A 54193-nucleotide genomic window follows, 5' to 3' on the forward strand; every position below is an offset into this window, starting at 1 on the left:
GCAACCCGGCGGCGAACAACGCGCACAGAAACGCAACGAAAACTAGGTCACGCACCCGGACGCCGACCCCGCCGCACCCGCGCCCTGACCGGCTCGCCCTCGCGATCCAGATCGTCGCGCCGCAGCAGCCGCCACACCACCAGCAGCATCAGGAAATGCGTGAGGCCCAGCGAGAAATTGTCGATCATCAGCAGACCTTTCGCGTTCGCCGCCAACATAAGGCGGCGAGGTTGCTGCGACGTTAAGCGCGATGGAACGCAGGAGCCAGCGCGCTACCCCGCGTCGTCGGCGACCGTGCCCGGCGCGGCGCTGACCCGGGCGTGGGTAAAGATCATCTCGCGACCCTGGCGCAGGTCGCCGGTCTCGGACTGCTGCATCAGCCGCTTCGCGTCGGTCTTGCGATACAGATCCTCGGTCCGGTCGATCTCGCCATCGTCGACGCCGACGCAGGTCATCGCAGCGCGGGCCATCGTCACCGCCGAATCGAGGACCTCACGGAACACGCCCTCGACCGGGGCGCCCGCCAGCTTGACCACCGCCCGCCGGTCGAAGGCCCGCACGAAGATGCCGGGCGTCGGAAACGCCTGATGGATCGCCGCGACCGAGTCGCCGTCGAGCGGATCGCCATCGACGCAGAACAGCAGGAGTTCGGCATCCTGCGCCCCCGCCAGCCGCAACAGGTCGATGCGGGTGCCGTCGCCATAATAGACCTTCATCCCGAAGCTGCCGGCGATCTCGATCATCTCGACGTCGTGGTCGATCACGGTGACGCTGATCCCCTGCGCCAGCAGCATCTGCGCCACGGTCTGCCCGAACCGGCCATAGCCGACGACGACCGCGCTGGCCCCGTCATGGCGGGGACCTTCGGGGGTGTCGCCATGCTTCTTGTCGGGATCGGCGCGGAAGCGGCGTGTCGCCATCATCAGGAACGGCGTCGTCGCCATCGACAGGGTGACGATCGCGCCGAACACGCTGGCCGCCTCTGGCGCGATCAGCAGCGCGTTCTGCGCCTGCGCGAATAGCACGAAGCCGAATTCGCCGCCCTGGCTCAGCAACAGCCCCAGCGCCAGCGCCCCGCGCCACGGCATCCCGAACAGCCGCCCAAGACCGAAGATCACTACCCCCTTGGTCGCGATCAGCGCGATCGCCATGCCGACCACGAACACCGGCCGTTCGACGATCGCGCCGAGGTCGAGCATCATGCCGACCGCGAGGAAGAACAGCCCGAGCAGGATCGACCGGAACGGCTCGACATCGGCCTCCAGTTCGTGGCGATACGGGCTGTCGGCCAGCATCACCCCGGCGATGAACGCGCCGAGCGCGGTCGACAGCCCCAGCGCCTGCATCACCGCCGCGCTGGCGATCACGGTGAACAGCCCGGCGAACACGAACATCTCGCGCTCGCCCATATTGCCGATCAGGCGGAACATCGGCCTAAGCAGGAACCGCCCGGCAAGGATCAGCCCGACGACCGCGCCGACCGTCCACAGCCCCAATTGCCATCCCGGCGGTCCACCGGCATCGGCCGGATTGCGCGACAGCGCGGCGACGATGGTGATGAGCGGGACGATCGACAGGTCCTGGAACAGCAGGATTGCGAAGGCGCGCTCACCGAACGGCGTCTTCATGCGCCCTGCGGATTGCAGCATCGGCAGCACCTGCGCCGTCGACGACAACGCCAGCGGCAGGCCGAGCGCCAGCGCGGCGGCCCAACTAAAATGCGTCGCCAGCCACACCACGCCGGTAATCGCGACACCGCACAGCACAACCTGCATCAGCCCGAGGCCGAAGATATCGCGCTTCATCTGCCACAGCCGCGACGGGCTGAGTTCGAGACCGACGAGGAACAGCAGCAGCGTGATGCCAAGTTCGGCGATCGCCAGTTTGGATTCGGCATTGCCGACCAGTCCCAGCACCTGCGGCCCGACCACCGATCCGGCGACCAGATAGCCGAGCGTCGCGCCCAGCCCCAATTTGCGGAAGATCAGAACGAAGATCAGCGCCGCGCCCAGCAACGGCGCGAAATCATGCAACAGCGACGCGGTGCCATGCTCCATCAGGCGGCAGCCCGCTGCCCGGCGATCGCCGCCGCCTCGGCCGCCGCTTCGAACGCCAGCCGGATCGAGGCATGGCGTGCGCTATGCGGGCGCGCCGGTTCGAACAGCGTCAGTCCGGGCCAATCGGGCGCATCGCCTTCCCCCGCCAGCCAAGCGGTCAGCGCGTCGCGCGCGGCGGCGAGTTCCGCTGCGCTCCGCCCGACGATCCGGCGCGCCAGCAGCGCCGACGATGCCTGTCCCAACGCACAGGCGCGCACCAGCATGCCGACCGCTGCGACCCGGCCGTCTTCATCCAGCGCGATATCGACCGTCACCCGGCTTCCGCAGATCGGCGATCGCTTCTCGACGCTGGCATGGGGGTCGGGCAGGCGGACGGTCTGCGCGGTCTCGGCGGCGAGGCGGAGGATTTCGGTATTGTAGAGATTGGCGGTCACGCGACCGGATGTAGGGCGCGATCGTGACGCTGGCGAGTCGGTCGCGCGATTATTCGCCGAACACCGGCTCGCCGCGCCGCCGGCGATCGATGAAATCGACTACGCTGGCGCTGGTCGCATTGAGCAGCGGATAGGTCCGCGCGTCCTTGATCCACACCGGCCGCCGCGTCGGCCCGCCGCCGATGAAATCGGCCGCCAGCAGTAACAGGAGAAAGGCGAGGCTGGTCAGGATCAGTCCCTTGAGCGCGCCGAAGCCGAAGCCCAGCGCCCGGTCGACCGGTCCCAGTACCGACGCCCGCGTCCGCGCGCCGATCGCGTTGGCGACCAGCCGCCCGGCGAAATAGCCGACCCCGGCGATCAGCGCGAAGGCAAGCGTCGCGGCGCCCCCGGCGGTGCCGGTCGGCCCGACCAGCGCGGCGGCGACCGGCGTGTGGAACAGCTTGAGCGCCAGCACGACCAGCACCCACGCGCCAAGCGACAGCACCTCGGTCACGAATCCGCGCAGGAAGCCGAGCACCGCCGCACCGCCGACGGTGAGCAGAACGGCAATGTCGAGCGAGGTCAGACCCATGGCGCGGCTATGCCGGGCGCAGCCGAAATTGTCGAGCACCCCCAATCCTCCCCGGCACGGGGAGGGGGACCATGCGGAGCATGGTGGAGGGGGGCTGTCCGCATACGGTACCGGTGCCTTGCGAGGCAAACCCCCTCCACCAGCTTCGCTGGTCCCCCTCCCCGCGAGCGGGGAGGATCAGATCAGCGCCCCAACATGTAATCCACGAAGCGCGGCAGATCCTTGAACCCCGACAGCTTGACCGCGCCGCCTTCGGCACTTTGCGCCGACGGCACCAGCGCCCGCCCGAACCCCAGCTTGCCCGCCTCCTTCAGCCGCAACGCGCCATGCGCCACCGGCCGCACCTCGCCCGACAGCGCGATCTCACCGAACACGATCGCATCCGACGGCACCGGCCGTTCCGACAAAGCCGATACCAAAGCCGCCGCTACCGCTAGGTCCGCTGCCGGATCAATCACCCGGTAGCCGCCAGCGATGTTCAAATAGACTTCGGCGGTCGCGAACGCCAAACCGCACCGCGCCTCCAGCACCGCAAGGATCATCGCCAGCCGCCCGGAGTCCCATCCGACCACTGCCCGCCGGGGCGTCGCACCCGATGCCAGCCGCACCGTTAGTGCCTGTACCTCGACCAGCACCGGCCGCGTGCCCTCCAGCGCCGGGAACACGACGGTGCCGGTAACATTCTCGTCACGACTTGTCAGGAATAAGGATGAAGGATTTGAAATTTCCGACAATCCTTCGCTTTCCATCGCAAAGACGCCGATCTCGTCGGTGCCGCCGAAACGGTTCTTCACCGCGCGCAGGATGCGATATTGATGACTGCGCTCGCCCTCGAACGCCAGCACCGTATCGACCATATGCTCCAGCACGCGCGGGCCGGCGATCGACCCGTCCTTGGTGACATGCCCGACTAGCACCACCGCCGTGCCGCGTTCCTTGGCGAAGCGGATCAATTCGCCCGACGAGGCGCGCACCTGGCTGACCGTGCCGGGCGCCCCCTCGATCAGGTCGCTATGCATCGTCTGGATCGAATCGATGATGAGCAGGTCCGGTGCCGCCGATCCGCCGAACGTCGTCAGGATATCGCGCACCGACGTCGCCGCCGCCAGTTGCACCGGCGCGGTACCGAGGCCCAGCCGCCGCGCGCGCAACCGGACCTGATCGGCCGCTTCTTCGCCAGATACATAGGCGACGCTTTTGCCCGCTAGTGCCAGCTTCGCTGCCGCCTGCAACAACAGGGTGGACTTGCCGATACCGGGGTCGCCGCCGATCAGCGTCGCCGACCCCTCGACGAACCCGCCACCCAGCGCGCGGTCTAGTTCGGCGATGCCCGTCGTCAGCCGCTCGGGCAGGGCGATATCGGTATCCAGCCCCGACAACAGGATCGGCCGCCCGCCGCTTTGCAGATTATGCCGCGCGGAAAAGGGGGTGACGACCGCCCCGGCATCCTCGACCAGCGTGTTCCAGTCGCCGCAATCGGCACATTGCCCCGCCCATTTCGACGAGACCGATCCGCATTGCTGACAGACATAGCGCTTTTGGGGTTTTGCCATGACCCGCGCCCTAGCAGAGCCGGAACGAAAGGGGAATATCCGCGAGTATCTGCAACCGGATCCCCAGAGGTGCCCCTTCCGCCTTCGGCTTCGCGCGTGGACTTCGGCGCTTAGGGATTGCCGGTGCGGGAACGACGAACGGCGGGGTTCGGGGCGGAGGTCGCTCCGCCCCGCCCTGCTTACGCCTCGGCCAGTTCGCTCTCGATCGCCTCGATCATCGCCTTCGAAAAGGCGGGGATGTCGTCGGGCTTGCGGCTGGTGATGAGGTTGCCGTCGATCACGACCTGTTCGTCGACCACTTCGGCGCCGGCGTTTTCGAGGTCGGTGCGCACCGATGGCCAGCTGGTCACGCGTCGGCCGTCGACGACGTCGGCCTCGACCAGCAGCCAGGGGGCGTGACAGATGGCAGCGACGATCTTGTCATCGTCCATGAATTCGCTGACGATCTCGACCGCACGTTCCTCCATGCGCATCTTGTCGGGATTGCCGACGCCGCCGGGCAGCAGCAGCGCGTCGAATTGTTCGGTATCGACATCGTCGAGCGTCAGGTCGGGCGTAATCGTCCGCGCCTTTTCACTGTCGTTGACGACGCCCTGGATCGGATCGGTCTTGATCGAGGCAAGCGTCACCTGCGCCCCGGCATCGAGCAGCGCCTGACGCGGGTCGAACAGTTCGGATTCCTCGAACCCGTCGGCGGCAAGGATCAGCACGCGGGCATTGGCGAGGTCGGCCATCGGTAATCTCCTGTTACGGTCCGCTCCTAACCGGCCGGCTCCGGCCGGGTTCCGGAACGAAGCGACGAGCCGAACATTGATCGGGTCATCTGCAGGGACAGCCCGATGGACACAGCCGAAGACGACCTCCCCTGCCCCGCCGGCTGCAACTTTTCCGATTGCGAGGCGGCAGGGATCACCCGCAAGAAGCTGACGCGCGGCTGGGGCTATTACGACGCGGACGGCGAACGGATCACCGATCGCGACGAGATCGACCGGCTGAACGCCATCGGCCTCCCCCCCGCCTATCGCGACGCATGGTATTGCCCAGACCCGTCCGGTCATATCCAGGCGATCGGGTGGGACGACAAGGGCCGCAAGCAATATCGATACCACGCCGATTTTCGCGAGGCGCAGGAAACGGCGAAATATGATCGCTGCGCCGCGTTCGGCCATGCGCTGCCCAAGCTGCGCGCACAGGTCGAGCGCGATCTGGCCAAGCGCGCACTGTCGCGCGAACGGGCGGTGGCGGCGGTGGTGCGGCTGCTCGATCTGGGTCGGGTGCGCGTGGGCAATGAAGGCTATGCGCGGGTCAACAAGAGTTTCGGCGCGACGACGTTGCGCAAGCGCCACGCCAAGCTGACCGGTACCCGATTGAAATTGCAGTATAAGGCGAAGTCGGGAAAGCTGCGGGTGCTGACCATCACCGATCGGTCGCTGGCAAGCTTCGTCCGGAAATGTCAGGACCTGCCTGGACAGCATCTGTTCCGCTGGGTCGACAGCGACGGCGAAACGCACCCGGTCACCTCCAGCGACGTCAACGCCTATATCCGCGAGGCGATGGGCGGGGACTTTACCGCCAAGCATTTCCGGACATGGGGGGCAAGCGTGCTGGCCTTCACCTCGCTGGCCGAGGCGGAGCAGAACATCAGCCTGAAGACGATGCTCGGCCCGGTGGTCGATGCGCTGGGCAATACGCCGGCGATCGCGCGCAAATCCTATGTCCATCCCTTGCTGGTCGATCTGGTCAAGGACGGGCAGACCGCGTTTCGCGAGACGCTGCGCCTGCCCCGCTCCGCCAAGCATCTCAGCCGTCACGAACGCGGGCTGATCGCGCTGCTCGAAGCGCAGGCCAAGGTCGCCGAAGCCGCCTGAAAGGATCGCATGACCGTCAATAGCAGTTCGCCCGCCGCGACGGTCGAAAAGAGTTTCAACGCCGATCAGGCACAGGCACAGGCGCGGCTGCTGTTCCAAGACAGCGCGCGGTGGATCGCCGACAACTGGTTGCAGGTATTGGTGGCACTCGGCGTCGGCGCGGCGATCGTCGTCGTGCTGCTGGTCGTGCGGCGCTGGGGCGTGCGGCTGTGTCGCAACGACCGCGCCGGATGGGGAACGGTCGCCGGACGGGCGGTGGCGCGGACCAGCATCTTCTTCATGGTGATGCTCGCCGCGAAGCTGGTCGATGGCTATGCCAGCGCGCCGCCGATGGTGACGGCGACGATCGAGTTCCTGTTCACCGTGGCGGCCGTGTTCCAGGCGGCGATCTGGGCGCGCGAAGTGATCCTCGGCGTGGTCGAGCGGCGGACGGCGAGCGACCATTATCATGGCGAGGCGCTGGCATCGGCGATGGGGCTGATCCGGCTGCTGGTCACTTTCGCATTGTTCTCGATCGCGCTGATCGTGGTGCTCGACAATCTGGGCGTGAACGTCACCGGGCTGGTCGCGGGGCTCGGGGTCGGCGGCATCGCCGTCGGTCTGGCGGCGCAGGGAATCTTCGCCGATCTGTTCGCGGCGCTCTCGATCATCTTCGACAAGCCGTTCCGGCGCGGCGACAATGTCAGCTACGACCAGACCAACGGATCGATCGCCGAAATCGGACTGAAATCGACGCGCATCCGGTCGATCACCGGCGAAGAGCGGATCATCTCGAACAAGAATCTGCTCGACAAGGAGATCACCAACAACAGCCGCCGCGAGCATCGCCGCGCGTCGTTCGTGATCGGCGTCACCTATCAGACCGATCCCGATACCTGTGCGCGGATCCCGGCGATGCTGCGCGAGATCGTCGAGGCCGAACAGCGCGTGTTCGTGCGCTGCGGCTTTGTCGGCTTCGGGGCGTCGAGCCTCGATTTCGAAGTGATCTTCGATTCGCCGGGCGTCGATTATGCGGCCTTTTACGACGGGCGGACCGCGGTCGGCATCGCCATCCTGCGGCGCTTCAACGCCGAGGGGATCGAGATCGCCTATCCGACGCAGGTCAATCTGACGGCGCGTGCCGACGGGTCGATCGTCGACCCTGCCGCTGCGGCAAGCTGAATTTTTCGAACATAGGGTTTGGATCGCCGGGACGTCGGCAATGCCACTTTCCCGGTTTCGGTGTGTTCCCGCTTGCGATTGCGCGGGTCGTGCCGCTATGCTTCCTCCGAATGAGGGAGAGGTCGGTGACGGCGATCACGGCGGAGGCGATGGCGGAACGGATCGGCAGCGAATGGCTGTCGGACTGGATGCTGCTCGACCAGTCGCGGATCACCGCCTTCGCAGACGCGACCGACGATCACCAGTTCATCCATGTCGATCCGCAGGCCGCCGCCGCGACGCCGTTCGGCGGCACGATCGCGCATGGCTTCCTGCTGTTGTCGCTGCTGCCGAAACTGGCGGCAAGCAGCGGAATGCCGGCGGTGTCGGGCGCGCGCATGGAAATCAATTACGGCGGCAACCGCGTGCGTTTCGTCCGGCCGGTGCGGTCGGGGTCACGCATTCGCGGGCGCTTCACGCTGATGGCGCTCGACCAGAAGCGGCCTGGCCAGTGGCAGCAGACCATCACCTATGCCGTCGAGGTCGACGGTAGCGACCAACCCGCGCTGATCGCCGAATGGATCAGCCAGATCTTCACCTGAACCCGAGGACCATCATGCGCTCAGCCGTCATCGTTTCGACCGCCCGTACCCCGATCGGCCGCGCCTATCGCGGGGCGTTCAACAACCTGCCCGCACCGACGCTGGCCGCGCATTCGATCCGCGCGGCGGTCGAACGCGCCGGGATCGAGGGGGGCGAGGTCGACGACGTGCTGTTCGGCGCAGCGCTGCAACAGGGACATCAGGCGGGTAATATCGCGCGGCAGGCGGCGTTGCGGGCCGGTCTGCCGGTGACGGTGTCGGGCATGTCGATCGACCGGCAATGCGCCAGCGGGCTGATGGCGATCGCCACCGCCGCCAAGCAGATCGTCCACGACCGCATGGACATTTGCGTCGCGGGCGGCGTCGAATCGATCAGCCTCGTCCAGACGCCGCAGATGCGGATCGCCGCCGATCCCGAATTGCTGGCGATGCAGGGCGATATCTACATGCCGATGCTGCAGACGGCCGAGATCGTCGCCAAACGCTACGGCATTTCGCGCGATCGGCAGGACGAGTATGCGCTCCAGTCACAGCAGCGCACCGCCGCCGCCCAGGCCGGCGGGCTGTTCGATGCCGAACTGGTGCCGGTGACCGCGACGATGAACGTCGTCGACAAGGCGACCAAGGAAGTGTCGACGCACGAAGTCACGCTGACCAAGGACGAAGGCAACCGCGCCGACACGACGCTGGAGAGATTGCAGTCGCTGAAGCCGGTGATGGGCGAACAGGCGGTCATCACCGCGGGCAATGCCAGCCAGTTGTCGGACGGGTCGTCATCCTGCGTGCTGATGGAAGAGTCGGTCGCGTCGGCGCGCGGGTTGCAGCCGCTGGGCCGCTATGTCGGCATGGCGGTCGCCGGCACCAAGCCCGATGAAATGGGCATCGGGCCGATCTATGCGGTGCCGAAGCTGCTCGAGCGTTTCGACCTGACAATGGACGATATCGGGCTGTGGGAGCTGAACGAAGCGTTCGCGGTGCAGGTGCTGCATTGCCAGGACGTGCTGGGCATTCCGAACGACCGGCTGAACGTCAATGGCGGCGCGATCTCGATCGGGCATCCCTATGGCATGTCGGGCGCGCGGATGACCGGGCATGCGCTGATCGAGGGCAAGCGGCGCGGGGTGAAATATGTCGTGGTGACGATGTGCGTCGGCGGCGGCATGGGCGCTGCCGGGTTGTTCGAGGTGCTCTGAAGGTTTGGGGTGTCGCTCGCGTTGGTGGACACCCCCTCTCCCAACCCTCTCCCGTGAAGGGGAGAGGGCTTTTTCAGCCGATGCGTTGCATCCAGCCATGCGGATCGTTGCTGCGACCGCGCTGGATGTCGGTCAGTTGCTTGAGCAGCGCCTGGGTGCGCTCGCCCGGCCGGCCGCCGCCGATCTGAAAGCTGAAATCGGCCGAAGACACCTTGCCGATCGGGGTGACGACGGCGGCGGTACCGCAGGCGAACGCCTCGACCAGACGGCCGCTGGCGGCGTCGGCCTGCCACTGGTCGATCGAATAGCGTTCCTCGCGGACCTCGATCCCCTGATCGCGCGCCAGCGTCAGGATCGAATCACGGGTGATGCCGGGCAGGATCGTGCCGGTCAGCGGCGGGGTCAGCATCGTGCCGTCGTCGAACACGAAGAAGATGTTCATCCCGCCCAGTTCCTCGACCCAGCGGCGTTCGGCCGCATCGAGGAACACGACCTGATCGCAACCCTGCCGGATCGCTTCCGACTGGGCGAGCAGGCTGGCGGCGTAATTGCCGCCGCACTTGGCGTCGCCGGTGCCGCCGGGCGCGGCGCGGGTAAATTCCTTCGACACCCAGAGCGACACGCTCTTGGCGCCGCCGGGCCAGTAATTGCCGACCGCCGAGGCGATGACGCAGTAGAGATATTCCGCCGAAGGCTTCACGCCGAGGAACGTCTCGCTCGCGATCATGAACGGGCGCAGATACAAGGCGCTACCCTCGCCCGCCGGGATCCAGTCACGCTCGGCCAGCGTCAGTTCGCGGCACGAGGCGACGAACAGATCGTCGGGCAGTTCGGCCATGGCAAGCCGGTGCGCCGAGCGGCGGAACCGGGCAGCATTCTGTTCAGCACGGAACAGCGCGACACCGCCATCGGGCAGGGTATAGGCCTTGAGCCCCTCGAAGATTTCCTGCGCATAATGAAGGACGGCGGCGGCGGGGTCCATGACGATCGGCGCGCGTGCGGTGATCTTCGCGTCGTGCCAGCCCTTGTCCTCCGACCAGCGCATCGTCGCCATATGGTCGGTGAAGACGCGCCCAAAACGCGGATTTACGATCCGCGCCACCCGCTCGCTCGCCGCGACCGGGGTCGCATGGGGTTCGAAGGCGAAGGTCGGCTGCGTCATGGCGTCCTCATGGATGAATGCTTGCGGTGGACTAGGCCGGATGGCAGAAATGGTCAACATGACTGCCCCAATATCGCCCGCCCAGCCCATGGCTGCATCCGCGCTGTTCCTGCGCGAGGCCGAGGTAAGGCGCGGGATCGAACTGCTTTATTTCGGCTACAGCCATTTGACGCGCTCGATCGACGAAGCGTTGGCCGCGCAGAATCTGGGGCGTGCGCATCACCGCGCGCTGTATTTCATCGCAAGGCGGCCGGACCTGTCGGTCAGCGAGTTGCTGCGGTTGCTGGCGATCACCAAACAGTCGCTTGGGCGGGTGCTGAACGACCTGTCGGCGCGTGGGCTGGTCGAGAGCCGGGCGGGCGACCGCGATGCGCGGCAGCGACTGCTGAAACTGACGACCGAGGGACAGGCGCTGGAGGCGCGGCTGTACGAGATGCTGAACGCCAAATTGTCGCGCGCCTATTCGGGTGCGGGGCAGGATGCGGTCAGCGGCTTCTGGGCAGTGCTCGAGGGGCTGATCCCGGCGGGGGACAAGGCGGCGGTGGCGGCGCTGGGGCGGTAGGTCAGCGCGCTTCGTCGGCCATTCGCTGGTCGAGCCGCTGCGTCGCGGCGGCGGCATAGGCACGGCAGCCGTTCCGATCGACCAGAGGCTTGGTGCGTGCCAGCCGTTCGGCCATGTCGCTCGCGCCCGGATGCGGGGTGAGGACGATGTCGCACGGGAGTGCCGCGACCCTGGCGATCGTCTGGCGCAGCCGCGCGACATAGGCCGGATGGTCGCGGAAGCGATAGGCGTCCGACGATACCGCCGACAGGCTGTCGGCGAAGACGATGGTGCGGCACGTCCCGCCTTCACACGACCGCCACGACCAGCTCATACCGTCGGGCGAATGGCCCGGGGTCAGATGGGCGGTGAGGCGGAGCGGACCGAGCGTCACCGGCTGCCCGTCGGTCAGGATGCCGGCTGCGGGAACGCGTTCCACGGGGGAGAGGATGTCGCGCTGCGGATCGTCGGCGGCGAACCGGCCGCGTTCGACCACCTCGCGCGCGGCGGCACTGGCGAGCAGTGTCGCGCCGGTCGCACGGCGGAGCGCGGCGAGGCCGCCGGCATGGTCGATATGGCTGTGACTCATCAGCAACAGCTTCACGTCCTGCGGCCGGAAACCGAGCTTCCGGATGTTGGCGACGATCGACGGCACCGCCTCGGCGGTCGCAGCGTCGATGACGATATGCCCCTTCGGTCCGGCGATCAGCAGGACGGTGATACCGCAGGTGCCGATATCATAGACGTTGCCGTAGATGCGGACCGGCGGGGCGGGATCGCTCCAACCGTCCTTGCCGGCGCATTGCCGCGCGCGAGCGGCTACGTCGGCGGGCGGCGCAAGCGGCGCGGCGACCGCCAGCAAAGCGGCGACGATCATGCCCGACCCCGTGCCGCCGCCGCCATCTCGGCATTGCGCCGTTCGGAAGCAGCCAGCGTCGCGGCGAGCAGGCGTTTGAGCGCATCATCGTCGTCGAGGACGTTCAAGCCCTGTCGTGTCGAACCGCCGGGGCTGGCGACACGATCGGCCAGCGTCGCGGGCGGGACATCGGCATCGGCCGCCATCGTCGCCGATCCCTGCACCGTGGCAATGGCGAGACGCTGCGCCTGCGCTTCCGGCAGGCCAAGTGCCGTGCCGGCCGCCGCCAGCGCGTCGATGAAGCGGAACACGAAGCCCGGACCGCAGCCCGACAATGCCGTGACCGCATCGAACAATGCGGCATCGTCGATCCATTCGACCAGCCCCAGCGGCCGCATCAACGTCTCTGCCGTCGTGCGTGCGTCCGCATCCGATCCGTGCGAATGCAGCGCGACGACCCCCTGCCCGATCGCGACCGGCAAATTGGGCATGGCACGAACGATCGTCCCCGCATCGAACCGGTGAGCAAGCGCGGCTTCCTCGACGCCGGCAAGGATCGATATCAGCAGCGGCACGCCGGCAATGTGCGGCGCGAGCGCGGAGGCGACCGTGTCGAGTTGTTGCGGCTTCATCGCCAGCACGACGATCGCCGGCCGCTCGACCGGCGGCGTGGTCGCATGGGCGACGCCGCCGGGCAGGTCTCGCGGCGTCCGGGTAATGACCGTGACCGCCGCCGGATCGACACCGTCGGCGATCCATCGATCGAGCATCGCCCCGCCCATATTGCCGCAGCCGATCAGCCACAGCGGTCCGGGCAGGACGATCATGCCTCGCCCTGCGTCTCGATCATCGACGCGGCGATCGCTTCCTTCGGCGTCTTGCCGCCCCACAGCACAAACTGGAACACCGGATAGAAGCGTTCGCATTCGTCGATCGCCGCATCGATCATCAATTCGGCCTGATCGATGGTCAGCGCCGGTTCGTCGCCCAGCATCGCCGCGTGGCGATAGAGCAGGATGCCGCTCGACGACCAGAGTTCGAAATGGCCGATCCACAGCTGTTCGTTGATCAGCCCGATAGTTTCGTAGATCGCGCCGCGCCGTTCGTCGGCGACGCGGATATCGGGGAGCGCTAGGAATTGCAGGACGCCATCTTCTCCGCGCCAGATCGCGCGGAGCTCGAATTCGGTCCAGCTCCCCTTCACATTCGCGACGATCTCGTCGCCGTCACGCTCATGTTTCCAGCCGTGCGCCGCGAAATAGCGCTCCAGCGTATCGATCGGCACGGCGTCGTCGCCGTCCTCTTCCACTTCGTCCAACATCATCCCCACGCCATAGACCCGCGCACTGCCCCCGTCACGCGCCAAGGCGCGCGACCCGCGGCGCGAATCAGAGCGCGCCCTCACCCGCGCCGGGTGCATCGGGCGAGACCGGCTGTGCAACGCGCTGGCTGGCCTCAAGCGCGTCGAGCCGGGCGCGCAGCGCGTCGGCTTCGTCGCGGGCGGCGACGGCCATGGCCTTCACCACCTCGAATTCGTCGCGGCTGACAAAATCCATGCCGCCGAGGAACGTCTTGGCCCGCTCACGCGCAGCAGCCTCGCCTTCGCGGGCCATGCCGGCGATGGTGCCGGCGGCGCCGTTCACGAACTTGGCGAAATCGTCGAACAGGCGATTGTCGGACTGCATGGGAAATCCTTCCTTTGGCTGGGCGTCAATCCGCCCGCCGTCAAAGTGCGATTTGGGTGGAATGGGCCGGCGGCACAAGGGTTTCGGCGTCGGGATTAAGCCGGTCGATCTGCCAGTTGAGCGCCGACGCGACCACCAGCCACGCCAGATACGGCACCAGCAGCCACGCCGCGAGCGGACGGATCCGGCCGAAGGCGAAGGTCGTCGCCAGCGCCACGAAGAAGAGTGCGACGACCACGAACAGGGCCGCCGTCACCTGATGCGCACCGAAGAACAGCGGCGACCACACCAGGTTCAGCGCCATCTGTACGACGAACAGTCCGATCGCGACCCCGCGCCCCCGCGCGCCGCGCGCGCTCAGGACGATGGCGAGCGCAAGGCCGAGCAGGACGTAGAGGATCGACCATACCACCGGGAACGCCCATTCGGGCGGCCCGACCGGCGGCTGTTGCAGCATCCGGTACCAGCCATTCTGACTGCCCGACGCCACCAACTGGCCGGATGCGAAACCCAGCAGCAGGATCAGCGGCACGCACACCACGGCCCGCCGCAGGAACTCCGAACGCAACTGCCACTTCGACGCGATTTCGTTCATCCCGCCCCCCGGTGCCGGCCCCGCCCCATGCGCGGCCATACAGGCGGCAGTGCTTGCTGCGTGCGCTGCGTCATTGCAAGCCTAAGCGGCGGATTCGGGCGCGGTGGCGGCGATCAGGAACTCGATATTGCCTTCGGGACCGGTGATCGGGCTGCGATCGATGCCGATCACCTGCCAGCCGAGGCCGGTCAGCCATGCCGAGACTTCCTCGCAGACCCGGGCATGGATGGCGGGATCGCGGACCACGCCGCCCTTGCCGACCTCTTCGCGCCCCGCCTCGAACTGCGGCTTGATAAGCGCGAGCAGCCGTCCACCGGGCTTTACGAAGCCGAGGGGCACGGCAAGCACCTTGGACAAAGCGATGAAGCTGGCGTCGCAGACGACCAGATCGACGGACTCGGGAATATGCGCGGGCGTCAGCAGCCGCGCGCTCAATTGTTCGAGGACGATGACGCGCGAATCCTGGCGCAGCTTCCACGCCAGCTGGTTGGTGCCACTGTCGACGGCATAGACGCGTGTCGCGCCGCCGGTCAGCAGCACGTCGGTAAAGCCGCCGGTCGACGATCCGACATCGAGCGCGATCGCCTGCGCCACGTCCCAGCCGAAATGGTCGAGGCCGTGTGCCAGCTTCACCCCGCCGCGCGATACCCAGGGGTGATCGCGCCCGCGCACATCGAGCACCGCATCGTCGGGCAGTTGCTGGCCCGGCTTGTCGACCTTACGATCGCCCAAGAACACCAGCCCAGCCATGATGAGCGCCTGGGCGCGGGTGCGGCTCTCGGCGAGGCCGCGGTCGACGAGCATCTGGTCCGCGCGTTGCTTTGCCATGGCATGCGCATGGCGCGAGTTTCGACTGGTCGCAACCCTTGATCCGTTGGACGAATGGCTATTGCCTATTCGATCAGTAGGAATATCTTGTTCATCGGAGGCTGACCCGGACCCGACCCCCTCCCTAAAGCTGACGGGTCGGCCTTCACTGTTTCGAACCGAACCGCAGGAGAGTGACGATGGCGCAGTTTTCGACACCCCCGACGGTGCTGACCGTGCCCGGGTTGAACGGCTCCGGGCCGTCGCACTGGCAGACTTTGTGGGAACAGTCGCGGCCGGATACGGCGCGCGTCGAACTGGGGCTGTGGTCGCGGCCGTTGCGCAATGCATGGGTGACGAAGCTGGACCAGGCGATCCGGCAGGCACAGGCGCCGGTGGTGCTGGCGGCGCATTCGCTCGGCTGCCTTGCCGTCGCATGGTGGGCGCAATTGTCGTCGCAACCTTATGGCTGGCCGGTTGCCGGTGCCTTGCTGGTCGCGCCGGCGGATGTCGATCGTCCCGGCGCACCGCCCGAATTGCAGGGTTTCGCCCCTACACCGCGCTTCTCGCTGCCCTTCCCCTCGCTGGTGGTCGCATCGACCGACGATCCATGGGTGTCGATCGAGCGGGCGCATTCGATGGCAGTCGATTGGGGCAGCCATTTCGTCGATGCCGGCGCGCAGGGGCATCTGAACGCTGCCAGCGGCATCGGCTGGTGGGAAGAGGGGCAGGAACTGCTCGACCGCGTCATCGCCGCGTCGGGCGACGGCCATGGCCATGTCCGCCATCCCAGCGACGCGCGATCGGTGCTGGCCGTCAACGCGACCGAAGCGGCGCAGGGGCAGTTTCTGCGTTAAGCGAAGCGGATGGCGACCTTCAGCCGGGCGTCGATCACAAGCCCGTGCTGAAGGTCCTTGCTCCACAACCGCTCGCATCCCGCCGCCAGCGCAACGGCGGCGATCATACTGTCGTAGATGGTTAGGCAATAGCATTCGGCGATCCGCAGGCCGTCGCGATGGATCGCGTCGGTCAACGGGACGATCGTCGGGCACAGCACGCGCGACGCTGCGATCGCGTAGTGGATCGCCGGCCAGTCATAGCGTAGTTTCCGTCGGGCGACCGTCGCTAACTCGTTCAGCGACTGAACGCCGATCGTGCCGCCTTCCTCCAGAACCGCTTGCGCGCGCACCGCCTTGTCATCGTCGCCGAGCGCGTAGCTCAAGACGTTCGTGTCGAGAAAGTCAGCGCTCAACGCGCGTTGGCATCTTCGCGATCGAACTTGTATCCCCGCGGCAGGGGGCGCGAAAGCGCGCGCATGGCAGCCATCGCTTCGGCGCGGGTCATCGGTGAGTGGGCAACGCTCCGCCGCACCTCGACTCTATCGCCTTCGTGCGGGTCGAGGGTTTCGGCGACGTCGTCAGGAATGACGATGGAGAGCTTGTCGCCGATCTTTTCGACCTTCACCGGACTTCTCCTTCGCGAGATAAATTACGCCGGGCGCGAGCCATTGACAACCGACTGAAGGTAGACGGCCAGATCGCGGACGTCCTTCATCGATGGCAGTTCGACCGGAGCAGCGGGCGTCGGCGATGCCAAGCCCAGCCGTTCCCAAGCAGACTCGACCAGATCGGCAATCTCTTCGTCGTCGATCATCAAGAACCGGGCGAAATCGTCGTCGGGATGCGGGAAGACACCCGGTCCGTAATAAGGCGCAACCAGGTCGCGGGTCAGCGCCGCTACCGGCGGCGAAACGCCATTATCGGCGACCATCGCGTCGAAATCCGCCGCGTTCCAACCAGCCCGATACGCCTTGGCCACGCGAAACCGCCGCCACATCCGCCAGTTGAACCAGCCGACCGCGACCACCGCCAGCGCGATGATCGCGACCGCCTTTTCCGGGCCGGTCATGCGCGGACTTCGGTCGCCCCGCTCTCGTTCCAGCGCAGCGCGCCGAGCACGGTGTCGACGATCTGCGGCGCATTGAGGCCGGCTTCGTCATATTGTTTTTGCGGGCTGTCCTGGTCCTGGAAGGTGTCTGGTAGACGCATGGTCCTCAGTTTCAGGCCGGCGTCGATCAGGCCGGAGTCGCTGGCGAAGGTCAGGACGTGCGCGCCAAGGCCGCCGACCGCGCCTTCCTCGACCGTTACCGCGACCTCGTGGCTCGTCAGCAGGCGGCGGATCATCGCTTCGTCGAGCGGCTTGGCGAAGCGCAGGTCGGCGACGGTCGTCGACAGCCCCTTCGCCTCCAGCGCGTCGGCGGCCTTGAGCGCCTCCTCCAGCCGGGTGCCCAGCGACAGGATCGCGATCTTGTTGCCTTCGCGGACCAGACGGCCCTTGCCGATCTCCAGCTTCTGCGGAACCTCCGGCAGCGCGACGCCGACGCCGTTGCCGCGCGGATAGCGGACCGCGATCGGACCGGCATCATATTCGGCAGCGGTGTAGGTCATGTGGACCAGTTCGGCTTCGTCCGCCGCCGCCATCACGACCATATTGGGCAGCGTGGCGAGATAGGTCACATCGAAGCTGCCGGCATGGGTCGCGCCGTCCGCCCCGACCAGCCCCGCGCGATCGATCGCGAAGCGGACCGGCAGATTCTGGATGCAGACATCGTGCACGACCTGGTCATAGGCACGTTGCAGGAAGGTCGAATAGATCGCGCAGAACGGCCGCATCCCCTGCGCGGCAAGACCGGCGGCGAAGGTCACCGCATGTTGTTCAGCGATACCGACATCGAAGAAGCGCGCCGGATGCGCCTTGGCGAACTTGTCGAGGCCGGTGCCCGACGGCATCGCGGCCGTGATCGCGCAGATGCGATCGTCGGTCGTGGCCAGCGTCGCCAGCGTCTCGCCAAAGACGTTCTGATATTGCGGCGGGCCGGCGGGCGCCTTCACCTGCGTACCGGTGATGACGTCGAACTTCTGCACGCCGTGATATTTGTCGGCGGCAGCCTCGGCGGGGGCATAGCCCTTGCCCTTCTTGGTCACGACATGGACGAGGATCGGGCCTTCCTCGGCATCGCGGACATTTTCGAGGACCGGGATCAGATGGTCGAGATTATGGCCGTCGATCGGACCGACATAATAGAATCCGAGTTCCTCGAACAAGGTGCCGCCGGTGGCCATGCCGCGGGCGAATTCGTCGGTCTTGCGCGCGGCGGTGTGCAGCGGACGCGGCAGGCGGCGAGCGATCTTCTTGAAAGCCTCGCGGATGCCGAGAAATTCCCGGCTCGATACGATCCGCGACAGATAAGCCGACAGGCCACCGACCGGCGGCGCGATCGACATGTCGTTGTCGTTGAGGATGACGACCAGACGGTTACCCGCCTGTTCGGCGTTGTTCATCGCTTCATAGGCCATGCCCGCCGACATCGCGCCGTCGCCGATCACGGCGATGCCCTTGCCCGGCGTGCCCGCGATCTTGTTGGCGACGGCAAAGCCCAGCGCCGCCGAGATCGAGGTCGAGCTGTGCGCCGCGCCGAACGGGTCATATTCGCTTTCCGACCGTTTGGTGAAGCCCGACAGCCCCCCGCCCTGCCGCAGCGTGCGGATGCGGTCGCGACGGCCGGTCAGGATCTTGTGCGGATAGCATTGATGGCCGACGTCCCAGACGAGACGATCGGCCGGGGTGTCGAACACATAGTGGATCGCGACCGTCAGTTCGACGACGCCCAGACCCGAGCCGAGATGACCGCCGGTCGTACCGACCGCGCTGATGGTTTCCTGCCGCAATTCATCGGCGAGTTGCCGCAAATCGCCGGCGGCGAGCTTGCGAAGATCGGCGGGCGTCTGAACGGTATCGAGCAGCGGCGTGCTAATTGGATCGGCCATCGCCCGTGCTTATCGCAGGTAAAGCACAGTGTCGATTGTTCGTGGCACCGCGCGCGGACAAAGCACGGCGATGCTTGCCTAAAGCGTCAGTCCTGCACCGATGCTGCACAGTCCGCGCATCGGCCGCGCACTTCGATCACCGGACGAACCGGCGTGAACCCAGCGCCGCTGGCCGCGGAGCGGACGCTGCCGGTGATGGTGTCGTTATCGATATGCGTCGTCTGCCCGCATTGATCGCATACGAGGAAGATGCAGTCGTGGATGCAGTCGGGATGACTGTTCGCCAGATAGGCATTGGCGCTTTCGACCCGGCGGGCAAGGTTCGCGTTCACGAACAGGTCGAGGATGCGATAGACGCTGTTGGGCGCGACGCGCCGCCCCTGCGCCTTCGACACGGCATCGGCGATGTCATAGGCGGAGGCGGGTTTGTCGAACGACGCGAGCACATCGAAGATGCTGGCGCGCATCGCCGTCCATTGTTCGCCGGCCCGGGTCAGTGCCGCTTCGGCGGCCTTGTTCCATTCCGGGCCATGATGTTCGTGATGCTCGTGCGCCATTGACCCGAGATAAGCGCCGGTGCCGGTGGCGGCAAGCGGGTCAGCAGCCGGCGCGGCGGTTCAGATGGTGTCCGTACGCCAGCAACGCGACGCCGCTCAGGGTCGCGATCGCTTCCGGCACGCCATGCGGCAGGGTCAGCGCCAGCGCCATGATCGCCAGCCCGATGCCACCGATCGCAGTCGGCAGGCGCTGTCCATGGCGCAGATAGCCCGCCCCCAGCGCGACGATGCCGAGCAGCACCGCAAAGGCCAGACCGATTTCATGGATGGCGGGATGCAGCAACGCGCCGCCGACCGAGGCCAGCAACGCCATCACCGCGATCGTCGTCACGCAATGCACCGCGCAGAGCGCCGACAGCAGCATGCCGACACGATCGAGGCGACCTTGGTGCAACCAGGTTCGGGCGGCGGAACTTCGCATCGCCGCCTTATGCCCCCGATCGCGCGAAGATACAACATAACGCTTCATCGAGGTCTGAACGCGGCGACGCGGTTTAGGTTCGATCGGTGGCGGTCAACGAATTGAAGGCAACGCTGCGTTACGATTATCCGTCCGTCGGCCGCGCCGTCGCCCCGGCGAAGGTGAGATCGTCGCGAACGTCCACCGAGCCGTGTCCCCGCGAAGGCGGGAACCCAGCGCCAGCGGCGCAGGCCTTCCCCGGGACACGGCTCTGGCTTCCGCCTTCGCAGGACCTCTGCGCAAGTCGGGCCGTCCATCCCAACTCGGTCGAACCCCGGCGGAGGCCGGGGTCCAGTTGGCAAGGCTTCTCGGTACGTTACGAACGTCTCCCAACTGGGCCCCGGCCTTCGCCGGGGCACGGGAGAGCGGTGTTGCAAAGGTCCCGCGAAGTCGGGAGTCGGGAGCCAAGCAACACAAACCGTGGCGCCTCGAGCCCTTGGGTCCCCGCCTTCGCGGGGACACAATGGGGTCGATTTTCGCATCGGCCTCCGCCCGCACTCGGATGCCATACGATCATGTGCAGGCGGACAGGACCCTACCGTTTGCGCGTGACCATCGGGTCGGGCTTTTTGGGCGGCTTCCACCCCTTGGGCGGTTCGACGCGCTGGCGGCTGGTGCCCAGCCCCATCGCGCCCGGTTGCTGGCGGGTCAGGCCGGCAGTGTCGGCAGCCTGCGCGGCTTCCTCCGCCGCACCGCCCCGCAACAGATTGATCCGGTCGCGCAGGCGCGACGCGGTTTCGAAATCCATCGCGGCGGCGGCGGCCTCCATCTGCTGGCGCAGGGCTTCGATCGGGTCGGTCATGCGTCTTCAACGCACGAAGCCCGGCCGCGCCTCATCGCCAGTCGAAGGTGAGCGGCGCCTCGCGAAAGGCGAAGCGATCGAGATGGCGCGCGACCGCGCCTTTCAATCCTTCGAGCTGTTCGGTCGAACTTGCATCGATACGAACGGTCAGCGCGTCGTCACCGGCGTCGAACGTCACCAGCGCGTCGGCGGGATGATCGGCACCGCGCGCATCGCGGGGAAAGACGACGGTGCCGTGGTTCGCATCATATTCGACGGTCAGGTTGTGCTGCCAATGTTTGCACAGTTGCTGCAGATACCGGCTGGCATGGGCGGTCGGGACGGTCGCGGCGGCGGTATGTTCGGTCACAGGCGTTCTACCTTCTGTGCAGCTTCGTCGAGGATGGCAGCGACGCGGTGGAGGGTTTCGGTGTCGACGTCGGGCGCGGACAGCCGGTGATGGATCGCAGCGCGCAAATTTGCGCGCGCGCGATGGATCGGGCCGGCATCGGTACGGGCACGGTGTTCACCCAGCGCGGTCAGTCGTTCGAACAGTTCGCCGACCTGTGCCGCATCGGTCGCCAGTTGCGCGGTGCCGGCTTGCGTCACGGCGAACAGCTTGCGCGTCCCCTCGCTCGCCTGTTCCTCGATCAGGCCCATGTCGGTCAGCAGCGTCAACGTCGGATAGACGACGCCCGGGCTGGGCGCATAGGCGCCGCCGGTCCGCGCCTCAATCGCGCGGATCAGGTCGTAACCGTGGCGCGGCGTCTCGGCAATCAGCGCCAGCAGCACCAGCTTCAGTTCGTCCCCGCCCAGCACCCGGCCGCGCGGTCCCCGTGGGCCGCCATGCCGACCACGTCCGCCCATGCCCGGCCCGCCGGTCCATGAATCATATCCCATTCCAAAACGCATTATCATTCTCCGATATATCTTGAACGCCAAGATATATCTGGAACGATCGGATGCAAGACCGGCTTTCGGCTTTTTTCGCGCACCCTATATTGCCGCCATGACCGACCTTTTCGCCGACTTCGCCCCGCCCCCGCCCGAGACGCCGACCGGTGGGCCGCTTGCCGACCGGTTGCGGCCAAAGACCCTGGCCGAAGTGGTCGGGCAGGATCACCTGACCGGACCCGATGGCGCGATCGGCCGGATGGTGGCGGCGGGAAAGCTGTCGTCGATGATATTGTGGGGGCCGCCCGGCACCGGCAAGACGACGATCGCGCGGCTGCTCGCCGATGCGGTGGGCTTGCGCTATGCCCAGATTTCGGCGGTGTTCTCGGGCGTCGCCGATCTGAAGAAGGTGTTCGCCGAAGCGCGCGACCATGGCCGGATCGGCAAACGCACTTTGTTGTTCGTCGACGAAATCCACCGCTTCAATCGCGCGCAACAGGATGGTTTCCTGCCCTATGTCGAGGACGGGACGGTCACGCTGGTCGGGGCGACGACCGAGAACCCGTCGTTCGAACTGAACGCGGCGCTGCTCAGCCGGGCACAGGTGCTGATCCTGCACCGGCTCGACGCGACCGCGCTGAACGAATTGCTGACGCGGGCCGAGGCGGCGGAGGAACGCCCCCTGCCCCTCGATGACGCCGCCCGCGCGGCATTGGTGGCGAGCGCCGATGGCGATGGGCGGTTCCTGCTCAACCAGGCGGAGACGCTGTTCTCGATCCACCTGCCCGAACCGCTCGACCCGGCCGGGCTTTCGACGCTGCTGCAACGGCGGGTCGCGGTCTACGACAAGGACCGCGAAGGCCATTACAATCTGATCTCGGCGCTGCACAAATCACTGCGCGGATCGGACCCGCAGGCGGCGCTCTATTATATGGCGCGGATGCTGACGGCGGGCGAGGAACCCCTGTATGTGCTGCGGCGGCTGACGCGCTTTGCCAGCGAAGATATCGGGCTCGCCGATCCGCAGGCGCTGGTACAATGCCTCGCCGCCAAGGATGCGTACGACTTTCTCGGCAGTCCCGAGGGCGAGCTGGCGATCGTGCAGGCGTGCCTGTATCTCGCGACCGCGCCCAAATCCAACGCGGCGTACAAGGCGCAGAAGGCGGCATTCGCCAGCGCGCGCGAAACGGGGTCGCTGATGCCGCCGCCATCGATCCTGAACGCGCCGACCCGGCTGATGAAGGATATCGGCTATGGCAAGGGCTATGCCTATGACCACGACCATGCGGACGGGTTTTCGGGCGCCAATTACTGGCCCGAGGAGATGACGCCAAAACGCTTCTACGAACCCACCGGGCGCGGTTTCGAACAGCGCATCGCCGAACGCATGGCGTGGTGGGACGAACGGCGGCAGTCGTGAGGGACTGGGCGGAGGTCGTCGCGATCGGCGGTGCGCTGCCGGGCGTCGAGCAAGGCAGCAGCTATGGCCAGCCGGCGCTGCGGTTTCGCGGCAAGACGCTGGCCGGTACGACCGCACCCGATCCGGGCAGTTTCGTGCTGCATGTCGCGGAGGGTGAGAAGGACATGCTGATCGCGACCGATCCCGCGACCTTCTGGGAAACCGATCATTATCGCGGCTGGCCGGTGGTGCTGGTGCGCTATGGCACCGGCGCGGGCGACCGGATCGCGACACTGCTCCGCCGGGCATGGTGGGACCGGGCGACGATCGCGCAGCGCAAGGCATGGGGCGCGCGACCCTGACGCGGCGTTTCACCCGGTTCGCGGCAATCGACTGGTCGGGACAGGCGGTGGCACGGCCCAAGGGGCTGGCGGTCGCCGAGGTCGGCGATGGCGGACCGGCGCTGGTCGAGCGCGAGGGCGGATGGTCGCGGGACGCGGTGCTCGGCTGGCTGGTGGAACTGGCCGGGGCGCGGGCCGATATGCTGATTGGGCTCGACCTGTCGCCAGCGCTGCCGTTCCTCGATCGGGACAGCTATTTTCCGGGCTGGGACGGATCGCCCGGGGATGCGCGGTCGCTCTGGGCGATGGTGGATCGGATGAGTGCCGACGATCCGTATCTCGCTGCGTCGTCGGTGGTGGCGGACGAGGAAGTGTCGCGCCATTTCCGGCGGCAGCGCGCCTGCGGCGACCGGTTCGGCAGCGGGCGCGGACGGTTGCGCGTGTGCGAGGAACGGCAGTTGCTGGCCGGCCTGTCACCGACGAGTTGCTTCAACCTCGTCGGTGCGGCGCAGGTCGGGAAATCGAGCCTGACCGGCATGCGCGTGCTCCATCGACTGGCGGGCAGGATAGCGGTCTGGCCGTTCGATCCGGTGCCGGCGACCGGTCCGGTGATCGTCGAACTCTATACCACGATCGCGGCGCGGGCGGCGGGGGTGCGCAAGGGGCTGAGCAAGCTGCGGGATCCGCTGTCGCTGGATGCGGCGCTGGCGGTGCTGGGCAGCGCGGCGCATGTACCGATCGCGCGCTATGACGACCATGCCACCGACGCGCTGTTGAGCGCGGCGTGGCTGCGGACGGTGGCGGGCGATGCGGCGCTCTGGGCACCGGCCGGGCTGACGGCGGAAGTAGCGCGGACCGAGGGGTGGACGTTCGGAGTCCGGTAGCGGCCGGACCCGCAACCCGGCGTTGTGTTGCCCGATCGCGCTTGGTAGAGGATGCGGCGGCGTGCCCCGTTACGTTAATGGTAAACGGCTTCCTTTGTAACGAAGAGACGCGGGTTCGATTCCTGCACGGGGCACCACCGCTCGCCGCCCGCTGCGCTCAACCCGGCGGTGCCAGCCGGTAACCGACGCCCGGCTCGGTCAGGATCAGCCGTGGGTCGGTCGAGTCCTCTTCCAGCTTCTGGCGCAGATAGCCGATATAGACGCGCAGATACTGGCTGTCGGCCGATGCCGATCCCCAGCCCACCTCCAGCAGCCGCTTGTGGGTGACGACCTGTCCGGCGCTGATCGCCAGCGCTTGCAAAAGGTCGAATTCCTTGCGCGACAGGCGGATCGGTTCCTCCTCGATCCGGACCGAGCGCGCGTCGAAATCGATCAGCAGCGGGCCGCTGCGATAGGTGCGCGGCTTGACCCGGACGCTGGCCCGCCGGCGCACCGCCGCACGGATGCGCGCGGTCAGCTCGCCGATCTCGAACGGCTTGTTGACGTAATCGTCGGCCCCTTCGTCGAGCGCCGCGATCTTTTCGCTTTCCTGATGGCGCGCCGATACGACGATGACCGACGCGGCGCTGATCGCGCGCACCGCGCCGATCACCGTCTTCCCGTCCATGTCGGGCAGGCCGAGGTCGAGCAGGATCAGGTCGGGATCGATCCGCCGGACCGCCGCGACGGCGGACTCCCCGTCGCAGGCCGTCGCCACAACATAGCCCGCCGCGCGAAGACTCGGCTCCAGCACCGCGATCAGCGAGGGTTCGTCGTCGACGATCAGAATGTTGGTCATGACGCCGGCACGGCCCCGGCGATCGGCAGTTCGATAACGATCTTCGTGCCTCCGTTGCCGACGCCCGGCGTCTGTGCCTCGATCGATCCGCCCAGCGCCTCGACAAAGCCCCTGGCGATCGCCAGTCCCAGGCCGCTGCCGCGCGGCGAAGCCTCGCTGCGGCGGACCCGGTAGAAGCGTTCGAAGACGCGGACTAGGTCGTCCTCCGGAATACCGCAACCCTCGTCGGCGATGCCGATCCGGCAGCGGTCGCCCAGATCCTCGGCGCTCAGCACGATACGCGTGCCATCGGGACCGTAGAGGATCGCATTGTCGAGCACGTTGATGAGCACCAGTTCGAACAGCGCCGGGTTGGCCGACACGGCGATGCGCGCGTCCATCCCGGCGGTCTCGAAATGGCGACTGCCAGCGCGCGGCCGTACCCGCTGGATCGCGACGCCGATCATGTCGGCGACGCCCAGCGTCTGCAACGACGCCGGATCATCGCCCACCTCCAGCTTGCTCATCTCCAGCAGGTTCGACGTGTAGCGGTTGAGCCGTTCGCAATCGTCGACGATCTGGCGCAAAAACTGATCGAACGTTTCGACGTCCAGCTTGTCGCGATAGATGCGCAGGCTCGACGCCGATGCGCTGATCGCGGTCAGCGGCGTGCGGAAATCGTGGCTGACCGAATTGAGCAGCGCGGTCTTCAACTCCTCGGCCTTGAGAAGCGCGCGACGTTCGGCATTCTGTTCGGACAGGATCGCGCGTTCGAAGGCGACCGACACGCTGCCGCCAAAGGTCCGGAGCAGATACAGGTCCATCGGGCCGGCGCCGGTCTCCTCCAGCAGCAGGACGCCGATCGTACCCTCGCTGCCGTCCAGCCGGATCGCCACCAGCGGACGGTCGACCAGCATCCCGTCGTCGCTGGCGAGCAGCGTGGTGAGCAGCGCCCCAACGTCGCGCGCGGTATCGGCGGGGCCGAGCCATTCGACACCGCCCGGGCGCAGGCGGAACAGTGTCAGGCGGGCGTTCAAAATGGGTTCGGCGATGCTGGCGAGCGCCGCGGTGATGTCGGTGACCCGTCCCGCCGATTGCAGCGCCCGGCTGAGCCGCAACAGGTTGGTCAGCCGGGCATTACCGAGCTTCGCCAGTTCCGACCGATCGCGCAGCCGCCCGGCAAGGATGCCGGTCACGATCGCGCACAGGTTGAAGATGAACAGCGGTGCCAGATCGCGTTCGGTCCCGAGCCGGAACGAGAAGGCCGGCTGGGTGATGAAGAAGTTGAAGATCAGGAACGCCGCCGCCGCCGCGATCAGCGCGCTCGACAGGCCGCCGACCGCGCCGGCGACGGTCACGCCCAGCATGAACACCAGCGCGGCGGTCACCTCGTCATAATGGGTCGCGACCAGATTGCCGACCAGAGCGAGGACGAGGATCACGGTCGCGGTCGAGGCGAGCCCCTGCCGCGTCAGCGACAGCTTGAACCCGCGCGAGGCCAGATCGGGCGTGATCATATGCGACGACATAACGGCAGGTCCACTTTCACGAGCGCGCCGCGGCATGGCCCGCGTGCCCCCGGGCGGTGCGTAGCCGGGCGGCGTGCGACGTCCATACATAAGAAAGCTATAGTAACGCCTTAACGTCGCTTCGGCCTAGCGCCTGTTACGGGCGTTGCGATGCCGAACCGTGCGGAATGTCGATTCCGCCCGGCGCCTCCCACCGCCCCCACACCGAAGTCGCGCAGGAGAGGATGTATGCAGTGGCCGTTTATCCGTCGTCAGCGTCTGAATGACGCGTTGCTGGACGCCGATCGCCGGTTCAATCAGGTCGAACGTGCCGCGCGCACCTATCGCGACGAACGCGACCGGCTGAAGGCCGCGCTGGTCGCGGTCAGCAACTACCCGCACTGACCATGGTCGACATCGCTGCCTTCGTCGCGATCCCGATCGGGAATATCGTGATGACGATCGGTTTCCTGAAACTGATCTGGGTATCGGACGAGGCGTTCGCCCAGGTCGGCGGGAACCACGCGACGCGCAACCTGCCCGGCCTGATGTGGGTCGCGATCGGCACCGCGCTGTGCTTCCTGCCGCTGGCACTGCGCTATCCGGCTTAATTCGCCCGCCGCGTCGGTCAGCCGGCGTGGCGGCGCAGCCGTTCCAGCATATCCTCCAGCGTCACCTCGGACAGCCTATCCTGCCCATCGCCGCCGCGCAGCACGGTGGCGAGGTTCAACAGGATCTGCGTGACGTGATCGATCGACTGCAGTCCGGTCAGATGGCGGCGCAACGTCGCCTCGTCGCTGCCGAGGTCGAAGGCGAGATCGCCCAGCATCCGCGAGGCGCGCACCAGCTCGTCGGCCAGTGCGTCGCCCATCGGGATCCGCTGCGGAAAGGTCGACACCGCGTTCATTTCGAACACAGTTTCAGGACGCTGGCGGTCAGCGCGTCGGATGCGACCGGCTGCGCGACCATGCCGCGCGCCAGCGTGTGGCCGCCATTCTCCGCGGGGGAAAAGGCGTAGCTGCCCGCGCCCAGCATCGCCTTCAGCCCGCCGCCGCCGTCTTCGCTGCCGTCGATCATCAGCACGCCGACCGCATTGGCGCCGGCCGCCTTGGCAGCGGCGGCGAACAGCAGCGAGATCGACGGCCGCTCGCCCGCGACCGGATCGCGTGCCAGCAGTCGCAGCTTGCCCGAAGGCCATGCGTCGACGACGACGTGGTGATCGCCCTGCGGCGCGAAATAGATCGTGCCCTGCTTGATCGCCATGCCGTCCGTGGCGACGACGACCTTCGGTGCGACCTGCGACCCGAGCTTTTCGACCATGCCCTCGACCAGTCCCGGGCCGAGATGCTGGACGACGATCGTCGGCGGGCAGTTGGCGGGGAAGGCACCGAACATGTCGAACATCGACGCGGTGCTCGACGCGTCGCCGCCCAGCACGATCAGGCGACCGTTCCAGTTGATCGGCGCCGCCGCCTTGGCGGCCGGGGCCTTCGCCTTGGTCGGGGCGTTGCGCGCCGACTTGATGCGTTTGCCGAGCTTCGCGATGATCGCATCGAGTTCGGCCGGCGCCGCGACGCGCGGCTTCGGCAGGCAGTCGATCGCGCCGAGGCGCAGCGCCTCGATCGTCTCGCCCGCGCCGTCGGTGGTGCGGGTCGAAAACATGATGACCGGCATCGGCTTCGATTCCATGATCTCGGCCAGATATTCGATGCCGCTCATGCCCGGCATCTCGACGTCGAGCGTGATGACGTGCGGCTTGAGCGATGCGACCATCGATCGCGCCTCTTCGGCACCATCGGCGAGACCGACGACTTCCACACCCGGAATCCGCTCCAGCGCTCCGGAGATGAGCGCCCGCATGGTCAACGAGTCGTCGACGACGAGTACCTTCGTGCTAGCAGCCATGATGTGATTGTCCCAAAAAGTTTACGCGGTACGTCAGGCGGCTTCGGCCATCGGCTGGTCGACCAGACGGTCGAGCGCCAGCACCAGGATCATGCGATTGTCGATCGTCGCCAGACCTTCGAGGAAGCGCGACGATTCGGTGTCGCCCATGTCGGGAACCGGCTGCATCGCGTCCGGGTGGATCGACACGATGTCGTTCACCGCATCGACGATGATGCCCTGCAACTGTTCGCCGATGCGCACGACGATGATGACGTGGCGCGCCGACGGATCGGTCTGGCCCCAGTTCAGCCGGTGGCGCAGGTCGAATACCGGCAGCACCACGCCGCGCAGATTGACGACGCCACGGACATAGGGCGGCACGTTGGGCAGCGGCGTCGCCGGCGACCAGGCGCGGATCTCGCGGATCGCCATGATGTCGACGCCAAGGATCTGGTCGCCCAGTTGGAAAGTGATGAGTTGGCGGGACATGGTCTAATCCTCGGGTACGAAACGGGTCAGTGCAGCACGCGGCGGATGGCGGCCGCGAGCTTTTCGGGATGGAACGGCTTGACGATCCAGCCGGTCGCGCCGGCATCGCGGGCGCGCTGTTTCTTCTCGTCCGAACTTTCGGTCGTCAGCACCAGGATCGGCAGGTTGCGTCGCCCCTGCCCGCGCACTTCGCTGATCAGGCCGAACCCGTCCATGCGCGGCATGTTGATGTCGGTGATGAGCAGGTCGGGTTGAAAGCCGTCGAGCTTTTCGAGCGCGTGGACACCGTCCTCCGCCTCGACGACGCTATATCCAAGATCGGTCAGCGCGACCCGCAGCAACATCCGCATGCTGGGCGAATCATCGACGGTCATGATCGTCTTTGCCACGGTAGGCTCCCTCGGTACGAAATCAGTCATCAAAAAAATTCCACGTCGCCGACGGCGGCGGGTGGCGGTGGCGGCTTGCGGACCACGATCACCGGCGGGGCCGCATCGACCACCGACCGGCACCGCGCCAGCCCGACCGCCGCGCGAAACTCGACCCGGCGCGCCTGCGTCCCCCCGACATCCTCGCCGACCAGCGCGATCCGCTCGTTACGCAGGAAGGTGCGGGCAAAGGCGATGTTGGCACCCCCGATATCACGAAATCCTTCCCGCATCGTTGCACCGCCGAAGATTCGTGCGCGCAAACGCGATCTTGCGGCACCCATGGTCAACATTGCGTTGATGAGTACTTCCATCGCGTAAACGCCGTAGCGTTGCATCGATGCCGGGTCCGATGCGGTCCCGTCGGCAAGCAGATAATGGTTGATCCCGCCGATCTGCGCGACCGGATCGTAGAAGCAGGCCGCGACGCAGCTGCCCAGCACCGTGGTGAGCACGACATCGGGCTCGCGGCTGACCTGCGTCTCGCCCTGCGCGACCGTGATCCGGCGCAGACCGTCGCGGGCCTGCAATGCGTTCACAGCGCACATTCCGCGAGCAGCCGACCCGCGATCCGCCGCAGCGGCAGTTGTTCGGCGACGCCGCCGATCTGCCACGCGATGGCGGGCATGCCGTAGACGACGCTGGTCGCCTTGTCCTGGCCGAAGGTCATCGCGCCGGCGGCGCGCATCGCCTTCATCCCCTCCGCCCCGTCATTGCCCATGCCGGTCAGGATTGCGGCGGTGGCATCGCGCCCCGCCAGCTTCGCGACCGAATGGAACAGCCGGTCGACCGACGGACGATGGCCGTTGACCTTGTCCCCCTCCAGCAGGCGGCAATGGCGGCGATCGCCGACACCGGCCAGTTCCATGTGCCGCTCGCCGCCGGGGGCGAGGTAGATCTTGCCGACGCCCAGCACCGCACCGGGACGCGCTTCCTCGACGCTCGGCGCGCACAGGCGGTTCAGCCGCGCGGCGAAGCTGGGCGTGAAGGTCGCCGGCATATGCTGCACGATCATCGTCGGCGGGCAATTGGCGGGAAAGGCCGATAGCAGTTCGATCAGCGCCTCGACGCCGCCGGTCGACGCGCCGATCGCGATCATCGATCCGGGCCGCGGCGTATAGCTCGCCCGTTCGTGGACGACCGGCGCAGCGGGCGCGACGCGCGCGGCGGGCCGGGTCTGCGACGCGGCGCGGACCAGATCGGCGAGGTCGAACCCGCTATGGTCGTTATGCGCCATCAACCGGTTCTTGTCGAAACAGTCGAACGCGCCGCGCTCCAGCGCGGTCAGGCTTGCCTCGGCCCCTTGCGCGGTCAGCGTCGAGAGCATCACGACCGGCGTCGGACGCAGCCGCATCAGCCGTTCGAGAAAGTCGAGGCCGCTCATTCCCGGCATCTCAATGTCGAGCGTGACGACGTCGGGGTCGAGCGCCTTGATCTGCGCGCGCGCCTCGTCGGCGCTGGCGGCGGTGCCGACGACCTCGATCCCCGGATCGGCCTGCAGCTTGCGGCGGATGATCGCCTGCATCGAATAGGAGTCGTCGACGACCAGCGCGCGGACGGTCATGCCGCCACCTTCTGATATGCGGTGCGACCGATCGGGCGGAATTTCCCCGTTACCGCGCCGAGCAACCGCTCCGAATGACCGATGTACAGCATCCCCCCCACCTCCAGTCGGTCGGCAAGCCGGCCAAGGAGCCTTTCCTTGGTCGGTTCGTCGAAATAGATCATGACGTTGCGACAGAAGATCGTGTCGAACCGCCCCTTGATCGGCCAGTCGCCGAGCAGGTTGAGCGGCCGGAACGCGATCGCGTCGCGCAAAATCGGGTCGACGATCAGGTCGTCGCCCTCCCCCCGCGTCCATGCCGAGCGCAAGGACGCCGGCACGGTCCGCATCGTTTCCTTCGAATATCGCCCGGCGCGCGCCTTATCGAGCACGCTGGGCGACACGTCGGTCGCGAGCATCCGCAGATCGGCCTTGAGCAGCCGCTGCGCGAGGCTGCGGTCGGCGCCGAACGCCGCCATCAGCCACGAATAGGGTTCTTCGCCGCTCGAACACGCCGCCGACCACAGGCGGACCCGGCCGCCCTTGTTCAGCCGGTCGACCAGCCCCGGCCAGATACGATCGACGAAATCCTCGAAATGATGGTTTTCGCGAAAGAAGCTGGTGTGGTTGGTGGTCAGCGCATCGACCGCACGACCCCGTTCGCTGGCATCGCGACCGATGAACCCGACATATTCCGAAAAGCTCGACAGGCCGCAGGCGCGGACGCGCGGTGCGATCCGGCCATAGATCAGCTGCGCCTTGCCCTCGGGCAGCAGGATGCCGACCTCTTCATACACCAGCGCGGCGATCGCGTGGTGGTCGGCGGGCTGGAAGTCGAACTCCCGTGCCCGGCCATTGTCGAGGGCGGCGGCGGCGCTCATGCGGCGATCGCCGCCGGCGCACGATTGCTGAAGCGACCACGGGTGGTCAGCGTATCGACATCGACGATCAGCGCGACGCGACCGTCGCCGAGGATGGTCGCACCGGCAACGCCGTCGATCGCCTGGTAATTGGCCTCGAGGCTCTTCACGACGACCTGCCGCTGGTCCTGGATCGAATCGACCACCAGCGCCGCCTGGCCATGGTCGCCCTCGACCACGATCAGCACCGCATCGGTCGCGTTGCGCTGGGCATTGGCGATGCCGAGGTGGTCGGCGATGCGCAGCACCGGCACATAGGCGCCGCGCACGTCGAGCAACTGCCCGTCCGGGCCGAGCCGGTTGAGCGACAGGTCGGTCGGGCGCAGGCTTTCGACGATATGGCCGAGCGGAATGACGAAGGTCTGCTCGCCGACCGTCACGATCATCCCGTCGAGCACCGCCAGCGTCAGCGGCAGGCTGAGCGAGAAGCTCGATCCGAAGCCTTCGCGCGACTGGATGCCGATGCGGCCGCCCAGCGCCTGGATGTTCTTGCGCACCACGTCCATGCCGACGCCGCGTCCGGAGACGTTGGTGATCGCCGCCGCGGTCGAGAAACCGGGCGCGAAGATCAGATTGTCGATCTCTTCGTCGGTCAGCGCGGCGTCGGGCAGGATGATGCCCTTCTCGATCGCCTTGGCCTTCACCCGGGCGCGGTTGATCCCCTGCCCGTCATCGGCGACGGTGATGACGATGCGGCCCGACTGGTGCGCGGCCGACAGGCGGACGACGCCCTCGGCCGGCTTGCCCGCCGCGACGCGGACGTCGGGCATCTCGAGGCCATGGTCGACCGCGTTGCGGATCAGATGGGTCAGCGGCTCGCCGATCCGCTCGACCACGGTCTTGTCGACCTCGGTCATCTCGCCATCGACCTCGAGGCGGACGCGCTTGCCGGTTTCGCCCTCCAGCTCGCGGACGATGCGCGGCACCCGGCTGAACACCGTTTTCATCGGCTGCGCGCGGATCGCCATCGTCGATTCCTGCAACTCGCGCGTCAGATGTTCGAGATCGCTCAGCTCGGAAATGCCGCCCATCGCGTTTTCGGCAAGGCGCTGCGCGAGCATCGCCTGGGTGATGACCAGTTCGCCGACCAGGTTGACCAGCCTGTCGAGCTTGTCGAGGTCGACGCGGATCGTCTGCGCGGCCGGGGGGGTGGCCACCGCCGGCGCACGCGGCGCGGCCTTGGCATCGTCGACCGGGGCCGCCGGGACCGGCACTGCCGCAGCGGGCGGAGGTGGCGGAGGCGGCGGAGGTGGCGGCGGCGGAGGCGGAGGCGGCGGTGGTGGTGGTGGCGGCGCGACCGGTTCGTCGACGACCCCTTCTGCCACCAAAGGTTCGGCCACCGAATCGAGCAGGTCGAACAGCGAATCGACGTCGTCCATGACCGGCGACGCATCGCCCTTGGTCAGGGTGATCGCGCTGCTGTCCGAAAATTCGAAGACCGCGCGGATATCGTCCTCGGCGACGCTCGCGGGCAATGCCACGTCCCACGCCAGATAGCCGGTTTCGGGATCGAGCGCGTCGAGACCCGGCAGGGCGCTGCGGTCGCATTGCGTGACCTTGCCGCCAAGCAGCGTCAGTTCGCGCAGCAGCAGCAACGGTTCGGCGCCATGGTCGAAGGCATTGGCCCCCGGCTGATAGCGCAGCCGCCAGCCATCGGCGGCATCGGCGCCCTCTTCGGACGGCGCGACATCGCCCAGCAATGACATCAGATCGTCGAAATCGTCGGAGATCGCGACCGGCTCGTCTGCGGCAGGTGCTGCCGGTGCAGCGGCGGCACCGTGATCGCCGCCACCACCGGCAGCGGCGACCAGCCGGTCGAGCATCGCCGCATCGGCGGGGGGCTCGCCGCCATCGCGGGCGGCGGCAACATGGTCCGCCAGCATGTCGAACGCGCCGACCACGACGTCGAGCAGCGCCGGCGTCAGTTCGAGCGTGCCGTTGCGGATCAGGTCGAGCAGCGTCTCATATTGATGGGTATAGGCCTGCAGGCGTTCATGGCCGAACGCACCCGCCCCGCCCTTGATCGAATGGACGCAGCGGAAGACGGCGTTGATCGTTTCCGAATCGCGGTCGCCGTCGCGCAGCGCCGCGAAATTGCCTTCCATCGCGGCAAGGCCTTCCTCGCACTCCTGAAAGAAGATCTGCTGAATTGCGTCGAGGTCCATGACGGGTCGCTCCGGATCAGGCGGCGAGAAGGGTGTCGAGGGCCGCCAGCGTCGCCATGTCGGCGAAGGCCGGGCTCGCGCCGACGATGGTGAAGTCGATATCCGCGGCCTCCGCCGCAGCTTCCCCGGCGGCGAGGACTTGCAGGCAGGCCTGGCCGATACGCTCGACGCCCGATGCGTCGAGGTGGATCGGCTGCCCCCCGTCGATGGCGGTGCGCAGCGTCTGGCGCAACGGGCCGGCGGCGGCGGTGTCGAGGACGGCAGCTAGGGCGATGGGCATGATCGGGTCCAATCGGAAGGAACGTTGGGGTCGCGCAGGACGCGCGGATCAGAATTCGGACCAGTCGTCCTCGTCGACGGCGGGCGCCGCCATCGGCGCGGCACTGCCGCCACCGGCCGCCATCTTCTTGCGCGACGAGCGCGCGATCTCGCGACCGACCTGTGCGGCGCGGGCCTGCAGCCGATGCACGGCGGTCGGCATTTGCGAGATGTGGCCGCTATTGCCATGGCCATGGAAGCCCGACCCGATGGTGAAGCGGGCCACCTGTCGCGCCAGTTCCTGCGCCTCTTCGGCCAGGCTGCGGGCGGCGGCGGTCGCCTGCTCGACCATCGCGGCATTCTGCTGCGTCACGCCGTCCATCTCGCTGACCGCGGTGTTGACCTGTTGCAGACCCGTCGCCTGCTGATCGGCGGAGGTGGCGATGGTACCGACCAGCGTGCTGATCTCGCCGATGCGGGTGATGATGCGTTGCAGTGCCTTGCCGGTTTCGCTGACCAATTCGACGCCCATCGCGACCTGTTCGGACGAGGCGGTGATCTTGGCCTTCACGTCCTTGGCCGCATCGGCCGAGCGTTGGGCGAGCGCGCGGACCTCGCTGGCGACGACGGCGAAGCCCTTGCCCGCATCTCCTGCACGGGCCGCCTCGACCCCGGCGTTCAGCGCCAGCAGGTTCGTCTGGAACGCGATGCCGTCGATGACGCTGATGATGTCGCCGATCTCGGCGGAGGCGCGTTCGATGCCGTTCATCGCTTCGACCGCGCGACGGACGACGTCGCCCGACTGTTCGGCTTCGTCGCGAGTCTCGATGACCACCATGTTGGCGCGGCTGGCGCCGGTGGCGGTTTCCTTCACCGTGCTGGTAATCTGGTCCATCGCCGCGGCGGTTTCCTCGAGGCTCGCTGCCTGCTGCTCGGTGCGCTGCGACAGGTCGTCCGACGCCTGGCGAATGTCGTTGGCGCCGTTGTTGATGCCGCTGGTCGCGTCGCGCACGGCCGACAGCACTTCGGACACCGCATCCATCGCTGCGTTGAAGTCGATGCGCAGCCGTTCGTAATCCGCCGGGAAACTCTGTTCGATGCGATAGGTGACGTCGCTGGCCGCAAGGCGCGACAGCCCCTGGCCGAGCGAACCGACGACCTGTTGCTGCGCGGCGGCGGCTTCCTTCACGACGCGGCCGTTTTCGCGGAACACTTCCATCGCATGCGCCATGCGGCCGACGCAGTCGCGATGATCGGCAAAGCCGATCGGCGTGGTGAAGTCGCCCTGGGCGATTCCCTCCATCCGCTCGACGGTTCCGACATAGGGATCGCAGACGATCTTACGGAACAGCATGGCCAGCAATATGGCGACGGCGACCGTCGCGCCGGTGATGCCCAACGCCGCCATCTCGCCGAACGTCCCGTTGACCACCAGCACGGTCGTAGCGAACGGGACGCATGTGAGCGCAACGTACACAATTCCCATAACCATGAATTTGGCCCGGATCGGCGCGTCCTTGCTGAACCACTTCATCGTCAACCTGCTCCCCGATACGACTGCGCAAGACGACGCTGTCGTATCGAATCAGGGGTTCTAGAGCGGACGCAATAATTTACGGTTAACGGCGGAAATCCGCCGTTTCCGGCTCGTCACACGGGTCCGCAAAAATAAAATGGATAAAAGATAATATCTTAGTCAACGCCAATTACAATGTTATCATATTGACAACGCTAGACATGATGGTAGCGGTACCAAAGCCGGATCGTCCGGTAAGAATGATGGACGGATCGAACCGTCAGAACCAGCTAGGGGAGATTTCGCATGAAGGGTCACCTTCTTCACACGCTCGCGCGCACATCGTCGACGATTGCGCTCGCCGCCTTGTTCGCAGCACCGGGCGTCGCCACCGCGCAGACCGCCGACACCGCCACCAATGCCCAGCCGGGCGCGACCGACGGAACGCAGGGCAGCGTCGCCCAGCCGACCGGGCAGGACCCGGTGCAGGAAGATGGCGGCGAAATCGTCGTCACCGGCATCCGCGCGTCGCTGAACCGGGCGATCGACATCAAGCGCAATTCGGCGGGCGTCGTCGATGCCATCTCGGCCGAGGATATCGGCAAGTTTCCCGACACCAACCTCGCCGAGTCGCTTCAGCGCATCACCGGCGTGTCGATCAACCGCGTCAATGGCGAAGGGTCGCAGGTTTCGGTCCGCGGCTTTTCGGGCGGGTTCAACCTCGTCACCCTGAACGGCCGCCAGCTTCCCGCCTCGAACGTCGACACCAGCGGCGCGGGCGATTTCGCGCGCGGCACCGGGCGTTCGTTCGACTTCCAGAATCTCGCCTCCGAGGGCGTATCGGCGCTGGAGGTCTACAAAACCGGCCGCGCCGCCATCCCGTCGGGTGGCATCGGCGCGGCGATCAACGTCGTCACCCGCAAGCCGCTGGACGCCCGCGAGACCGGCGTCACCGGATCGTTCGGCGTGAAGGCGCTGCACGACGTCAGCACCATGGCCGGCGAAGGCGCCCGCGTCCTGCCCGAAGTGTCGGGGCTGCTCAGCTGGCGCAACGACGGGCGCAGCATCGGCCTGTCGGTATTCGGCAGCTATCAGCGCCGCGACAGCACCTCGGCACAAAGCGCCCCCAATTATTTCACCGTGGTCCCAACCGCCGATGTGCTCAATCCCGCCGGCCCCTATGTCAACGGCCAGACGCAGATCGGGAACCGGCCGACGACCGAATTCACGCTGATCCCCAACGACAGCCGCTATCAGTTCTCCGAAAACAAGCGTGAGCGCATCAACGGGCAGGCGGTGCTGCAACTCGCCCCTACCGAACGCCTGACCTTCACCGCCGATGCGCTGTTCGCGCAGAACCGGCTGGAGGAGCAGCGCAGCGAGCAGACCAACTGGTTCAACCGCCCGTTCGGCGAGATCCGCTTCAACGGCAACGACGTGATCGCGACGCCCGATTTCATCTCGGAATCGATCAACGGCGTGAAGGATCAGGGCTTCGAACAGCAGTTCCGCGCGACCAAGACGCAGCTGCAATCCTACGGCCTGAACGGCAAGTGGGAGATGACCGACAATCTGACGCTGAACCTCGATGGCTATCATGCCGTGTCGAAGTCGACGCCGGACGCCGCCAACGGCACGTCGGTCACGCTGGTTTCGCTCGGTGCGCCGGTCATCGACAGCCAGGCGATCGATTACAGCAGCGGCTTCCCCCGCGTCACGCAGACGATCAACGATACGATCAACGGCAACGGCAACGGCGTCCTCGATCTGGGCGATCTCGGTACGCAAATTTCGCGCACCAACACCGCGACCCAGCGGCAGCGGATCAATGGCGGTCGCGCCGATCTCGGCTGGGATCTGGGCGGTGGCAGCCGGTTCGACTTCGGCGGTACCTATACCGACGCGCAGATGACCAGCGCCCGCGTGCAGACGCAGCAGCAGCTCGGCGACTGGGGCATCACCGATCCGGGCATCGTCCAGCGGCTGGCGTCGAATGTCGTCAAGACCTTCTGCCTCGACTGCAAGTTCGACACGTTCAGCCCGGCCGACACGCGCCGCACCGCATTCCGCGGCAATGCGGTGGTGCTGAACGACCTGTTCTCCAACTTCTACGCTGCCAATGCGATCAACACGACCGCCAACGATTTCGACACCGTCGGCGAAAAGATCTGGGGCGTGTACGGCCAGATCACGTGGAAGGGCGAGATTGCCGGCCGCACCGCGAACCTCGTCTTCGGCACCCGCTATGAAGAGACCAAGGTGCGCTCGACCGCGCTGCAGGCGGTGCCCTCGGCGATCAAATGGGACGCCGACAACGACTTCTCGTCGGTGATCTCGGCCACATCGTCGACCGTTACGCAGCGCGGCAGCTATACCAACCTGTTGCCGGCGGTCGATTTCAATATCGAGGTGTTCGACAACTTCATCGCCCGCGCCTCGGCCAGCCGTACGCTCGCCCGTGCCGATTATGGCAACCTGTTCGCATCGACCACGGCGGGTCCCCCGACCCGGCCGGTCGCGCTGGGCGGCCGTCCGACGGGTACGTCGGGCAATGCCGGGCTGCTGCCGCTGGTTTCCGATAACTTCGACGTGTCGGTGGAATGGTATTACAAGCCGTCGAGCTATGTCTCGCTCGGCTTCTTCGACAAGCGGGTGCGCAACTTCATCGGGACCGGCGTCTTCAATCGCAGCCTGTTCGACCTGCGCGATCCGTCGTCGGGTGCGGCGGGCACGCGGTCGGGCACGGCGGCCGACCGGCTGCGCGCACTGGGCGCCGACCTCAGCGACGTCAACCTGTTCACCTATACCGCGCTGCTCAGCCAGAATGGCGGCAATACCGCACAGGCCGACGCTAATTTCCAGGCGAACCGGAATGCGGCGGGCGCGCTGAACCAGGATTACGTCAACAGCATCCTGCAATCGGTCGACATCTTCGCCAATGGCGACGATCCGCTGTACGACTTCGCGGTGTCGCAGCCGGTCAACAACCGCGACGGCCATATCTATGGCTTCGAACTGGCCGGGCAGCATTTCTTCGGCAATACCGGCTTCGGTGTGCAGGCGTCGTACACCAAGGTCTATGGCGACGTGAATGCCGACATCGCCGCCGACCCCAGCGTCAACGTCTTCGCGCTGACGGGGCTTGGCGACAGTGCCAACGGGTCGATCATCTATGACAAGAGCGGGCTGTCGGCGCGCGTGTCGTACAACTGGCGCGACAAGTTCCTTGCCGCGACCAATCAGGGCGACAGCCGCAACCCGTTGTTCGTCGCCCCGTTCGGGACGCTCGACTTCAACATCAGCTACGACCTGAACGATCGCATGGCGCTGTCGATCGAGGGCGTGAACCTGACCAGCGAGCCGTTGGTGCAATATGGCCGCGACCGCAACGCGCTGGTGTTCGCGCAGGAGCTGAAGCCGCGCTTCCTGCTGGGGGCCCGCTACCGCTTCTGATCGCGGTCAAGTGACTGGAAAGGGCCGTCCGCATCCCGGACGGCCCTTTCCATCGCGACCGGCGCTTCCTACCGTGGCGTCCTGCTGCCCAAAGGATCGCGATGCCCAACCCCGTGCCGCTCAACAATGTCGATCATCACGACCTGACCGTCGCGGTGGAGCATGCCGCCGCCCATGGCGATGCGGTGAATCAGGTACTGCTGTTCCCCAACGAGTTCGAGGCGGCGCAGCGCGACTATCCGATCCTGTTCCGGCGCGACGATCGCGGCGGCATCTACGCCGTCGCGCTGCTCGGCCTCGACCCGGACGACAATCTCTTTCTCGGCTCCGACGGTGTCTGGTCGGCAAGCTATGTTCCCGCCGTCCGCCAGCGCGGGCCGTTCGCTCCCGATCCGTCGGGCGACGGCGTGCGCGTCGATCTCGACGATCCACGGGTTCGCCGCGACGGTTCGGGCGAGCCGCTCTATCTGCGTCATGGCGGCACGGCGCCCTATCTCGCCCATGTCGAGGCGGTGCTGGGTGTCATCCGCGAGGGGCAGGCGATCAACGCCCCGCTGTTCGCGGCATGGCAGGCCGCCGAATTGTTGCGCCCGACCACGATCGAGGTCGATCTGGGCGATGGGCAGACCTGCGCCATCGCCGACATACTGGTCATCGCCGACGACCGGCTCGATGCGCTGGATGCGGAGACGCTGGCGACGCTGCATCGTAGCGGCGCATTGCGGGCGGCGTTCATGGCGTCGGCGTCGCTCGACAATATCCCCCGGCTGATCGAACGGCGGCAGCGGCGGCACGGCACATGACCACGCCCCGCGCCGTCCGGTCGATCGCGGCGAGCGTCGACTGGTCGCCGGCGGCATTGGTCGCGGCGAACGAGCCAGTCGTGCTTCGCGGCCTTGCCGCCGACTGGCCGCTGGTCGCAGCAGGACAAGGCGGCGTCGACAGCGCCGTCGCCTATCTCAAGCGCTTTGATGGCGGACGACCGGTCGTTGCCTTTACCGGCGATGCGGCGATGGGCGGCCGCTTCTTTTACCGCGACGATTTCAGCGGCTTCAATTTTGACGCGGCTCGCACCGGCCTGTTCGCCTGTCTCGACCGGATCGTCGGCGGGCTGGACGATCCCGCCGCCCCCGCCATCTATGTCGGGTCGACCGACCTCGACCTCTACCTCCCCGGCCTGCGCGGCGAGAACGACCTGCCCTGGCCCGCCGGCCCGCCCGCGCCGATGGTCAGCATCTGGATCGGCAACCGCACCACCGCCGCGACCCATTACGACATGTCGAACAATCTTGCCGCCTGCATGGTCGGGCGGCGGCGCTTCACCCTGTTCCCGCCCGATCAGGTCGCGAACCTCTATCCCGGCCCGCTCGAACCCACGCCCGGCGGACAGGTGATGAGCATGGTCGATCTGCGCGCGCCCGATCTCGACCGCTTCCCCCGCTTTGCCGAGGCGCTGGCCCATGCGCAGGTGGCGGAACTGGAACCGGGCGACGTGCTGTTCTACCCGGCGCTGTGGTGGCATAATGTCGAGGCGTTGTCGCCGTTCAACGCCATGATAAATTACTGGTGGAACGACGCCCCCGCCTTTGCCGACAGTCCGATGACGACGCTGCTCCACGCAATGCTGTCGCTTCGTGAACGCCCGGCGGCGGAGCGGGCGGCCTGGGCGGCGATGTTCGACCATTATGTGTGGAGCGGTGGCGACGACGCCCGCGCGCATCTGCCGCCCGCCATTCAGGGCGACCTCGCCCCGCTCGATGATACAGCCGCCCGCCGGTTACGCGCGCGCTTGCTCCAGAGGCTGAACCGATGACCCCCATGCGGATCGTGATCGCGGGCGGCGGCACCGCCGGCTGGCTCGCCGCCGCGCTGCTCACCCGGCAGCTATCGTCGCTGGTCGAGGTGACACTGGTCGAATCTGAAGAGATTGGCACGGTCGGCGTCGGCGAAGCGACGATCCCGACGATCCGCTCGTTCCATGCGCTGCTCGGCCTCGACGAAGCCGAGTTCATGGCCGCGACCGGTGCCAGCTTCAAACTGGGCATCGCGTTCGAACACTGGGCGCGCGACGGCGACCGCTATCTCCATTCGTTCGGCGAGGTCGGGCGATCGACCTGGATGGGCGATTTCCAGCATTTCTGGCTGGAAGCACGCGCACAGGGGGCAGCGGCACCGATCGGCGCCTATTGCCTCGAACACGAAGCAGCCGAGGCCGGGCGCTTCGCGACCGGTCCCGACGCGCCGCTCAACTACGCCTATCACTTCGATGCGGGCCGCTATGCCGCCTATCTGCGCCGCCGCAGCGAGGCGCAGGGGCTGACCCGTATCGAAGGCAGGATCGACCGGGTTGAGCGCGATGGCGAAAGCGGCGACGTCGCGGCACTGGTCCTCGATGACGGACGAAGGGTCGCGGGCGACCTGTTCCTCGACTGCACCGGTTTCCGCGCGCTGCTGATCGAACACGCGCTGGGCGTGGGGTTCGAGGATTGGAGCCATTGGTTGCCGACCGACCGCGCGCTGGCGGTGCAGACCGCGGCTACCGGCCCCGCCCCGCCCTATACCCGCGCCATCGCGCACGATGCCGGATGGCGCTGGCAGATTCCGCTGCAACACCGGGTCGGCAACGGACTGGTCTACAGTTCGCGCCACCTGAGCGACGACGCCGCGCGCGACCGGTTGCTCGCGGCGGTCGACGGACAGACGCTGACCGAGCCGCGCCTCATCCGCTTCCGTACCGGGCGACGGCGGGCGACATGGGAGCGCAATTGCGTCGCGCTCAGCCTGTCGAGCGGCTTCGTCGAACCGCTCGAATCGACCAGCATTCATCTGGTGATGATCGCGCTGACCCGCCTGATCCAGCTGCTTCCCTTCGGCCATCCCGGCGACGCCGCCCGCGCCCGTTTCAACGACCAGTCGCGCCGCGAGATCGAAGCGGTACGCGACTTCGTGCTGCTGCATTATCATCTGAACCAGCGGCCCGAACCCTTTTGGCGGGAACGCCGCGAAATCACGCCGCCCGATACGCTGGCGGAGCGTATCGCGCTGTTTGCCGAAGGCGCCCATGCCTATCAGTCGGCCGACGACCTGTTCCGCGTCGGATCATGGCTACAGGTGATGCTCGGCCAGCGGCTGGCGCCGGCGGCGCACCATCCGCTGGCAAAAATGATGCCGCCGGGGCAACTGGCCGCCGTGCTGGGTGACCTGCAGGGCGGAATCGCAGCGCGCGTCGCCACCTTGCCGCCGCATCAGCAGTTCCTCGACAGCTATTGCCGCAGCGATGCATGACGATGTCGTACGACAATCAGCCGCGTCGATAGGGATTATGGATATTGTCGAGCCATCCCGCCATGGTGCGCGACGCCGGCGATACCGTTCCGCGCGGGCGGCGGGCGGCGACGATGTCGATCTTCACACCCTCGAAATGCAGTCCGGCCCGCCCGCCCTTGGCCCAGCGCACGGTCGCTTCGACATGGTGGACGGTCCCCATGGTGATCAGCACGCGATCACCCGGCATCAGTTCCGCCGGGTTGTCGATACAGGCACCCGTTTCCGACAGGTTGCGGACCCGACATTCGACGACCTGATCGCTGGTTTCGACGCGAGCGTTCAGGATCACACTATCCCGGCGCGATCGTTCGGCGGGCGTGGCGGCATCATCTTCGTTCATGACGACGACATCCTGTCAGATCGTCGGTCAACGCTGGGTTAACCAGCGTCCGTGAAATTGGTGCCCCTGGCCGGGCTCGAACCAGCACTCCTTTCGGAATCCGATTTTGAGTCGGACGCGTCTACCAATTTCACCACAGGGGCACGCAGCAGGTCCGTTAGCGCAAGGCGATCACGCCTGCAACCGTCAGGAAAAGACCTGATCGATATCGGCCGAACCATAGGGATCCTTGGGATCAGGGCCGAAGCGGTTCGGTCCGGGCGTTCCGTCGCTGACGTACAGGACGAACAACCAGATCCAGCCGATGATGGGCAGGAACACCAGCAACATCCACCATGCCGATCGATCGGTGTCGTGCAGCCGCCGAAACGCGACGGTGAACCCTGGAATGAGCAGCGCAAGCGACGCGATCAGGTTCAGCGGCCCGCTACCATCCCATCCCAGTCCGATGATCGCGTCCACGATCGACGTGGCGATGCCGACGACGAACGAAAACAACGTGAACATCCAATATTCCATCCGGCGCGACCGGCCGCGAACCTCGAAATACCGCCGCAACGGCAGCAACATCCACTCCATCACCATCCCCCTGTTTGTCGTTCTCAATGTGTTGCAACCCGGCTGTCACAACGCAATCATTCAATTGGTCGGAGCGCGCCGCCGATAGCTAAGCGCCTCTGCGACATGCGCCCGCCCGATCCCCTCCGCCCCCGCCAGATCGGCGATCGTCCGGCTGACCCGCAACACCCGGTGAAAGCCGCGCGCCGACAGCCGCATCGACTCCGCCGCCTGCGCCAGCAGTGTCCGTGCCGGCACGTCGAGCACCGCCACACGTTCGAGCACACCGCCATCCGCCTCGGCATTGGTCCGCACCCCATCGCCGGCATAGCGCTCGCGCTGCACCGCCCGCGCCGCCGCCACGCGCGCCGCGACCTCGGCCGATCCTTCGGCGGGCGGCGGCAGCACCAGATCGGCGGCGCTCACCGCCGCCATCTCGATCGCCAGATCGATGCGGTCGAGCAGCGGCCCCGACACCTTCGCCTGGTAATCGGCGGCACAGCGCGGTGCGCGGGCACAGGCAAGCGCCGGATCGCCCAGATGGCCGCACCGGCACGGGTTCATCGCCGCAATCAACTGCACCCGCGCCGGAAAGGTCACATGCGCATTGGCGCGCGCCACGCTGACCTGTCCCGTCTCCAGCGGCTGGCGCAGCGAATCGAGCACCGCCCGCTGGAACTCGGGCAGTTCGTCGAGGAACAGCACGCCCAGATGCGCCATGCTGATCTCGCCCGGCTTGACCCGCAGCCCGCCGCCCGTCAGCGCCGCCATCGACGCCGAATGATGCGGCGATCGGAACGGCCGCACCCGCGTCATCCGCCCGCCGGTCAACGTCCCCGCGACCGACGCGACCATCGACACTTCCAGCGCCTCGGCGGCATCCAGCGGCGGCAATATGCCCGGCAAACAGGACGCCAGCAGCGACTTGCCTGCCCCCGGCGGCCCGACCATCAGCAGGTTGTGGCCGCCCGCCGCCGCTATCTCCAGCGCGCGCTTGGCGGTTTCCTGCCCCTTTACCTGGGCGAGATCGTTGCCGCGCCACCCGTCCTCGGCCCCGCCGGGTTCGGGATTGCCGAGCAGTTGCTCGCCCTTCAAATGGTTGAGCAGCGACAGCAGGTCGGGCGCGGCGAGTACCGGCGTGCCGGCCCATGCCGCCTCCGCACCCTGTTCGGCGGGACAGATCAGCGACCGTCCCTCCCCGCTCGCCAGCATCGCCGCCAGCAGCACGCCGGGCGATCCCGCGATCCGCCCGTCGAGGCTCAGTTCACCAACGACCAGATAGTCGGAGAGCGTTTCGGCATCGACCACCCCCATCGCTGCCAGCAGGCCGAGTGCGATCGGCAGGTCGTAATGCGAACCTTCCTTGGGCAGGTCGGCAGGCGACAGGTTCACCGTGATCCGCTTGGGCGGCAGCGACAGCCCGATCGCGGCGATCGCGGCGCGGACCCGTTCGCGGCTTTCGCCCACCGCCTTGTCGGCCAGCCCGACCACGACGAACGCCGGGACGCCCGGTGCCAGTTGCACCTGCACCTCCACCTCCCGCGCCTCGAGTCCGAGATACGCCGCCGTCGATACGATCGCGACCATGAGTGCCCCTGTTCCCCTTGGGCCGCCGTGTCCCGCATCGGATCGGCGCGGTCAAGCGACCGGGCGTCGCAGCCGTCTTGAACCGGCAACACACGGGTGGCATGGCGACATATCATGCAGATCCTCCTCCTGGCGCTCGGTGCTTTGCTGATCCTCGCGACGCCGGTGGTCGCGGTGCTACCGGGACCGGTCGGGATCTTCACCTTCGCCGCCGGGCTGGCGCTGATCCTGCGCAACTCGCGCTGGGCGCGACGGCGCTACGCCCGGACCATGCGCCGCTTTCCCCGAACGCGTGCCCTGTCGGACCGGGCGCTGCGCCGGCCGAGCGCCAGACGGCGACGCGAACGGGCCGGGATCGCAACCTCCTCCGTTGACTTGGAAGTGGTGCATCGCTAAGGGGCTGACCACGCGGCCGCCGTCACTGGCGGCTTTTTACGTTCTAGCAGTTTGAATACCCGGGGAATGAGTGATGAAGCGGACTTTTCAGCCGAGCAACCTGGTACGGGCCCGTCGTCACGGCTTCCGCTCGCGCATGGCGACGCCGGGCGGCCGCAACGTGATCCGCGCCCGTCGTGCGCGCGGCCGCAAGAAGCTGTCGGCCTAAAGAAAATGCTTCGCCGCCGGGATTATCTGGCGGCGAATGCGGGACGCCGGGCCCCCATGCCCGGCTTCGTCCTGCTGGTGCGACCGCGCCGCGTGGACGAATTGGCCGAATCGCCCGATGCGATGCGAATCGGCATTACCGTATCGAAGAAGGTCGGCAACGCCGTCGTCCGTAACCGGATGAAACGGCGTTTCCGCGCGCTTGCCGCCGAAATGCTGCCCGAACTGGGCGTCGTCGGTGCCGATCACGTACTGATCGGGCGGGCAAGCGGCATCGAACGCCCCTTCGACGATCTCAAGGCCGATCTGACCAAGGCATTGCGCAAGGTCCGGCGGTGACCGGCGACGGCGAATCGCCCCGGCCGGGCATCGCCGCGCGCATGCTGATGCTGGTCGCGCGCGCGTGGCAATTGGGGCCGTCGCTGATCCTGCCGCCGTCCTGCCGCTATCAACCTTCCTGTTCGGCCTATGCAATCACCGCCATTGCCCGCTATGGCGCGGCAAAGGGGGGCTGGCTGGCCGCGAAACGCATCGCGCGCTGCCATCCCTGGGGCGGGCACGGCCACGACCCGGTGCCTTAGAGCCTGAGGATTTCGCGTGAAGAACGACCAGAAGAATTTCCTGCTGTTCGCGGTACTGGCTGCGCTGGTGCTGTTCGGCTGGCCGTACATCGCCAACCACTTCTTCCCGGCTGCCAACCCGCCGGTGACGAAGCTGGAGGACGGCAAGAGCAAGCCCATCGCCAATCCGGCGACCGATCCCGCCGCCGATACCGCGAACGCGATTCGCGACCGGGCGGTGGTCCTGCGCGAAACCCCGCGCATCGCGATCGAAACGCCCAGCGTGCAGGGATCGATCAACCTGCGCGGCGGCCGCATCGACGACCTCGTGCTGGTGAAGCACAAGGAAACCATCGCCGCCAATTCGCCGCCGGTGCGCCTGCTGTCGCCCTCGGGCACGGCCGACGCCTATTTCGCGCAGTTCGGCTGGAGCGGCACCGGCGTGTCGGCACCGCCCGCCGACGCGCTGTGGACCGCGACCGGCACGAAGCTGACCCCCCAGACCCCGGTCACGCTGTCGACCACCGTCGGCACGCAGCGTTACCAGATGCAGATTTCGGTCGATGACGGCTACATGTTCACCGTCCGCCAGAGCATCGCCAATGCCGGGCCGCAGCCGATCCAGGTCGCGACCTATGGCCTGCTCAGCCGCCGCGGCGCGCCCGTCGACAAGGATACGATGACGATCCAGGTCGGTCCGGTCTACGAAGCGGGCAACGGCGTGAAGTTCGACGTCGACTACAAGGACATCGACGAAGCCCCCGAGAGCTTCAACGCCAAGGGCGGCTGGCTCGGCTTCACCGACCATTACTGGATGACCGCGCTGATCCCCGATCAGGGCGTACAGCACACGCTGACGCTGAAGGGCGGCGACCAGCGGCATCAGGCCGATTATCGTTCGCCGACGCTGACCGCACTCGCGCCGGGACAGGCGTTGACGCAGAGCGTGCGCTTCTTCGCCGGTGCCAAGGAGAACAAGCTGCTCAACGCCTATGAGGCGCAGGGCGTCCCCTATTTCTCGCGTTCGATCGACTGGGGCTGGTTCCGCATCGTCGAGGAGCCGATCTTCGTCTATCTCGACTGGCTGTTCCGTCTGGTCGGCAATTTCGGCGTCGCGATCATCCTGCTCACCGTCACGATCCGCGGGCTGATGTTCCCGATCGCCCAGCGCCAGTTCGCGTCGATGGCGGCGATGCGCGCCATCCAGCCGAAGCTGAAGGCGTTGCAGGAGCGGTACAAGAACGACAAGCCGCAGCTGCAGCAGAAGATGATGCAGCTGTACAAGGAGGAGAAGGTCAATCCGGTCGCGGGCTGTCTGCCGACGCTGATCCAGATTCCGATCTTCTACGCGCTGTACAAGGTGCTGTTGCTGACCATCGAGATGCGGCACCAGCCGTTCGTCGGCTGGATCAAGGATCTGTCGGCGCCCGATCCGGCGACGATCCTGAACCTGTTCGGCTATCTCGACTTCACCCCGCCGCACTTCCTCGCGATCGGCATCGTGCCGGTGCTGCTCGGCATCTCGATGTACTTCCAGTTCAAGCTGAACCCGGCGCCGATGGACGACATGCAGAAGCAGGTCTTCGGACTGATGCCGTGGGTGTTGATGTTCATCATGGCGCCGTTCGCGGTCGGTTTGCAGGTCTACTGGATCACGTCGAACCTGCTGACGATCGCGCAGCAGCAGCTGCTCTATTCGCGGCATCCTGCGCTCAAACAGGCGGCCGCGAAGTGAACGATCTGCCGCCCCCGCCGCCGGGCGACGACCGCTTCGATCCCGAACAGATTGAAGCGGCGCGCAAGATCTTCGCAGGGCCGATCCAGTTCCTGAAGTCCGCGCCGTCGCTCGAGCATCTGCCGTCGCCGGACGTGCCGGAGATCGCCTTTGCCGGCCGGTCGAACGTCGGCAAGTCGTCGCTGCTCAACGCGCTGACCGGCCGCACCTCGCTGGCGCGGACCTCGGTCACGCCGGGGCGGACGCAGGAGCTGAACTTCTTCGACATCGGCACGCCGCTCAAACTACGGCTGGTCGACATGCCCGGCTATGGTTTCGCCAAGGCGCCCAAGGACATGGTCCGCAAGTGGCGCTATCTGGTGAACGATTATCTGCGCGGACGACAGGTGCTGAAGCGCACGCTGGTGCTGATCGATTCGCGCCACGGCATCAAGGATGTCGACCGCGACGTGTTCGAAATGCTCGACAAGGCGGCGACCAGCTATCGCATCGTCCTGACCAAGACCGACAAGATCAAGGCGACCGAACTCGACGACGTCTATGCCGCGGTCGGTGAGGAAGTCCGCAAGCGCCCCGCCGCGCACCCCGACGTCATCTCGACGTCGAGCGAGAAGGGCATGGGCATCGCAGAGCTGCGCGCGGCGGTGATCGAGTCGATCGGGTAAGGCTCGCCCCCATTCCCAATCACGTCACCCCAGCGCAGGCTGGGGTCTCTATGTGGCGGATGCTACGCGCTCCAACGGGCAGACCCCAGCCTGCGCTGGGTGACGCTCTCTGGGGAAACCTATCCCTGCCGCGACGCGAACAACCCCGCCCCCAGCGCCACCGCGCCGACCGACAGCGCACAGGCGACCATCATCAACACCCCATCACGCACCAGCAGCGCGATGCCGAACGCCATGATCGCCGCCATCGGCGCGGTACTGGCAAAGGGCAGTAGTTCGAGCGGCGGCACGGTCAGGCACAGCAGGATCACCGCGACCCCCGCGACCTTGACCATCGGCCCCCTGGTCAGTGCCGGCAGACGGCCATGGAACCATTTGTCCATCCGCTTCGCGATTGGCCGCGTCTTGTCGGCGACCTTGACCAGCTTCTCCCCCTTCAACCCCCGATTGGCGAGGAATCCCGGCAGCCACAGATGTTTGCGCCCGAACACCAACTGCACCGCCAGCAGGATCATCACCGCCGCCATCGCCGTCGGCAGCCCCGGAATGCCGCCGACCGGCGAGATGTCGATCATCGGAAAGATGATGAAGAATGGACCATAGGCACGCTGGCCGAGCGCCTCCAGCATGTCGCCCAGCCTCGCCTTGTCGTCGCCGGCCTGCTCGCCCAGTTGCTGCAACCGGTCGAGCACCTCGCCGACGCTATGCGGATCCCCGCTTCTGTCGTTATCCGCCATGGCATTGGCAACGGATCGTTTCGGTCGCGGTTCCAATGGCTCGACACGCCGGGAACGACGTGGCACGACCGCGCCCATGCTGAAGCTCATCATCGGGAACAAGGCCTATTCCTCCTGGTCGCTGCGCGGCTGGCTGGCGGCCAAGCTGTCGGGCCTGCCGTTCGAGGAGGTCGTCGTGCCACTCTACGACGCCGACTGGGACAAGCGCCGCGAGGGCGACGAGTTCGCGCCGTCGTCGGGCAAGGTCCCGATCCTGTGGGACGGCGATGAGATCGTCGTGTGGGACAGCCTCGCGATCGTCGAATATCTCAATGAAAAATCGGGCGGCGAGAAATTCTGGCCGGCCGATCCGGCGGCGCGCGCGATGGCGCGGTCGATGGCGGCGGAGATGCATTCGGGCTTTGCGCCGCTGCGCCGCAAGCACAGCATGAACGTCCGGCAGGTCTATGACCCGGTCCAGCCCGACGAGGACGTGTTGGCCGACCTGTCGCGCATCTACGAACTATGGGCGCAGGCGCGGGCGCGCTTCGGCCATGGCGGCGACTATCTGTTCGGCGAATTCGGCGCGGCCGACATCATGTTCGCGCCGGTCGCGACGCGGATCGTCACCTATTCGCTGCCCTGCCCGCGCTTCGCGATGGGGTACATCATCACCCTCATCAACCATCCCTGGATGCAGGACTGGATCGCCGCCGCGCAGGAAGAGGAATGGGTGCTGGAACAATATGAGCAGCCGGTAAAGTAACTCCTTCCCGGCATGGGGAGGGGGACCGCCGCGAAGCGGTGGTGGAGGGCGATCGCCCCGCAACGCCACTCTTGCGTATGCCGACGCCCCCCTCCACCAGCTTCGCTGGTCCCCCTCCCCGTGCCGGGAAGGAGTTACGCCAGAAACGCCGCAATCGCGTCGCCGAGTTCCTTCTTCACCACCGCACTCATGTGGTTGCCCGGCGTCTCGACCAGCCGCGCATCGGGCAGCAGATCGGCGAGCGCCCGGTGGCTGCCATTATCGTCGTCCTCTTCCCCCGCCAGCACCAGCACCGGCTGCGCGATCCCGGCAAGTTCCGCGCGCGAGGTATCGACGAAGGTATCGAGGATGCCGAGCAACGCCACCGGATCGCCGCCGGTGGTCTTCAGGAACGCCTCGGCCATCCATTCGCTCGATCCACGCTCGAAACTGCCGAGATTGGTCAGGATGCGGCGGAAATGCGCCGCGCGCCGCCCGGTGTCGAGCAGTCCCTCCAGCCCCATGCCGCTCAGCACCAGCCGGCCCGGCGTCGCCCCCATCGCCACCATCCGCACCGACGTCCGCGCACCGAGCGAATAGCCGCCCAGATCATAGTCGGTCAGCCCAAGATGCTCGATCAGCGCCATCCCGTCCTTGGCCAGCGCATCGGGCGGATAGGCGGCGGCATCATGCGGCCGGGCGCTCAGTCCATGTGCGCGCAGGTCGGGCAGGATGACCCGACGCCCCAGCGCCGCGACCTTCGCGGCATGGCCATATTTCACCCAATTGGTCTGCGCATCGCTGAAATAGCCATGGATCAGCACCACCGGCCGCCCCTCGCCCAGTTCGGTCCAGGCGATCTCGACCCCGTCGAAACTGGCGAAGCGGTGGGTCACGGGTTCAGGATGGGCCAAGTGCGTTCTTCCAGCGTTCGACAGTCGGAGGATGTTCGTCCGCGCGATATTCGGGCAGGCCACGCGTGTCGAGCCATTGCGGGTGCCAACTTTCGACTCCGAAATGGTGGTGCGGCCGGAACCGCGCCGGTTCGTCGAAGCTGCCGATCGTCAGGTCGAGATTGTCGCCATCGGGGAATTCGAAGCTGATCGGCGTCCCGCATTCCCGGCAAAATCCGCGCCTTGCGATCGGCGACGATGCGTACAGGTCCGGCCGTCGTTCCCATGCCACGTCGCGCTTGGCGAGGTTCTTGAACGCGATCGACACGCCGCCGGTCGCCCGCTGGCACATGCGACAATGGCACAGATAGGCCGAATCGTCGCGGATCGTCGCCGTGTAGCGGATCCGCCCGCACTGACACCCGCCCGATACCACTTCGGCCATGCGACGTCCTTTCGTTGCAAATCACAAACCGGGCGACCCGGCACCGGTTCCCGCCACGATCCATAGCGCGTCGGACCCATCTGAATTAGCTGCTTCACCTGCCCCCCGAAGCAGGATAGTAACCCACGCAACAAAACAACAACGGGGAGGATGCCGGCCTGACCGGAGACCAACGCCATCGCCCCCGCCCTGCCCAATAGCGCCGTTCCGCACAGCCGGTCCGAAGACGTCTATGCCATCATCGTCGGGTGCGTGATGATCGCGCTCGGGCTGGCGCTGCTGCGGGCGGCGGGGCTGGTGACCGGCGGCATCGCCGGGGTCGCGCTGCTGGTATCCTATCTCGTGCCGCTGCCGACCGGCGTGTTGTTCACGCTCATCAACATCCCGTTCTTCCTGTTCGCCAAGCGCGCGATGGGGACGCGGTTCATGCTGCGCACGATCGCCGTCAATGCCGGCATCGCGCTGTTCTCGACCATGGCACGCTACGGCTTCCGCATCGTCGAGGTGCATCCCGCCTTTGCCGCGATCGCCGGGGGGACCGTCATCGGCATGGGCATCCTCGCGCTCGCCCGTCACGACGCGGGTGTCGGCGGCACCGGCGTGGTCACCTTATGGCTGCAACGGACCCGCGGCTGGAATGCCGGGCGCACCCAGATCGCGATCGACCTCGGCATCCTCGCGGCATCGTTCGCGGTGGTGGCACCGGTGCAGGTGGCATGGTCGGCACTCAGCGCCGCGGCGATCAGCGGCATTCTGATCGCATGGCACCGGCCGGGTCGCTATACCGGCTATTGACGGTTACGCGTTCAGCGCAGCCCCGCCGTGATCGCGCAGCATCGCCGCTGCACGCTCGGTCGCGGCGCGAATATCGTCGGCCAGCGATTTCACCTCGCGCGCGACGACCGCGAAGCCGGTGCCCGCTTCCCCCGCCCGCGCCGCTTCGATCGCGGCGTTCAGCGCGACCAGCCGGGTCTGGGCAGTGATGTCGCCGATCGACGCGACGATGCCCGCCAGCTGCGTCATCGCCGATTGCAGCGCCTCCTTCTGCCCCTCCAGCGCGGTGCGGAAGCGGTTGCCCTCTTCCAGCCGCGCTTGCACCTCATGCTCCAGCGCAATCTGCCGGGTCATGTCGGTCGCGATCTTGACGATCTTCGACGGGCGCCCCTGCTCGTCGAGCACCGGGTTATAGGTCGCCTGCAACCACACGTCGCGCCCGTGCCGGTCGATCCGCCGGTATAGCCCGCCCTCGAACGCACCCGCGGCCAGCTTCCGCCAGAGCGCGGCATAGGCTGGCGAGATACCGTCGGCGGGCGTGCAGAAGATGCGATGGTGCCGGCCGACGATCTCGGCCAGCCCATAGCCCATCGTGGCGAGGAACGTGTCGTTCGCCCACCGGATCGTGCCGTCGAGCGCGAACTCGATGACTGCCTGCGAACGACAGATCGCTTCCCATGCACCCTGATGCACGGCATCGTCGCGAACGGGTCCCGTATCCATGCGCAAAATATACCGCGGACTGGTTAACGACCCTTTAGGAACTGCCTGCCGTTTGTGACGAACTATGTCCGTCTGCGGACCATCAGTCCTTTTTCAGGTGCCGGCGTCCCAGCAATTCCGCAATCTGCACCGCGTTCAGCGCCGCGCCCTTGCGCAGATTGTCGGACACGCACCACAGGGCCAGCCCGTTCTCGACGGTCGAATCCTCGCGCACGCGGCTGACATAGGTGGCAAAGTCGCCGACGCATTCGATCGGCGTCGCGTATCCGCCGTCCTCCCGCTTGTCGACCAGCATGATGCCCGGCGCCTCGCGCAGGATCTTCTGCGCGTCCTCGGCCGACAGTTCGTTTTCCATCTCGATGTTGATGGCCTCGCTATGGCCGACGAACACCGGCACGCGGACGCAGGTCGCGACGACCTTGATCTTGGGATCAAGGATCTTCTTGGTCTCGACCACCATCTTCCATTCTTCCTTGGTCGACCCGTCGTCGAGGAAGCTGTCGATATGCGGGATCACGTTGAACGCGATCTGCTTGGTGAACTTCTTCGGTTCCGCCGAGTCACCGACGAAGATGTTGCGGCTCTGTTCGAACAGCTCGTCCATCCCCGCCTTGCCCGCGCCCGACACCGATTGATAGGTGGCGACGACGACGCGCGTGATCTTCGCGGCGTCGTGGATCGGCTTGAGCGCCACGACCATCTGCGCGGTCGAACAGTTGGGGTTGGCGATGATGTTGCGCGCCTTGTACCCGTCGATCGCCCCGGGGTTCACTTCGGGCACGATCAGCGGCACGTCGGGATCCATCCGGTACAGCGACGAATTGTCGATCACCGTACAGCCCGCGGCGGCGAACTTCGGCGCATAGACCTTGGTCGCCTCGCTGCCGATCGCGAACAGCGCCATGTCCCATCCGGCCGGATCGAAATGCTCGATGTTCTGGATCTTGTACTGTTTGCCGGTCTCGCCGAAATCGGCCATCTCGCCCGCCGAGCGTGACGATGCCAGCACCGCCAGGTCGTCGATCGGAAATTCGCGCTCGGCCAGGATGTTCAGCATTTCGCGACCGACATTGCCGGTCGCCCCGGCGACGACTACCCGATAACCCACTCGACTTCTCCGCGATCAAATCTTGCGCGCGGCATACCGGTTCTGCACCTTTTGTAAAGTCACGCCGCCGCCAGCGTCGGCCCGGGCAGCACCTCCGCCGGCCCGCGCGGGTGGCGGAACGGCTGGCGCTGCCAGTAGGCGAGGCTGCGCCACGCCCATTCGAGCGGTCCCATCGCGAAGAACCGCGCGTAGACAAGCGCCGTCACGGTGCTGACGATGATTA

67 protein-coding genes and 2 tRNA genes (2 of these 69 cut by a window edge) are annotated in these 54193 nt (G+C 66.7%); 24 read left to right on the forward strand and 45 right to left on the reverse strand.

The window, feature by feature from the left end; translation table 11 throughout:
• The 7 genes from MF607_RS05140 to MF607_RS05170 form a co-directional block, all read right to left on the reverse strand.
• A protein-coding gene (locus tag MF607_RS05140) for a DUF5935 domain-containing protein (protein WP_242116506.1) crosses the window boundary here: on the reverse strand, positions 1 to 55 show its 5' portion. It extends 1301 nt beyond the left edge of the window; 55 of the gene's 1356 nt are visible here — the first part of the coding sequence; it begins with the start codon at positions 53 to 55; its stop codon lies beyond the left edge, outside the window.
• The gene (locus MF607_RS05145) at positions 48 to 188 is read right to left on the reverse strand and encodes a hypothetical protein (protein WP_242116507.1); all 141 of its coding nucleotides are present in this window, start codon (positions 186 to 188) and stop codon (positions 48 to 50) included. The genes MF607_RS05140 and MF607_RS05145 overlap by 8 nt, the downstream gene beginning before the upstream one ends.
• Before the next feature lie 84 nt (positions 189 to 272).
• Entirely contained in the window at positions 273 to 2057 is a 1785-nt protein-coding gene (locus tag MF607_RS05150) for a cation:proton antiporter domain-containing protein (RefSeq protein ID WP_242116508.1), read from the reverse strand.
• On the reverse strand, positions 2057 to 2491 hold the full coding sequence (locus MF607_RS05155; protein ID WP_242116509.1) for an iron-sulfur cluster assembly scaffold protein: 435 nt from the start codon (positions 2489 to 2491) through the stop codon (positions 2057 to 2059). Before MF607_RS05155 ends, MF607_RS05150 begins: the two co-directional genes overlap by 1 nt.
• Positions 2492 to 2540: 49 nt before the next feature.
• Positions 2541 to 3062, reverse strand: coding sequence for a CvpA family protein (locus tag MF607_RS05160; RefSeq protein WP_242116799.1), 522 nt, complete (start codon positions 3060 to 3062; stop codon positions 2541 to 2543).
• 182 nt (positions 3063 to 3244) lie between these two features.
• Entirely contained in the window at positions 3245 to 4615 is a 1371-nt protein-coding gene (gene radA / locus MF607_RS05165; protein WP_242116510.1) for a DNA repair protein RadA, read from the reverse strand.
• Between the two features lie 179 nt (positions 4616 to 4794).
• Positions 4795 to 5349 (reverse strand): type 1 glutamine amidotransferase domain-containing protein, encoded by a 555-nt coding sequence (locus MF607_RS05170; RefSeq protein WP_242116511.1) that lies wholly within the window; start codon positions 5347 to 5349, stop codon positions 4795 to 4797.
• A 105-nt stretch (positions 5350 to 5454) separates the two neighbouring features.
• On the opposite strand from MF607_RS05170, the gene MF607_RS05175 reads away from it, so the two are divergent.
• The 4 genes from MF607_RS05175 to MF607_RS05190 all read left to right on the forward strand — a co-directional run bounded on the left by MF607_RS05175 (position 5455) and on the right by MF607_RS05190 (position 9418).
• Positions 5455 to 6483 (forward strand): DNA topoisomerase IB, encoded by a 1029-nt coding sequence (locus MF607_RS05175; RefSeq protein WP_242116512.1) that lies wholly within the window; start codon positions 5455 to 5457, stop codon positions 6481 to 6483.
• 9 nt (positions 6484 to 6492) lie between these two features.
• On the forward strand, positions 6493 to 7644 hold the full coding sequence (locus MF607_RS05180; RefSeq protein WP_242116513.1) for a mechanosensitive ion channel family protein: 1152 nt from the start codon (positions 6493 to 6495) through the stop codon (positions 7642 to 7644).
• 125 nt (positions 7645 to 7769) lie between these two features.
• Positions 7770 to 8225 carry a MaoC family dehydratase gene (locus MF607_RS05185; RefSeq protein ID WP_347340861.1) on the forward strand — a complete coding sequence of 152 codons (456 nt, stop codon included), beginning with the start codon at positions 7770 to 7772 and terminating at the stop codon, positions 8223 to 8225.
• Between the two features lie 14 nt (positions 8226 to 8239).
• Complete coding sequence (locus tag MF607_RS05190; protein ID WP_242116515.1) at positions 8240 to 9418, forward strand: acetyl-CoA C-acyltransferase; 1179 nt, start codon at positions 8240 to 8242, stop codon at positions 9416 to 9418.
• A 73-nt stretch (positions 9419 to 9491) separates the two neighbouring features.
• Here MF607_RS05190 and MF607_RS05195 read toward each other — a convergent pair whose 3' ends face one another.
• Entirely contained in the window at positions 9492 to 10580 is a 1089-nt protein-coding gene (locus MF607_RS05195; RefSeq protein WP_242116516.1) for a branched-chain amino acid aminotransferase, read from the reverse strand.
• A gap of 88 nt (positions 10581 to 10668) precedes the next feature.
• Between MF607_RS05195 and MF607_RS05200 the strand changes: the two genes are divergently transcribed.
• The gene (locus tag MF607_RS05200; protein ID WP_242116517.1) at positions 10669 to 11142 is read left to right on the forward strand and encodes a MarR family winged helix-turn-helix transcriptional regulator; all 474 of its coding nucleotides are present in this window, start codon (positions 10669 to 10671) and stop codon (positions 11140 to 11142) included.
• A gap of 1 nt (position 11143) precedes the next feature.
• Here the strand turns inward: MF607_RS05200 and bla are convergent, their stop codons facing one another.
• The 6 genes from bla to MF607_RS05230 form a co-directional block, all read right to left on the reverse strand.
• Positions 11144 to 11998, reverse strand: a complete 855-nt coding sequence (gene bla, locus MF607_RS05205; protein ID WP_242116518.1) for a subclass B3 metallo-beta-lactamase — start codon at positions 11996 to 11998, stop codon at positions 11144 to 11146.
• Positions 11995 to 12804 carry a pyrroline-5-carboxylate reductase gene (gene proC, locus MF607_RS05210; RefSeq protein ID WP_242116519.1) on the reverse strand — a complete coding sequence of 270 codons (810 nt, stop codon included), beginning with the start codon at positions 12802 to 12804 and terminating at the stop codon, positions 11995 to 11997. Before proC ends, bla begins: the two co-directional genes overlap by 4 nt.
• Positions 12801 to 13301, reverse strand: coding sequence for a type III secretion system chaperone family protein (locus tag MF607_RS05215; RefSeq protein WP_242116520.1), 501 nt, complete (start codon positions 13299 to 13301; stop codon positions 12801 to 12803). Before MF607_RS05215 ends, proC begins: the two co-directional genes overlap by 4 nt.
• A gap of 64 nt (positions 13302 to 13365) precedes the next feature.
• Positions 13366 to 13662 carry an accessory factor UbiK family protein gene (locus MF607_RS05220; RefSeq protein ID WP_242116521.1) on the reverse strand — a complete coding sequence of 99 codons (297 nt, stop codon included), beginning with the start codon at positions 13660 to 13662 and terminating at the stop codon, positions 13366 to 13368.
• A 40-nt stretch (positions 13663 to 13702) separates the two neighbouring features.
• Entirely contained in the window at positions 13703 to 14257 is a 555-nt protein-coding gene (locus tag MF607_RS05225; protein ID WP_242116522.1) for a TspO/MBR family protein, read from the reverse strand.
• Between the two features lie 81 nt (positions 14258 to 14338).
• The gene (locus MF607_RS05230; protein WP_242116523.1) at positions 14339 to 15085 is read right to left on the reverse strand and encodes a TlyA family RNA methyltransferase; all 747 of its coding nucleotides are present in this window, start codon (positions 15083 to 15085) and stop codon (positions 14339 to 14341) included.
• Between the two features lie 179 nt (positions 15086 to 15264).
• Here MF607_RS05230 and MF607_RS05235 point away from each other — a divergent pair, with 179 nt between their 5' ends.
• A complete protein-coding gene (locus MF607_RS05235; protein WP_242116524.1) occupies positions 15265 to 15921 on the forward strand; it encodes an RBBP9/YdeN family alpha/beta hydrolase in 657 nt (218 codons plus the stop codon).
• Here the strand turns inward: MF607_RS05235 and MF607_RS05240 are convergent.
• The 9 genes from MF607_RS05240 to MF607_RS05280 all read right to left on the reverse strand — a co-directional run bounded on the left by MF607_RS05240 (position 15918) and on the right by MF607_RS05280 (position 21601).
• A complete protein-coding gene (locus MF607_RS05240) occupies positions 15918 to 16316 on the reverse strand; it encodes a PIN domain-containing protein (RefSeq protein ID WP_277925739.1) in 399 nt (132 codons plus the stop codon). The genes MF607_RS05235 and MF607_RS05240 overlap by 4 nt on opposite strands.
• Entirely contained in the window at positions 16313 to 16528 is a 216-nt protein-coding gene (locus MF607_RS05245; protein WP_242116526.1) for a hypothetical protein, read from the reverse strand. Before MF607_RS05245 ends, MF607_RS05240 begins: the two co-directional genes overlap by 4 nt.
• Positions 16529 to 16552: 24 nt before the next feature.
• On the reverse strand, positions 16553 to 16972 hold the full coding sequence (locus MF607_RS05250; protein WP_242116527.1) for a hypothetical protein: 420 nt from the start codon (positions 16970 to 16972) through the stop codon (positions 16553 to 16555).
• Positions 16969 to 18891, reverse strand: coding sequence for a 1-deoxy-D-xylulose-5-phosphate synthase (gene dxs, locus MF607_RS05255; protein ID WP_242116528.1), 1923 nt, complete (start codon positions 18889 to 18891; stop codon positions 16969 to 16971). The genes MF607_RS05250 and dxs overlap by 4 nt, the downstream gene beginning before the upstream one ends.
• Positions 18892 to 18977: 86 nt before the next feature.
• On the reverse strand, positions 18978 to 19448 hold the full coding sequence (locus tag MF607_RS05260; protein ID WP_242116529.1) for a Fur family transcriptional regulator: 471 nt from the start codon (positions 19446 to 19448) through the stop codon (positions 18978 to 18980).
• Between the two features lie 40 nt (positions 19449 to 19488).
• Positions 19489 to 19812 (reverse strand): MerC domain-containing protein, encoded by a 324-nt coding sequence (locus MF607_RS05265; RefSeq protein WP_347340862.1) that lies wholly within the window; start codon positions 19810 to 19812, stop codon positions 19489 to 19491.
• A 631-nt stretch (positions 19813 to 20443) separates the two neighbouring features.
• A complete protein-coding gene (locus MF607_RS05270; protein ID WP_242116531.1) occupies positions 20444 to 20710 on the reverse strand; it encodes a UvrB/UvrC motif-containing protein in 267 nt (88 codons plus the stop codon).
• 31 nt (positions 20711 to 20741) lie between these two features.
• Positions 20742 to 21059: a DUF2218 domain-containing protein gene (locus MF607_RS05275; protein ID WP_242116532.1), complete on the reverse strand. Its 318-nt coding sequence runs from the start codon at positions 21057 to 21059 to the stop codon at positions 20742 to 20744.
• Positions 21056 to 21601 carry a PadR family transcriptional regulator gene (locus tag MF607_RS05280; RefSeq protein WP_242116533.1) on the reverse strand — a complete coding sequence of 182 codons (546 nt, stop codon included), beginning with the start codon at positions 21599 to 21601 and terminating at the stop codon, positions 21056 to 21058. Before MF607_RS05280 ends, MF607_RS05275 begins: the two co-directional genes overlap by 4 nt.
• Positions 21602 to 21698: 97 nt before the next feature.
• Here MF607_RS05280 and MF607_RS05285 point away from each other — a divergent pair, with 97 nt between their 5' ends.
• The 4 genes from MF607_RS05285 (at position 21699) to MF607_RS05300 (ending at position 24344) form a co-directional block, all read left to right on the forward strand.
• On the forward strand, positions 21699 to 23003 hold the full coding sequence (locus MF607_RS05285; RefSeq protein ID WP_242116534.1) for a replication-associated recombination protein A: 1305 nt from the start codon (positions 21699 to 21701) through the stop codon (positions 23001 to 23003).
• Positions 23000 to 23344, forward strand: coding sequence for an MmcQ/YjbR family DNA-binding protein (locus tag MF607_RS05290; RefSeq protein ID WP_242116535.1), 345 nt, complete (start codon positions 23000 to 23002; stop codon positions 23342 to 23344). Before MF607_RS05285 ends, MF607_RS05290 begins: the two co-directional genes overlap by 4 nt.
• Positions 23326 to 24207, forward strand: coding sequence for a hypothetical protein (locus tag MF607_RS05295; RefSeq protein ID WP_242116536.1), 882 nt, complete (start codon positions 23326 to 23328; stop codon positions 24205 to 24207). The genes MF607_RS05290 and MF607_RS05295 overlap by 19 nt, the downstream gene beginning before the upstream one ends.
• A 63-nt stretch (positions 24208 to 24270) precedes the next feature.
• Positions 24271 to 24344: transfer RNA gene (locus MF607_RS05300), tRNA-Thr, on the forward strand.
• A 20-nt stretch (positions 24345 to 24364) separates the two neighbouring features.
• On the opposite strand, the gene MF607_RS05305 is transcribed toward MF607_RS05300, so the two are convergent.
• Positions 24365 to 25045 (reverse strand): response regulator transcription factor, encoded by a 681-nt coding sequence (locus MF607_RS05305; protein WP_242116537.1) that lies wholly within the window; start codon positions 25043 to 25045, stop codon positions 24365 to 24367.
• Complete coding sequence (locus MF607_RS05310; RefSeq protein WP_242116538.1) at positions 25042 to 26541, reverse strand: ATP-binding protein; 1500 nt, start codon at positions 26539 to 26541, stop codon at positions 25042 to 25044. The genes MF607_RS05305 and MF607_RS05310 overlap by 4 nt, the downstream gene beginning before the upstream one ends.
• A gap of 240 nt (positions 26542 to 26781) precedes the next feature.
• Between MF607_RS05310 and MF607_RS05315 the strand changes: the two genes are divergently transcribed.
• Positions 26782 to 26937, forward strand: coding sequence for a hypothetical protein (locus MF607_RS05315; protein WP_242116539.1), 156 nt, complete (start codon positions 26782 to 26784; stop codon positions 26935 to 26937).
• Between the two features lie 2 nt (positions 26938 to 26939).
• Positions 26940 to 27143 (forward strand): hypothetical protein, encoded by a 204-nt coding sequence (locus MF607_RS05320; protein WP_242116540.1) that lies wholly within the window; start codon positions 26940 to 26942, stop codon positions 27141 to 27143.
• Positions 27144 to 27160: 17 nt separating this feature from the next.
• Here MF607_RS05320 and MF607_RS05325 read toward each other — a convergent pair whose 3' ends face one another.
• The 10 genes from MF607_RS05325 to MF607_RS05370 are packed head-to-tail and all read right to left on the reverse strand — an operon-like array spanning position 27161 to position 35756.
• Positions 27161 to 27430, reverse strand: coding sequence for a hypothetical protein (locus tag MF607_RS05325; RefSeq protein ID WP_242116541.1), 270 nt, complete (start codon positions 27428 to 27430; stop codon positions 27161 to 27163).
• 5 nt (positions 27431 to 27435) lie between these two features.
• The gene (locus MF607_RS05330) at positions 27436 to 28437 is read right to left on the reverse strand and encodes a chemotaxis protein CheB (protein ID WP_242116542.1); all 1002 of its coding nucleotides are present in this window, start codon (positions 28435 to 28437) and stop codon (positions 27436 to 27438) included.
• Positions 28438 to 28470: 33 nt separating this feature from the next.
• Entirely contained in the window at positions 28471 to 28908 is a 438-nt protein-coding gene (locus MF607_RS05335; protein ID WP_242116543.1) for a chemotaxis protein CheW, read from the reverse strand.
• A gap of 26 nt (positions 28909 to 28934) precedes the next feature.
• On the reverse strand, positions 28935 to 29297 hold the full coding sequence (locus MF607_RS05340; protein ID WP_242116544.1) for a response regulator: 363 nt from the start codon (positions 29295 to 29297) through the stop codon (positions 28935 to 28937).
• A gap of 29 nt (positions 29298 to 29326) precedes the next feature.
• Entirely contained in the window at positions 29327 to 29875 is a 549-nt protein-coding gene (locus tag MF607_RS05345) for a chemotaxis protein CheD (RefSeq protein ID WP_431311898.1), read from the reverse strand.
• Positions 29872 to 30900 carry a protein-glutamate methylesterase/protein-glutamine glutaminase gene (locus tag MF607_RS05350; RefSeq protein ID WP_242116546.1) on the reverse strand — a complete coding sequence of 343 codons (1029 nt, stop codon included), beginning with the start codon at positions 30898 to 30900 and terminating at the stop codon, positions 29872 to 29874. Before MF607_RS05350 ends, MF607_RS05345 begins: the two co-directional genes overlap by 4 nt.
• Positions 30897 to 31760: a CheR family methyltransferase gene (locus tag MF607_RS05355; protein ID WP_242116547.1), complete on the reverse strand. Its 864-nt coding sequence runs from the start codon at positions 31758 to 31760 to the stop codon at positions 30897 to 30899. Before MF607_RS05355 ends, MF607_RS05350 begins: the two co-directional genes overlap by 4 nt.
• A complete protein-coding gene (locus MF607_RS05360; protein WP_242116548.1) occupies positions 31757 to 33964 on the reverse strand; it encodes a chemotaxis protein CheA in 2208 nt (735 codons plus the stop codon). Before MF607_RS05360 ends, MF607_RS05355 begins: the two co-directional genes overlap by 4 nt.
• Positions 33965 to 33980: 16 nt before the next feature.
• Positions 33981 to 34244, reverse strand: a complete 264-nt coding sequence (locus tag MF607_RS05365; RefSeq protein ID WP_242116549.1) for an STAS domain-containing protein — start codon at positions 34242 to 34244, stop codon at positions 33981 to 33983.
• A 48-nt stretch (positions 34245 to 34292) separates the two neighbouring features.
• Complete coding sequence (locus tag MF607_RS05370; protein ID WP_242116550.1) at positions 34293 to 35756, reverse strand: methyl-accepting chemotaxis protein; 1464 nt, start codon at positions 35754 to 35756, stop codon at positions 34293 to 34295.
• 288 nt (positions 35757 to 36044) lie between these two features.
• Between MF607_RS05370 and MF607_RS05375 the strand changes: the two genes are divergently transcribed.
• The 4 genes from MF607_RS05375 to MF607_RS05390 all read left to right on the forward strand — a co-directional run bounded on the left by MF607_RS05375 (position 36045) and on the right by MF607_RS05390 (position 42476).
• A complete protein-coding gene (locus tag MF607_RS05375; protein WP_242116551.1) occupies positions 36045 to 39191 on the forward strand; it encodes a TonB-dependent receptor in 3147 nt (1048 codons plus the stop codon).
• Between the two features lie 101 nt (positions 39192 to 39292).
• The gene (locus tag MF607_RS05380; RefSeq protein ID WP_242116552.1) at positions 39293 to 39994 is read left to right on the forward strand and encodes a SapC family protein; all 702 of its coding nucleotides are present in this window, start codon (positions 39293 to 39295) and stop codon (positions 39992 to 39994) included.
• Complete coding sequence (locus MF607_RS05385) at positions 39991 to 41004, forward strand: cupin-like domain-containing protein (protein ID WP_242116553.1); 1014 nt, start codon at positions 39991 to 39993, stop codon at positions 41002 to 41004. The genes MF607_RS05380 and MF607_RS05385 overlap by 4 nt, the downstream gene beginning before the upstream one ends.
• On the forward strand, positions 41001 to 42476 hold the full coding sequence (locus MF607_RS05390) for a tryptophan halogenase family protein (RefSeq protein WP_242116554.1): 1476 nt from the start codon (positions 41001 to 41003) through the stop codon (positions 42474 to 42476). Before MF607_RS05385 ends, MF607_RS05390 begins: the two co-directional genes overlap by 4 nt.
• A 16-nt stretch (positions 42477 to 42492) precedes the next feature.
• Here the strand turns inward: MF607_RS05390 and MF607_RS05395 are convergent, their stop codons facing one another.
• From MF607_RS05395 to MF607_RS05410, 4 genes are all read right to left on the reverse strand, one after another.
• Positions 42493 to 42858, reverse strand: a complete 366-nt coding sequence (locus MF607_RS05395; RefSeq protein ID WP_242116555.1) for a PilZ domain-containing protein — start codon at positions 42856 to 42858, stop codon at positions 42493 to 42495.
• A 58-nt stretch (positions 42859 to 42916) separates the two neighbouring features.
• Positions 42917 to 43001: transfer RNA gene (locus MF607_RS05400), tRNA-Leu, on the reverse strand.
• 43 nt (positions 43002 to 43044) lie between these two features.
• Positions 43045 to 43437 (reverse strand): DUF805 domain-containing protein, encoded by a 393-nt coding sequence (locus MF607_RS05405; RefSeq protein ID WP_242116556.1) that lies wholly within the window; start codon positions 43435 to 43437, stop codon positions 43045 to 43047.
• 60 nt (positions 43438 to 43497) lie between these two features.
• The gene (locus MF607_RS05410) at positions 43498 to 45003 is read right to left on the reverse strand and encodes a YifB family Mg chelatase-like AAA ATPase (protein WP_242116557.1); all 1506 of its coding nucleotides are present in this window, start codon (positions 45001 to 45003) and stop codon (positions 43498 to 43500) included.
• Positions 45004 to 45117: 114 nt separating this feature from the next.
• Between MF607_RS05410 and MF607_RS05415 the strand changes: the two genes are divergently transcribed.
• From MF607_RS05415 to yihA, 6 genes are all read left to right on the forward strand, one after another.
• Positions 45118 to 45399 carry a hypothetical protein gene (locus tag MF607_RS05415; RefSeq protein ID WP_242116558.1) on the forward strand — a complete coding sequence of 94 codons (282 nt, stop codon included), beginning with the start codon at positions 45118 to 45120 and terminating at the stop codon, positions 45397 to 45399.
• A gap of 73 nt (positions 45400 to 45472) precedes the next feature.
• Positions 45473 to 45607 (forward strand): 50S ribosomal protein L34, encoded by a 135-nt coding sequence (gene rpmH, locus MF607_RS05420; RefSeq protein ID WP_055760664.1) that lies wholly within the window; start codon positions 45473 to 45475, stop codon positions 45605 to 45607.
• 5 nt (positions 45608 to 45612) lie between these two features.
• The gene (gene rnpA, locus MF607_RS05425) at positions 45613 to 45945 is read left to right on the forward strand and encodes a ribonuclease P protein component (protein ID WP_277925740.1); all 333 of its coding nucleotides are present in this window, start codon (positions 45613 to 45615) and stop codon (positions 45943 to 45945) included.
• 29 nt (positions 45946 to 45974) lie between these two features.
• Positions 45975 to 46187 (forward strand): membrane protein insertion efficiency factor YidD, encoded by a 213-nt coding sequence (gene yidD / locus MF607_RS05430; protein ID WP_242116801.1) that lies wholly within the window; start codon positions 45975 to 45977, stop codon positions 46185 to 46187.
• Positions 46188 to 46203: 16 nt separating this feature from the next.
• The gene (gene yidC / locus MF607_RS05435; RefSeq protein ID WP_242116559.1) at positions 46204 to 47901 is read left to right on the forward strand and encodes a membrane protein insertase YidC; all 1698 of its coding nucleotides are present in this window, start codon (positions 46204 to 46206) and stop codon (positions 47899 to 47901) included.
• Positions 47898 to 48566: a ribosome biogenesis GTP-binding protein YihA/YsxC gene (yihA, locus tag MF607_RS05440; protein WP_242116560.1), complete on the forward strand. Its 669-nt coding sequence runs from the start codon at positions 47898 to 47900 to the stop codon at positions 48564 to 48566. Before yidC ends, yihA begins: the two co-directional genes overlap by 4 nt.
• Positions 48567 to 48685: 119 nt before the next feature.
• Here the strand turns inward: yihA and MF607_RS05445 are convergent, their stop codons facing one another.
• On the reverse strand, positions 48686 to 49303 hold the full coding sequence (locus MF607_RS05445; protein WP_242116561.1) for an exopolysaccharide biosynthesis protein: 618 nt from the start codon (positions 49301 to 49303) through the stop codon (positions 48686 to 48688).
• Between the two features lie 76 nt (positions 49304 to 49379).
• Between MF607_RS05445 and MF607_RS05450 the strand changes: the two genes are divergently transcribed.
• Positions 49380 to 50048 (forward strand): glutathione S-transferase family protein, encoded by a 669-nt coding sequence (locus tag MF607_RS05450; protein ID WP_242116562.1) that lies wholly within the window; start codon positions 49380 to 49382, stop codon positions 50046 to 50048.
• Between the two features lie 134 nt (positions 50049 to 50182).
• Here MF607_RS05450 and MF607_RS05455 read toward each other — a convergent pair whose 3' ends face one another.
• Positions 50183 to 50923 (reverse strand): alpha/beta fold hydrolase, encoded by a 741-nt coding sequence (locus MF607_RS05455; protein ID WP_242116563.1) that lies wholly within the window; start codon positions 50921 to 50923, stop codon positions 50183 to 50185.
• Positions 50924 to 50927: 4 nt separating this feature from the next.
• Positions 50928 to 51365, reverse strand: coding sequence for a GFA family protein (locus MF607_RS05460; RefSeq protein WP_242116564.1), 438 nt, complete (start codon positions 51363 to 51365; stop codon positions 50928 to 50930).
• A gap of 255 nt (positions 51366 to 51620) precedes the next feature.
• Here MF607_RS05460 and MF607_RS05465 point away from each other — a divergent pair, with 255 nt between their 5' ends.
• Entirely contained in the window at positions 51621 to 52160 is a 540-nt protein-coding gene (locus tag MF607_RS05465) for a YitT family protein (protein ID WP_242116802.1), read from the forward strand.
• 3 nt (positions 52161 to 52163) lie between these two features.
• On the opposite strand, the gene MF607_RS22660 is transcribed toward MF607_RS05465, so the two are convergent.
• The 3 genes from MF607_RS22660 to MF607_RS05485 all read right to left on the reverse strand — a co-directional run.
• Complete coding sequence (locus tag MF607_RS22660) at positions 52164 to 52862, reverse strand: methyl-accepting chemotaxis protein (RefSeq protein ID WP_277925741.1); 699 nt, start codon at positions 52860 to 52862, stop codon at positions 52164 to 52166.
• 82 nt (positions 52863 to 52944) lie between these two features.
• Entirely contained in the window at positions 52945 to 53970 is a 1026-nt protein-coding gene (locus MF607_RS05480; RefSeq protein WP_242116565.1) for an aspartate-semialdehyde dehydrogenase, read from the reverse strand.
• Positions 53971 to 54029: 59 nt separating this feature from the next.
• A protein-coding gene (locus MF607_RS05485; RefSeq protein WP_242116566.1) for a DUF418 domain-containing protein crosses the window boundary here: on the reverse strand, positions 54030 to 54193 show its 3' end. It continues 1195 nt past the right edge of the window; only the last 164 of its 1359 coding nucleotides appear in the window; its start codon lies off the right edge, out of view; it ends in the stop codon at positions 54030 to 54032.

This window comes from Sphingomonas lacusdianchii (genome assembly GCF_022664395.1).
Lineage (GTDB): Bacteria > Pseudomonadota > Alphaproteobacteria > Sphingomonadales > Sphingomonadaceae > Sphingomonas > Sphingomonas lacusdianchii.

Coding starts and splice junctions, on each gene's coding strand:
- MF607_RS05145 (WP_242116507.1), bottom strand. CDS start 188: ATGATCGACAATTTCTCGCTGGGCCTCACGCATTTCCTGATGCTGCTG.
- MF607_RS05150 (WP_242116508.1), bottom strand. CDS start 2,057: ATGGAGCATGGCACCGCGTCGCTGTTGCATGATTTCGCGCCGTTGCTG.
- MF607_RS05160 (WP_242116799.1), bottom strand. CDS start 3,062: ATGGGTCTGACCTCGCTCGACATTGCCGTTCTGCTCACCGTCGGCGGT.
- radA (WP_242116510.1), bottom strand. CDS start 4,615: ATGGCAAAACCCCAAAAGCGCTATGTCTGTCAGCAATGCGGATCGGTC.
- MF607_RS05170 (WP_242116511.1), bottom strand. CDS start 5,349: ATGGCCGACCTCGCCAATGCCCGCGTGCTGATCCTTGCCGCCGACGGG.
- MF607_RS05175 (WP_242116512.1), top strand. CDS start 5,455: ATGGACACAGCCGAAGACGACCTCCCCTGCCCCGCCGGCTGCAACTTT.
- MF607_RS05180 (WP_242116513.1), top strand. CDS start 6,493: ATGACCGTCAATAGCAGTTCGCCCGCCGCGACGGTCGAAAAGAGTTTC.
- MF607_RS05190 (WP_242116515.1), top strand. CDS start 8,240: ATGCGCTCAGCCGTCATCGTTTCGACCGCCCGTACCCCGATCGGCCGC.
- MF607_RS05195 (WP_242116516.1), bottom strand. CDS start 10,580: ATGACGCAGCCGACCTTCGCCTTCGAACCCCATGCGACCCCGGTCGCG.
- MF607_RS05200 (WP_242116517.1), top strand. CDS start 10,669: ATGGCTGCATCCGCGCTGTTCCTGCGCGAGGCCGAGGTAAGGCGCGGG.
- bla (WP_242116518.1), bottom strand. CDS start 11,998: ATGATCGTCGCCGCTTTGCTGGCGGTCGCCGCGCCGCTTGCGCCGCCC.
- proC (WP_242116519.1), bottom strand. CDS start 12,804: ATGATCGTCCTGCCCGGACCGCTGTGGCTGATCGGCTGCGGCAATATG.
- MF607_RS05215 (WP_242116520.1), bottom strand. CDS start 13,301: ATGATGTTGGACGAAGTGGAAGAGGACGGCGACGACGCCGTGCCGATC.
- MF607_RS05220 (WP_242116521.1), bottom strand. CDS start 13,662: ATGCAGTCCGACAATCGCCTGTTCGACGATTTCGCCAAGTTCGTGAAC.
- MF607_RS05225 (WP_242116522.1), bottom strand. CDS start 14,257: ATGAACGAAATCGCGTCGAAGTGGCAGTTGCGTTCGGAGTTCCTGCGG.
- MF607_RS05230 (WP_242116523.1), bottom strand. CDS start 15,085: ATGGCAAAGCAACGCGCGGACCAGATGCTCGTCGACCGCGGCCTCGCC.
- MF607_RS05235 (WP_242116524.1), top strand. CDS start 15,265: ATGGCGCAGTTTTCGACACCCCCGACGGTGCTGACCGTGCCCGGGTTG.
- MF607_RS05250 (WP_242116527.1), bottom strand. CDS start 16,972: ATGACCGGCCCGGAAAAGGCGGTCGCGATCATCGCGCTGGCGGTGGTC.
- dxs (WP_242116528.1), bottom strand. CDS start 18,891: ATGGCCGATCCAATTAGCACGCCGCTGCTCGATACCGTTCAGACGCCC.
- MF607_RS05260 (WP_242116529.1), bottom strand. CDS start 19,448: ATGGCGCACGAGCATCACGAACATCATGGCCCGGAATGGAACAAGGCC.
- MF607_RS05265 (WP_347340862.1), bottom strand. CDS start 19,812: ATGCTGCTGTCGGCGCTCTGCGCGGTGCATTGCGTGACGACGATCGCG.
- MF607_RS05270 (WP_242116531.1), bottom strand. CDS start 20,710: ATGACCGACCCGATCGAAGCCCTGCGCCAGCAGATGGAGGCCGCCGCC.
- MF607_RS05280 (WP_242116533.1), bottom strand. CDS start 21,601: ATGCGTTTTGGAATGGGATATGATTCATGGACCGGCGGGCCGGGCATG.
- MF607_RS05285 (WP_242116534.1), top strand. CDS start 21,699: ATGACCGACCTTTTCGCCGACTTCGCCCCGCCCCCGCCCGAGACGCCG.
- MF607_RS05295 (WP_242116536.1), top strand. CDS start 23,326: ATGGGGCGCGCGACCCTGACGCGGCGTTTCACCCGGTTCGCGGCAATC.
- MF607_RS05305 (WP_242116537.1), bottom strand. CDS start 25,045: ATGACCAACATTCTGATCGTCGACGACGAACCCTCGCTGATCGCGGTG.
- MF607_RS05310 (WP_242116538.1), bottom strand. CDS start 26,541: ATGATCACGCCCGATCTGGCCTCGCGCGGGTTCAAGCTGTCGCTGACG.
- MF607_RS05315 (WP_242116539.1), top strand. CDS start 26,782: ATGCAGTGGCCGTTTATCCGTCGTCAGCGTCTGAATGACGCGTTGCTG.
- MF607_RS05320 (WP_242116540.1), top strand. CDS start 26,940: ATGGTCGACATCGCTGCCTTCGTCGCGATCCCGATCGGGAATATCGTG.
- MF607_RS05330 (WP_242116542.1), bottom strand. CDS start 28,437: ATGGCTGCTAGCACGAAGGTACTCGTCGTCGACGACTCGTTGACCATG.
- MF607_RS05335 (WP_242116543.1), bottom strand. CDS start 28,908: ATGTCCCGCCAACTCATCACTTTCCAACTGGGCGACCAGATCCTTGGC.
- MF607_RS05350 (WP_242116546.1), bottom strand. CDS start 30,900: ATGACCGTCCGCGCGCTGGTCGTCGACGACTCCTATTCGATGCAGGCG.
- MF607_RS05355 (WP_242116547.1), bottom strand. CDS start 31,760: ATGAGCGCCGCCGCCGCCCTCGACAATGGCCGGGCACGGGAGTTCGAC.
- MF607_RS05360 (WP_242116548.1), bottom strand. CDS start 33,964: ATGGACCTCGACGCAATTCAGCAGATCTTCTTTCAGGAGTGCGAGGAA.
- MF607_RS05365 (WP_242116549.1), bottom strand. CDS start 34,244: ATGCCCATCGCCCTAGCTGCCGTCCTCGACACCGCCGCCGCCGGCCCG.
- MF607_RS05370 (WP_242116550.1), bottom strand. CDS start 35,756: ATGAAGTGGTTCAGCAAGGACGCGCCGATCCGGGCCAAATTCATGGTT.
- MF607_RS05375 (WP_242116551.1), top strand. CDS start 36,045: ATGAAGGGTCACCTTCTTCACACGCTCGCGCGCACATCGTCGACGATT.
- MF607_RS05380 (WP_242116552.1), top strand. CDS start 39,293: ATGCCCAACCCCGTGCCGCTCAACAATGTCGATCATCACGACCTGACC.
- MF607_RS05385 (WP_242116553.1), top strand. CDS start 39,991: ATGACCACGCCCCGCGCCGTCCGGTCGATCGCGGCGAGCGTCGACTGG.
- MF607_RS05390 (WP_242116554.1), top strand. CDS start 41,001: ATGACCCCCATGCGGATCGTGATCGCGGGCGGCGGCACCGCCGGCTGG.
- MF607_RS05395 (WP_242116555.1), bottom strand. CDS start 42,858: ATGAACGAAGATGATGCCGCCACGCCCGCCGAACGATCGCGCCGGGAT.
- MF607_RS05405 (WP_242116556.1), bottom strand. CDS start 43,437: ATGGAGTGGATGTTGCTGCCGTTGCGGCGGTATTTCGAGGTTCGCGGC.
- MF607_RS05410 (WP_242116557.1), bottom strand. CDS start 45,003: ATGGTCGCGATCGTATCGACGGCGGCGTATCTCGGACTCGAGGCGCGG.
- MF607_RS05415 (WP_242116558.1), top strand. CDS start 45,118: ATGCAGATCCTCCTCCTGGCGCTCGGTGCTTTGCTGATCCTCGCGACG.
- rpmH (WP_055760664.1), top strand. CDS start 45,473: ATGAAGCGGACTTTTCAGCCGAGCAACCTGGTACGGGCCCGTCGTCAC.
- rnpA (WP_277925740.1), top strand. CDS start 45,613: ATGCTTCGCCGCCGGGATTATCTGGCGGCGAATGCGGGACGCCGGGCC.
- MF607_RS05445 (WP_242116561.1), bottom strand. CDS start 49,303: ATGGCGGATAACGACAGAAGCGGGGATCCGCATAGCGTCGGCGAGGTG.
- MF607_RS05450 (WP_242116562.1), top strand. CDS start 49,380: ATGCTGAAGCTCATCATCGGGAACAAGGCCTATTCCTCCTGGTCGCTG.
- MF607_RS05460 (WP_242116564.1), bottom strand. CDS start 51,365: ATGGCCGAAGTGGTATCGGGCGGGTGTCAGTGCGGGCGGATCCGCTAC.
- MF607_RS05465 (WP_242116802.1), top strand. CDS start 51,621: ATGATCGCGCTCGGGCTGGCGCTGCTGCGGGCGGCGGGGCTGGTGACC.
- MF607_RS22660 (WP_277925741.1), bottom strand. CDS start 52,862: ATGGATACGGGACCCGTTCGCGACGATGCCGTGCATCAGGGTGCATGG.